Source organism: Lachnoclostridium phocaeense (assembly GCF_959599685.1).
Lineage (GTDB): Bacteria > Bacillota > Clostridia > Lachnospirales > Lachnospiraceae > Claveliimonas > Claveliimonas monacensis.
The window spans coordinates 1-56,948 of sequence record NZ_CAUGIN010000008.1 but is presented as its reverse complement, the minus strand read 5'-3'; the positions used below and the strand labels follow the sequence as shown (position 1 = coordinate 56,948).

The 56,948-nt window shown below is 53.9% G+C and carries 56 protein-coding genes and 3 tRNA genes; 4 read left to right on the top strand and 55 right to left on the bottom strand.

The window, feature by feature from the left end:
• Window positions 1–47: 47 nt before the first annotated feature.
• The gene (locus tag Q5911_RS05330) at window positions 48–1,613 is read right to left on the bottom strand and encodes a PH domain-containing protein (protein ID WP_303181529.1); all 1,566 of its coding nucleotides are present in this window, start codon (window positions 1,611–1,613) and stop codon (window positions 48–50) included.
• The gene (locus Q5911_RS05325; protein ID WP_281724942.1) at window positions 1,555–2,058 is read right to left on the bottom strand and encodes a PH domain-containing protein; all 504 of its coding nucleotides are present in this window, start codon (window positions 2,056–2,058) and stop codon (window positions 1,555–1,557) included. The genes Q5911_RS05330 and Q5911_RS05325 overlap by 59 nt, the downstream gene beginning before the upstream one ends.
• 170 nt (window positions 2,059–2,228) lie before the next feature.
• Between Q5911_RS05325 and Q5911_RS05320 the strand changes: the two genes are divergently transcribed.
• Together Q5911_RS05320 and Q5911_RS05315 are read left to right on the top strand one after the other, a co-directional pair.
• The gene (locus Q5911_RS05320) at window positions 2,229–2,933 is read left to right on the top strand and encodes a response regulator transcription factor (RefSeq protein ID WP_076780491.1); all 705 of its coding nucleotides are present in this window, start codon (window positions 2,229–2,231) and stop codon (window positions 2,931–2,933) included.
• On the top strand, window positions 2,905–4,536 hold the full coding sequence (locus Q5911_RS05315; protein WP_303181526.1) for a sensor histidine kinase: 1,632 nt from the start codon (window positions 2,905–2,907) through the stop codon (window positions 4,534–4,536). The genes Q5911_RS05320 and Q5911_RS05315 overlap by 29 nt, the downstream gene beginning before the upstream one ends.
• Window positions 4,537–4,539: 3 nt before the next feature.
• Here the strand turns inward: Q5911_RS05315 and Q5911_RS05310 are convergent, their stop codons facing one another.
• From Q5911_RS05310 to Q5911_RS05290, 5 genes are all read right to left on the bottom strand, one after another.
• The gene (locus tag Q5911_RS05310; RefSeq protein ID WP_076780487.1) at window positions 4,540–5,601 is read right to left on the bottom strand and encodes a carbohydrate kinase family protein; all 1,062 of its coding nucleotides are present in this window, start codon (window positions 5,599–5,601) and stop codon (window positions 4,540–4,542) included.
• A gap of 5 nt (window positions 5,602–5,606) precedes the next feature.
• Entirely contained in the window at window positions 5,607–6,440 is an 834-nt protein-coding gene (locus Q5911_RS05305; protein WP_303181523.1) for a class II fructose-bisphosphate aldolase, read from the bottom strand.
• Window positions 6,441–6,446: 6 nt separating this feature from the next.
• Window positions 6,447–7,493, bottom strand: a complete 1,047-nt coding sequence (locus Q5911_RS05300) for a TIM barrel protein (protein WP_303181521.1) — start codon at window positions 7,491–7,493, stop codon at window positions 6,447–6,449.
• A gap of 69 nt (window positions 7,494–7,562) precedes the next feature.
• Entirely contained in the window at window positions 7,563–8,564 is a 1,002-nt protein-coding gene (locus tag Q5911_RS05295; RefSeq protein WP_303181519.1) for a sugar phosphate isomerase/epimerase family protein, read from the bottom strand.
• Window positions 8,565–8,592: 28 nt separating this feature from the next.
• A complete protein-coding gene (locus Q5911_RS05290; RefSeq protein WP_303181517.1) occupies window positions 8,593–9,732 on the bottom strand; it encodes a Gfo/Idh/MocA family protein in 1,140 nt (379 codons plus the stop codon).
• A 200-nt stretch (window positions 9,733–9,932) separates the two neighbouring features.
• On the opposite strand from Q5911_RS05290, the gene Q5911_RS05285 reads away from it, so the two are divergent.
• Window positions 9,933–10,847, top strand: a complete 915-nt coding sequence (locus tag Q5911_RS05285) for an AraC family transcriptional regulator (protein WP_303181515.1) — start codon at window positions 9,933–9,935, stop codon at window positions 10,845–10,847.
• Here Q5911_RS05285 and Q5911_RS05280 read toward each other — a convergent pair.
• The 35 genes from Q5911_RS05280 to Q5911_RS05110 all read right to left on the bottom strand — a co-directional run bounded on the left by Q5911_RS05280 (window position 10,844) and on the right by Q5911_RS05110 (window position 44,791).
• The gene (locus tag Q5911_RS05280) at window positions 10,844–12,112 is read right to left on the bottom strand and encodes an ABC transporter permease (protein ID WP_303181513.1); all 1,269 of its coding nucleotides are present in this window, start codon (window positions 12,110–12,112) and stop codon (window positions 10,844–10,846) included. The two genes, Q5911_RS05285 and Q5911_RS05280, sit on opposite strands and share 4 nt — an antisense overlap.
• A gap of 1 nt (window position 12,113) precedes the next feature.
• Window positions 12,114–13,004 (bottom strand): ABC transporter ATP-binding protein, encoded by an 891-nt coding sequence (locus tag Q5911_RS05275; protein ID WP_281724949.1) that lies wholly within the window; start codon window positions 13,002–13,004, stop codon window positions 12,114–12,116.
• Window positions 12,989–13,804 (bottom strand): hypothetical protein, encoded by an 816-nt coding sequence (locus Q5911_RS05270; protein ID WP_303181510.1) that lies wholly within the window; start codon window positions 13,802–13,804, stop codon window positions 12,989–12,991. Before Q5911_RS05270 ends, Q5911_RS05275 begins: the two co-directional genes overlap by 16 nt.
• On the bottom strand, window positions 13,801–14,319 hold the full coding sequence (locus tag Q5911_RS05265; protein ID WP_303181508.1) for an RNA polymerase sigma factor: 519 nt from the start codon (window positions 14,317–14,319) through the stop codon (window positions 13,801–13,803). The genes Q5911_RS05270 and Q5911_RS05265 overlap by 4 nt, the downstream gene beginning before the upstream one ends.
• 147 nt (window positions 14,320–14,466) lie before the next feature.
• Window positions 14,467–15,252: an ABC transporter permease subunit gene (locus Q5911_RS05260; protein ID WP_303181507.1), complete on the bottom strand. Its 786-nt coding sequence runs from the start codon at window positions 15,250–15,252 to the stop codon at window positions 14,467–14,469.
• A 28-nt stretch (window positions 15,253–15,280) separates the two neighbouring features.
• A complete protein-coding gene (locus tag Q5911_RS05255) occupies window positions 15,281–16,168 on the bottom strand; it encodes an ABC transporter ATP-binding protein (RefSeq protein ID WP_281724953.1) in 888 nt (295 codons plus the stop codon).
• Between the two features lie 136 nt (window positions 16,169–16,304).
• The gene (locus Q5911_RS05250; protein WP_303181504.1) at window positions 16,305–17,210 is read right to left on the bottom strand and encodes a PD-(D/E)XK nuclease family transposase; all 906 of its coding nucleotides are present in this window, start codon (window positions 17,208–17,210) and stop codon (window positions 16,305–16,307) included.
• 245 nt (window positions 17,211–17,455) lie between these two features.
• On the bottom strand, window positions 17,456–17,764 hold the full coding sequence (locus Q5911_RS05245; RefSeq protein WP_076780461.1) for a helix-turn-helix domain-containing protein: 309 nt from the start codon (window positions 17,762–17,764) through the stop codon (window positions 17,456–17,458).
• A 14-nt stretch (window positions 17,765–17,778) separates the two neighbouring features.
• Entirely contained in the window at window positions 17,779–18,120 is a 342-nt protein-coding gene (locus Q5911_RS05240; protein WP_303181502.1) for an addiction module toxin RelE, read from the bottom strand.
• Window positions 18,121–18,397: 277 nt separating this feature from the next.
• Complete coding sequence (locus Q5911_RS05235) at window positions 18,398–19,021, bottom strand: V-type ATP synthase subunit D (protein ID WP_076780457.1); 624 nt, start codon at window positions 19,019–19,021, stop codon at window positions 18,398–18,400.
• A 254-nt stretch (window positions 19,022–19,275) separates the two neighbouring features.
• Window positions 19,276–20,706 (bottom strand): V-type ATP synthase subunit B, encoded by a 1,431-nt coding sequence (locus Q5911_RS05230; protein WP_281724956.1) that lies wholly within the window; start codon window positions 20,704–20,706, stop codon window positions 19,276–19,278.
• Between the two features lie 18 nt (window positions 20,707–20,724).
• Entirely contained in the window at window positions 20,725–22,491 is a 1,767-nt protein-coding gene (locus Q5911_RS05225; RefSeq protein WP_076780453.1) for a V-type ATP synthase subunit A, read from the bottom strand.
• The gene (locus tag Q5911_RS05220) at window positions 22,484–23,071 is read right to left on the bottom strand and encodes a V-type ATP synthase subunit E (protein WP_303181498.1); all 588 of its coding nucleotides are present in this window, start codon (window positions 23,069–23,071) and stop codon (window positions 22,484–22,486) included. Before Q5911_RS05220 ends, Q5911_RS05225 begins: the two co-directional genes overlap by 8 nt.
• An 18-nt stretch (window positions 23,072–23,089) precedes the next feature.
• Window positions 23,090–23,398 (bottom strand): V-type ATP synthase subunit F, encoded by a 309-nt coding sequence (locus tag Q5911_RS05215; protein ID WP_076780452.1) that lies wholly within the window; start codon window positions 23,396–23,398, stop codon window positions 23,090–23,092.
• Window position 23,399: 1 nt separating this feature from the next.
• Window positions 23,400–23,837 (bottom strand): ATP synthase subunit C, encoded by a 438-nt coding sequence (locus tag Q5911_RS05210; RefSeq protein WP_281724958.1) that lies wholly within the window; start codon window positions 23,835–23,837, stop codon window positions 23,400–23,402.
• Between the two features lie 2 nt (window positions 23,838–23,839).
• Window positions 23,840–25,792 (bottom strand): V-type ATP synthase subunit I, encoded by a 1,953-nt coding sequence (locus Q5911_RS05205; RefSeq protein ID WP_303181494.1) that lies wholly within the window; start codon window positions 25,790–25,792, stop codon window positions 23,840–23,842.
• The gene (locus tag Q5911_RS05200; RefSeq protein ID WP_087174821.1) at window positions 25,789–26,835 is read right to left on the bottom strand and encodes a V0D/AC39 family V-type ATPase subunit; all 1,047 of its coding nucleotides are present in this window, start codon (window positions 26,833–26,835) and stop codon (window positions 25,789–25,791) included. Before Q5911_RS05200 ends, Q5911_RS05205 begins: the two co-directional genes overlap by 4 nt.
• A gap of 3 nt (window positions 26,836–26,838) precedes the next feature.
• Window positions 26,839–27,150 (bottom strand): hypothetical protein, encoded by a 312-nt coding sequence (locus Q5911_RS05195; RefSeq protein WP_191383862.1) that lies wholly within the window; start codon window positions 27,148–27,150, stop codon window positions 26,839–26,841.
• 135 nt (window positions 27,151–27,285) lie between these two features.
• Window positions 27,286–27,717, bottom strand: coding sequence for a hypothetical protein (locus Q5911_RS05190; RefSeq protein WP_076780443.1), 432 nt, complete (start codon window positions 27,715–27,717; stop codon window positions 27,286–27,288).
• 54 nt (window positions 27,718–27,771) lie between these two features.
• On the bottom strand, window positions 27,772–28,920 hold the full coding sequence (locus tag Q5911_RS05185; protein WP_303181489.1) for an aryl-sulfate sulfotransferase: 1,149 nt from the start codon (window positions 28,918–28,920) through the stop codon (window positions 27,772–27,774).
• A gap of 74 nt (window positions 28,921–28,994) precedes the next feature.
• Entirely contained in the window at window positions 28,995–29,900 is a 906-nt protein-coding gene (locus Q5911_RS05180) for a hypothetical protein (RefSeq protein WP_303181487.1), read from the bottom strand.
• 24 nt (window positions 29,901–29,924) lie between these two features.
• Entirely contained in the window at window positions 29,925–30,719 is a 795-nt protein-coding gene (thiD, locus tag Q5911_RS05175) for a bifunctional hydroxymethylpyrimidine kinase/phosphomethylpyrimidine kinase (protein ID WP_226394419.1), read from the bottom strand.
• Complete coding sequence (locus Q5911_RS05170; RefSeq protein WP_303181485.1) at window positions 30,716–31,384, bottom strand: HAD family hydrolase; 669 nt, start codon at window positions 31,382–31,384, stop codon at window positions 30,716–30,718. Before Q5911_RS05170 ends, thiD begins: the two co-directional genes overlap by 4 nt.
• A 29-nt stretch (window positions 31,385–31,413) precedes the next feature.
• Window positions 31,414–32,043, bottom strand: a complete 630-nt coding sequence (gene thiE / locus Q5911_RS05165) for a thiamine phosphate synthase (RefSeq protein WP_303181483.1) — start codon at window positions 32,041–32,043, stop codon at window positions 31,414–31,416.
• The gene (gene thiM, locus Q5911_RS05160) at window positions 32,030–32,881 is read right to left on the bottom strand and encodes a hydroxyethylthiazole kinase (RefSeq protein ID WP_331591810.1); all 852 of its coding nucleotides are present in this window, start codon (window positions 32,879–32,881) and stop codon (window positions 32,030–32,032) included. Before thiM ends, thiE begins: the two co-directional genes overlap by 14 nt.
• A 55-nt stretch (window positions 32,882–32,936) precedes the next feature.
• Complete coding sequence (locus tag Q5911_RS05155) at window positions 32,937–33,869, bottom strand: SufB/SufD family protein (protein ID WP_076780435.1); 933 nt, start codon at window positions 33,867–33,869, stop codon at window positions 32,937–32,939.
• 44 nt (window positions 33,870–33,913) lie between these two features.
• Window positions 33,914–34,636, bottom strand: coding sequence for an ABC transporter ATP-binding protein (locus tag Q5911_RS05150; RefSeq protein ID WP_076780433.1), 723 nt, complete (start codon window positions 34,634–34,636; stop codon window positions 33,914–33,916).
• Window positions 34,629–35,612 (bottom strand): AraC family transcriptional regulator, encoded by a 984-nt coding sequence (locus Q5911_RS05145; protein ID WP_303181480.1) that lies wholly within the window; start codon window positions 35,610–35,612, stop codon window positions 34,629–34,631. The genes Q5911_RS05150 and Q5911_RS05145 overlap by 8 nt, the downstream gene beginning before the upstream one ends.
• A 160-nt stretch (window positions 35,613–35,772) precedes the next feature.
• Complete coding sequence (gene yfcE / locus Q5911_RS05140) at window positions 35,773–36,318, bottom strand: phosphodiesterase (protein ID WP_226394422.1); 546 nt, start codon at window positions 36,316–36,318, stop codon at window positions 35,773–35,775.
• Entirely contained in the window at window positions 36,315–36,908 is a 594-nt protein-coding gene (locus Q5911_RS05135) for a hypothetical protein (protein WP_226394423.1), read from the bottom strand. The genes yfcE and Q5911_RS05135 overlap by 4 nt, the downstream gene beginning before the upstream one ends.
• 153 nt (window positions 36,909–37,061) lie before the next feature.
• Window positions 37,062–38,708, bottom strand: coding sequence for a glycoside hydrolase family 43 protein (locus tag Q5911_RS05130; RefSeq protein ID WP_303181477.1), 1,647 nt, complete (start codon window positions 38,706–38,708; stop codon window positions 37,062–37,064).
• 15 nt (window positions 38,709–38,723) lie between these two features.
• Complete coding sequence (locus tag Q5911_RS05125) at window positions 38,724–40,085, bottom strand: glycoside hydrolase family 30 protein (protein WP_226394424.1); 1,362 nt, start codon at window positions 40,083–40,085, stop codon at window positions 38,724–38,726.
• A gap of 14 nt (window positions 40,086–40,099) precedes the next feature.
• Window positions 40,100–42,100: a beta-galactosidase gene (locus tag Q5911_RS05120; RefSeq protein ID WP_303181474.1), complete on the bottom strand. Its 2,001-nt coding sequence runs from the start codon at window positions 42,098–42,100 to the stop codon at window positions 40,100–40,102.
• Window positions 42,101–42,201: 101 nt separating this feature from the next.
• Window positions 42,202–43,593 (bottom strand): MFS transporter, encoded by a 1,392-nt coding sequence (locus tag Q5911_RS05115; RefSeq protein ID WP_226394426.1) that lies wholly within the window; start codon window positions 43,591–43,593, stop codon window positions 42,202–42,204.
• Window positions 43,594–43,621: 28 nt separating this feature from the next.
• Window positions 43,622–44,791, bottom strand: coding sequence for a glycoside hydrolase family 5 protein (locus Q5911_RS05110; protein WP_303181473.1), 1,170 nt, complete (start codon window positions 44,789–44,791; stop codon window positions 43,622–43,624).
• A gap of 193 nt (window positions 44,792–44,984) precedes the next feature.
• Between Q5911_RS05110 and Q5911_RS05105 the strand changes: the two genes are divergently transcribed.
• The gene (locus Q5911_RS05105) at window positions 44,985–46,208 is read left to right on the top strand and encodes an AraC family transcriptional regulator (RefSeq protein WP_303181470.1); all 1,224 of its coding nucleotides are present in this window, start codon (window positions 44,985–44,987) and stop codon (window positions 46,206–46,208) included.
• 26 nt (window positions 46,209–46,234) lie between these two features.
• Here Q5911_RS05105 and nspC read toward each other — a convergent pair whose 3' ends face one another.
• The 13 genes from nspC to Q5911_RS05040 form a co-directional block, all read right to left on the bottom strand.
• Window positions 46,235–47,380 (bottom strand): carboxynorspermidine decarboxylase, encoded by a 1,146-nt coding sequence (gene nspC, locus Q5911_RS05100; RefSeq protein ID WP_303181468.1) that lies wholly within the window; start codon window positions 47,378–47,380, stop codon window positions 46,235–46,237.
• A 9-nt stretch (window positions 47,381–47,389) separates the two neighbouring features.
• Window positions 47,390–48,592, bottom strand: a complete 1,203-nt coding sequence (locus Q5911_RS05095; protein ID WP_076780416.1) for a saccharopine dehydrogenase family protein — start codon at window positions 48,590–48,592, stop codon at window positions 47,390–47,392.
• A 30-nt stretch (window positions 48,593–48,622) separates the two neighbouring features.
• Entirely contained in the window at window positions 48,623–49,483 is an 861-nt protein-coding gene (speB, locus tag Q5911_RS05090) for an agmatinase (RefSeq protein WP_303181463.1), read from the bottom strand.
• Window positions 49,473–50,324, bottom strand: a complete 852-nt coding sequence (gene speE / locus Q5911_RS05085; RefSeq protein ID WP_033124701.1) for a polyamine aminopropyltransferase — start codon at window positions 50,322–50,324, stop codon at window positions 49,473–49,475. The genes speB and speE overlap by 11 nt, the downstream gene beginning before the upstream one ends.
• 3 nt (window positions 50,325–50,327) lie before the next feature.
• Entirely contained in the window at window positions 50,328–51,794 is a 1,467-nt protein-coding gene (locus Q5911_RS05080; RefSeq protein ID WP_033124700.1) for an aminotransferase class I/II-fold pyridoxal phosphate-dependent enzyme, read from the bottom strand.
• A gap of 472 nt (window positions 51,795–52,266) precedes the next feature.
• Window positions 52,267–52,890, bottom strand: coding sequence for a DUF47 domain-containing protein (locus Q5911_RS05075; protein WP_303181456.1), 624 nt, complete (start codon window positions 52,888–52,890; stop codon window positions 52,267–52,269).
• Window positions 52,891–52,921: 31 nt separating this feature from the next.
• Window positions 52,922–53,974: an inorganic phosphate transporter gene (locus tag Q5911_RS05070; RefSeq protein ID WP_076780411.1), complete on the bottom strand. Its 1,053-nt coding sequence runs from the start codon at window positions 53,972–53,974 to the stop codon at window positions 52,922–52,924.
• Between the two features lie 25 nt (window positions 53,975–53,999).
• Window positions 54,000–54,662 carry a potassium channel family protein gene (locus Q5911_RS05065; protein WP_303181451.1) on the bottom strand — a complete coding sequence of 221 codons (663 nt, stop codon included), beginning with the start codon at window positions 54,660–54,662 and terminating at the stop codon, window positions 54,000–54,002.
• 16 nt (window positions 54,663–54,678) lie between these two features.
• Window positions 54,679–55,992 carry a TrkH family potassium uptake protein gene (locus tag Q5911_RS05060; RefSeq protein ID WP_033124696.1) on the bottom strand — a complete coding sequence of 438 codons (1,314 nt, stop codon included), beginning with the start codon at window positions 55,990–55,992 and terminating at the stop codon, window positions 54,679–54,681.
• 28 nt (window positions 55,993–56,020) lie between these two features.
• Window positions 56,021–56,434, bottom strand: a complete 414-nt coding sequence (locus Q5911_RS05055) for a hypothetical protein (protein ID WP_303181447.1) — start codon at window positions 56,432–56,434, stop codon at window positions 56,021–56,023.
• 182 nt (window positions 56,435–56,616) lie between these two features.
• Window positions 56,617–56,696, bottom strand: a tRNA-Leu gene (locus tag Q5911_RS05050).
• A gap of 39 nt (window positions 56,697–56,735) precedes the next feature.
• Window positions 56,736–56,808: transfer RNA gene (locus Q5911_RS05045), tRNA-Lys, on the bottom strand.
• Window positions 56,809–56,818: 10 nt separating this feature from the next.
• Window positions 56,819–56,890: transfer RNA gene (locus Q5911_RS05040), tRNA-Gln, on the bottom strand.
• Window positions 56,891–56,948: the final 58 nt, after the last annotated feature.

Below are 56,948 nucleotides of genomic sequence, written 5' to 3'. Positions count from 1 at the left end.
GAAGCATAAATGCCAATTGATTTTGCAAATGCACTTATAGATGATCTCTATCTGCCTGCTCCCATATCACACATTTCCTCCCGCATCCGCTCTGCCTGCTCCGCTTCAAAATAGGGAAGGATCTGTGCCATGTCCCCCGCTCCGGCCAACAGGTGAAAAGTCCCTTTGCAGATGCCGCAGGATCTGGCGATAAAATTCTGCCGGAGAGTCACATACTGTATATGGTCGCATCTGGCGGCCACAATGGTGCGCCCCCAGCAGCCGGAAGCCGCCTTGACAAACCCACCGGACATTGTCATGCCGGAAGTACGATAGCGCAGCGCCAAAACCGCCGGTCCTGCCGCCGCAAGAAGGATCAGACAGGCCGCCGCTGCCCCATGATACAAGTGCATATACTCCGCCGGTATATACCCTGGCAGCCAAAAGGAAGCCAATCCCCCGGCAGCCGCCACACAGGCCTCGTACAGGGCAAGGGGCCAGAGCCATGCTGCCCAGACAGAGCGAGGCTGCCTTTTCACTTCCCGCTCCGCAATAGCGGCAAACTCCGGCAGGATCAATTTTAACTTTTCACACACTTCCTGCTCTGATCCATAGAGAATGAGAAAAGACTTCTTCTCCCCCTTGTCATCCCCCATCCCCACATTGACGATCTCCGCCATGTATTTCCCCCAAATGCGGGCGATCAGCGTCTGACGCAACTTCAGCGCCTGTATCATATCCACAGGGATGGTATACTCCACCTTTTTCAGAATGCCGTAGCGGATATAGATCCGGTCCCTGCGTCTCTTCACAGAGAAATCCAGATACCGGACAAAATCTTTGATGATATCCCAGACAGCAGACAGGACAATGACGATGGCTGCCAGGAAACTCACGGCAGATCTAAGAAGAGAGTCAAAAACATCCCCGTCGCCCAGCGCCTCCGCCGCCATGACCACAGCGCCCATAAGCCCTAAGACTACCGCCACAATGGAGAGCACGCTCATGGAGCAGATGCCGTGACGGATAATATCCTGGGAGCCGGCCCGGAAATCATAAGCCTCCTTTTCCCCCGTCTCTGATTCCTCTGTCCTCTCCTTCTCACCTCGGAGGAGAGACTCTACCTCCGCCTTGAAGGCCTCTGCCTTCGCCTTTTTCAGGACAATGGTGACATCTGTGCTGTTGGCAGTAGATAGACTCCCTGTGTCCATTTTGACCTTGCAGGTCCCCACAAGCATCTCAAACAGGTTCTGCTCCAGATTGATATTGGATATATTTTTGATTCCTATGGTGTTCTCCGATCCGTTGACTGTCCGCTTCTCAATGACAATAGCCTGGTCCTGGACAGAGATCCATGTCCTGGACCAGGTCCACCATGTTTTCACAATGCTGACTGCCAAAAGTCCTAAACAAAGGAGAAGGCCAAAAAGCGTCCGTCTGTCCTCCAGAAGAGAACTGCTCATGTCCAGCATCTCCTCCGCGTTCTGGATAAAAATACCTGCCAGGACAGCCAGCAGAGCATAGGTTCCGGCGCCTACCTTCTCCGCCACCACAGATATATGATTCCTGAATTTTCTACCCTCTTCCATGGTCTGCCTGCCTTTCTTCTTCTCGCTTTTCCACCACGATCTCATTAATCCTTCTCTTCAGGGTATCCGCGATCTTTTCTGCCTTCCCCATATCCAGGAAGGCAATCGTCACATCCCCGCCTGCCGTGGTGACGATCACTTTTCCCACATGGAAAAGGCGGTCCAGAGGACCGGTCTTCATCTCCAGCTTGTGGAGCCTCTCAATGGGGACAATATGCCGTTTCACAAAGAGATATCCCTCCTGGATGTCAATGCACTCCTCATTGATGCCGTACCGGTATCGGCAAAAGCGAAAATAAGGGCTGATCAGGACGTCCACCAGGATCAGAACGGCAGCCGCCAGCGAGATCCATTTCCCTATGACAATATCCTCCGGAAATATCCAGAAATAATCCACTGCCCCAATGACAGCCAGCAGGATGCCTCCTGTCACCGCCCCCGCCGCGTACATACAGTACAGTGCATTTTTTGAAAGTTTTTCGTACACCATTTTCCAGTCCCTCCTCCTGTATCCGCTTTATTTGTTGCCTTATACTATCACAATAATACAATCAAGTCAATCCGTTCTCATTTCTTAAAAAAAATGTTAGAATTATGAAGAAAAAAACTCACATCCATCTGCTATACTGCATTTGAAAACAAAAACGGAGGGGATTTTCAATGGAACAATACAACATACTTGTGGTGGACGATGACCAGGAGATCGTCCGCTCTCTGGGAAAGCTCCTGGAGCTGGAGGGCTACCGGGTACTGACAGCTTACAACGGCATGGAAGCCCTGGACCGGCTGGAGACCGATACAGTCCATCTGATCCTCCTGGATGTGATGATGCCGCAGCTGGGGGGACTGTCCGCTCTTATGAAGATCAGAAAAAAACACAATATTCCTGTCATCATCCTGTCTGCCAAGACAGAGGAAAGCGATAAGGTGTCAGGGCTGACCATGGGCGCGGACGACTACGTGACAAAGCCCTACAACACGGCAGAGCTGATGGCAAGAGTCCGCTCCCAGCTCAGGCGGTACTTCTCTCTTGGCGCCGCCTCCACAGACACTTCCGGCAACATACTGAAAAACGGGAGTCTCATCCTTGACAGGAACACAAAACAGCTCACGGTAGACGGTGAGCCCGTCCATCTGACTGCCACAGAATACCGGATCCTGGAGCTTCTTATGGAACATCCGGGCTATGTCTTCTCCGCAGAGCAGATCTACAACCGGGTATGGCAGGAGGAGGCCTACGCAGGCGAAAAGACGGTGATGGTCCACATCCGCCGGATCCGGGAAAAGATTGAGATCACTCCGAAAAATCCAAAATATTTAAAGGTGGTGTGGGGAATTGGCTACAAAATTGAAAAGTACGATTAAAAAGATCTTTGAAAAAATAAAATCCGTCCCTCTCTGGGCGAAGGCCGCCTTTGTGCTCTGGCTGCTGGGCGGCGCTGTGGCCGCTTTTGCGGCGTACAGGTTCATTTATCAGCACAATTTTTACATCAGGTGGTACAGCGTCTCCTACTCGTCCCCCCTCTGGGCGACATACGCCCTGAGCCTTGGACTCCTGGCGGGAGCGGCGCTGGCCGCCTATCTCTACCTGCATTTTTTCCGCTCCAGAGCGGATGGCTGGAAAAAGCTGAAGGTGCGGGCCCTGGACCAGCTCAACGCTGAGCTTTTGCTGGCCGCGGCCATCCTCACAGGCTTTCTTTGGGTGGGGGAGCTAAGGTCCGTGGTCTTTCAGTCCGAGTCCCTGGCAGGCTTTTTCGTCTTTTACGGTCTGGAGAGCCTGACACTTGGCTGCGCGCTCCTCTTCTTCCCCCTGGCCCTCCTCTTTCTCGGCTGCCTCATCCTGCTGATACGGCGCCGTCTCCTGGGCATATGGGGGGACACCTCCTGGATATCCAGGCTGTACCGGAGGTGGCAGAAGGCCACTCCCTTTGAGAAGCAGCTGCGCACAAAATATCTCCTGTCCTTCACCCTGATGGCAGGGGGCATCCTCCTTGGCATCGTGTGCTTCTATCTTCTCTCCACCTGGTATAGCGCAGACGAGCTGATCATCCTGGGTCTTATCAGCGAGTTCCTCACCTTTCTGGCAGCCGCATGGGCCTTAAACAACCGGCTCTACACAGATCTGGGGCAGCTCCTCGGGCAGATAGGGGCCATGGCAGGCGGGGACCTGTCTGTCCGCACCTCCCTGGATGCCAGGTCGGACCTGTATCCCGCCTCCTGCCAGCTGGGAGAGATAAGCGAAAGCCTGCAGACCATCCTGGATAAGCAGATGCGGGCGGAGCGGATGAAGATCGACCTTATCACCAATGTGTCCCACGACCTGAAGACCCCCCTGACCTCCATGATCGGGTACGTGGACCTCTTAAAGCAGGAGCCCTTGAGCGACGCAGCACAGGATTACGTGGAGGTGCTGTCCTCCCGGATGGAGAGCTTAAAGGACATGATACAGGACATCTTTGACCTGTCCAAGTCCACCAGCGGCACCGCGGAGCTCCACCTGGAGACGCTGGACATGAAAAAGCTGCTGGAGCAGACGCTGGGGGACATGGAGGATGCGATCCGAACAAGCGGCATGGTCATCCGGGAAGTTATGCCGGAAATGCCCCTTAAGTTTACCGGAGATGGAAAGAAAATGTACCGGGTGCTCCAGAACCTCATCGGGAATGCCTTGAAATATTCGCTGAAAGGCACCCGGATCTACATTGTCGCAGAAAGGAAGGCTTCCCAGGTCTGCGTCACCATCAAGAACACAGCCTCCTACGAGATGGATTTCACGGCCAGCGAGATCATGGAGCGCTTTGCAAGGGGAGACAGATCCAGAAATACAGAAGGGCACGGCCTGGGGCTTGCCATAGCAGAAAGTTTCGTAAAAAACATGAAAGGCGGGCTGCAGGTCACCGTGGACGGCGACCAGTTCAAGGTACAGCTCACCTTTCCTGTAGTGGAGGAGACACGGGTGCTTCTGTGATCTTCAGATTTTCTCCCACCCGGCTCCTATCTTTTTCTTCAGTTCGTCAAACGAGCGAAGACCGCTCAGTGCATCATAGGCCTCCACGCAGCTGGCCCCTGTGGCCGCTGCCAGATGGAGGCTTTCTTCTATAGAACTTCCGTCCATCCGCGCCTTTAAAAATGCCGCAATGCTGGTATCTCCGGCTCCGGTGCCCGAGAGAACCTGCTCCGGCTTATAGCTTCTCTCAAAAATCTCTGTCTGCCCGTCCGTGAAATACATGCCCGGAGTGCCGCATTTGATCAGAAGGTGGCAAGCTCCCATATCCAGGATTTTCTCCGCCAGGGGACGGATGTCCTCCTCCACGGTAAGAACACCGGTCACATCTCTTCCCTCTGCTCTCTCCAGCCATTTTTCGTAGCGTGCACGATCCGCCATGAAACAGAGCTCCTCCACGCTTGGCACAAAATAATCCACAAAGGGAAGTACCTTTTTCAGTATCTCCTCCCAGTCAGCCTGTCCGGCCGCCGTATCCGGATCCACAGCCGCCATGTCGAGGGATGTGGTGAGCCCGCACTCTTTCACCCTGCGGAAGATCTCCACAAGCTCTTCCCCTCCGTTTTCATACATATGCCGCATAATGGGCGGGTAGCCGAAATGAAAGAAATCCGCCTGGGAAATCTTGTCAAAATCCATATCTTCTGCCCGAAACGTGTCATTGGCCCCGGGATTGTGCAGAAAGATCCTGTCTGTCCCCGGAGGGGAGATGACAATGGAGTAGGAGGTGCTGCTGTCCTTCGACAGGATCATGCCCTCCGCGGCGCCGTATCTTCCCAGCCTCTCCAGAACGATCCGGCCGAATTCGTCGTCACCGACTTTTCCCATAAGTTCCACGTCCGCGCCCAGCACTTTCAGCGCCAGGCCTGTATTGGCCACAGCGCCTCCGGTGCTGATATTTACATCTTTCATCTGCACCAGCTTGCCGGGTATGAGGACTTTGGAAAGAGGCTGTACTTTATCAGATGAGAACACCGGTGTGATGTCCAGGCAGATATGTCCCGCCACAACGATCTTTCCTTTACCCATCTTACCTACCCCCTGCCTGCGCTTCCGAATATGCGCATTTTCTTCATGGTCTCCTGCTTCACGGCCTCTGTGATCTGGTTCTGGATATCCGTCAGACCGCATCCCTCCTTATAGAAGTCATGGGCTGCTTTCGCCGCCGCACAGTTGATATCTGTAAAAATATTGATCTTGCTGATGCCGTTTGCCACGCAGTTTTTAAAATCCTCGTCGGAGAGCCCGCTGCCGCCGTGAAGGACCAGGGGAACCGGCACTGTCCGGGATATCTCAGCCAGTCGCCCGATGTCCAGCCTGGGCTTTTCCTTGTAGGCACCGTGAGCCGTGCCAATGGCAACCGCAAGGGCGTCCACCCCGGTGCGCTGGGCGAAATCCCTGGCCTGCTCCGGCTCTGTATAGATACTGTCATCGCCTGCGCTCTCGTCATTGGCTCCCACATGTCCCAGTTCTCCTTCCACGGAAGCCCCGAACATGTCCGCGATCTTTACCATCTGAGCCACCCGGGTAATATTGTTCTCGTATGTGTCTGTAGAGCAGTCATACATAATGGAAGAAAAGCCAAGCCGCATGGCCTCCACGATCTTTTTGTCCGTCAGTCCGTGGTCATAGTGGAGCACCACCGGAACGGAAGCCTTCTTTGCCATGGGGACAAGAAAGTAAGCCAGCTCCTCCAGGCTGGCATAGGGAAGGAGGACTTCCGCCGTCCCGATGATCACCGGGCTTTTCAGCTCCTCCGCTGCCGCAAGGACGCCTTTTGCCATCTCCAGATTGACCGTATTAAAAAGGCCTACGCCGTATTTTTTCTCCTGTGCGTCTTTCAGGACTTCTCTAAGTGTTACAAGCATTTTTCTTTACCTCCCTGCCTGGTCAATCCCCATCAGCAGGTTCATGACATACATTTCCAGGGCTTCAAAATCCCTGTTTTCCACGCATTTTTTCTGGAAGTCATAGTCAAATCTCTCTACTTTTTCCTCCAGCGCCTTGAAAATCTTCAGACTGTTCTCCAGATGTTTATAGCTGTCTTCATCCCTTGTGGTGCGCATGGCCTTCACATCCAGCCCCACGTACTCGCCGTGGCTTCCATAGTCATTCTCTTTCAGGACTTTCACCTGGTTGAAAGCAGCCCGCAGGTTCTCCACACCGAAGGTCTTATCCTGGTCATAGCGGATACCGTTCTGGTCATTCAGATGCACAGTCATCAGTTTTCCCATGGCCATGGCAAAACCGATCTCGTGGGCCGGGTCAAGGCCTGCCAGGATGGCGTGGGCGCTCTCCAGGTTGCCGCCTACACGGGAGGGGTCAATAGTGGCAGCTGAAATAGCCATCACATGTCCCATGGTGCCGCAGATGCTCCTGTCAATGGGCTCATTAGGCTTGGGCTCAATACAGATGCGGATCTTCGGATCGTACTCCAGCATTTTGTTGATGGACTCAATGAGCATCTTTGTGGCCCACACCGGGGATTTGCTCTCCGCGCAGAGAGTTCCCTCTCTTGCCAGCCACAGCACTACCAGGTCTGTCCCCAGCTCATTGGCGATATCAATGGAGCGGTAAGCCCGCCACATGGCATAGTCCCTGTCCTCTTTGGAGGTGCTCATGAAACCACCGTCAACGGTACGTCCGTCCATCCAGAGCCTGGGCGCCACAAACTCGGCCTTCAGTCCGTATTTGTCCAGCGTCTTTTTCAGCTCCCTTGCCTTCTCCTTGATCTCCTCCTCTGTGTAGTTGTTGATATCCGGCACCGCGTCGTCATCGTGGAACTGTACGGCGGAAAATCCAAGCTCCGCAAACTTTTTAAACTTCTCCTCTATAGGGATCGTCTTCCTGGTAGCCGGCCCGTATGTGTCCGCTCCCTCGTGTACATTCCACGGTCCCACTGAAAATCTGAATTTTGTCATTGTCGTTGTCTTCCTTTCTGCATTTTCTCACCAGGGCACGCCTGCAGGCGCACCCTGGTTCATTTTCTGTCAGTCTGTCTTGAGGGCATCATCAAATGCCACATCTGACGGTGAAAAATTGATCTGCTTTGTAAACTCGCAGGCTTCTGTTCCGCCGAATACACGCTCCATGCCGCTGTCCTCCCACTCAATGGAAAGGGGGCCGTCGTAGCCGATCTGGTTCAGCACCCGGATAATGTTGTCAAAATCCACATCCCCGTGCCCCGGAGATACGAAATTCCATCCTCTTCTCTGATCCCCGAATGTAATGTGGGATCCAAGGATACCGTTGCGCCCGTTTAAATTCAGCTTTGCATCCTTGATATGTACATGGTAGATCCGGTCCGCAAAATCGTAGAGGAACATGGCCGGATCAAGGCCCTGCCAGATGAGATGGCTGGGGTCAAAGTTGATGCCCAGCGTCTCCCTGTATGCAAAGGTTTCCAGGAGCTTCTTTGTACTCCAGTAATCGTAGGCGATCTCTGTGGGATGTACCTCAAGGGCCAGCTTTACGCCGCATGCATCATATACATCCATGATCGGGGACCACAGCTCCTTGATCCTCTGGTAGCCCGCCTCGATCTGCTCCTCGCTTGTCTGGGGGAAAGAATACCACATTTTCCAGATGGGCGAACCCATGAAAAATGTCACAACTTTCACGCCCATATTCTTCGCCGCCCTGGCCGCATATTTCATCTGCTCTGTGCCCCACGCGCGGATTTCCTCCGGCTTTCCCGCCAGGCTGGAAGGAGCAAAATTATCAAGTCTTGGGTCATAGGCCCACTGGTCTGCGTCGCCCACGCACTGTCCCGGCAGATGCATGCCGATGGCCCAGCATCCAAGATCATATTTTGCCAGGGTATCTTTCAGTTCTTTTACATAGGCTTCATCTTCCGCTGCCTTCTTCACGTCGATCTGTCCCCAGGACGCCAGCTCCAGCCCTTCGTATCCCATCTTCTGTGCAGTCTGGCACATTTCCTCCAGCGGAAGGTCCGCCCACTGTCCTGTAAAAATCGTTACCGGTCTTGCCATAATCTCTCTCTCCTTTCTGCCGCCATACCTACAGTTCTACCCACACGTTTCCGTTCTCATTGCTCTTTAAGCATGCTTCCACATATTTCAGTCCCTGCACGCCCTCGTCAATGGTGGGGTAATCGATCATATCTTCTGTAAAGCTTCCCGCTTTTTTCGCCTCCACGCACTGTGTAAAGCTGTCATACAGATTGCCCATGGCCTCCAGCCAGCCCTCTGTGTGGCCGGAAGGAAGGCGTCCGTATTTTGCCGCATCCGGCGTCACCGCGCCGTATCCTCTCTTGATAGTGCGCGCAATGCCGTCCTCCCGGATGAGGGTGATTTCCTCCGGATTTTCCTGGAACCAGAGGATGGATCCCTTTGATCCGTAAATGCGCACCCGCAGGCTGTTGTCGCAGCCTATAGCAAACTGGGACGTCCAGTTTACGCCTGTGGCGCCGCCTTCGTACTCTACAAGGATCTGGTCGTTGTCATCCAGCTTCCGCCCCGGGACAACAACATCCATTTTTGCAAGGACACGCTTGATCTTAAGCCCTGTCATTGTGGCAACCGCATTTTCCACATGGGTGCCCAGATCTCCCAGACAGTTGACTCTTCCGGACCTCTCGGGATCGCATCTCCATTCGCCCTGCTTGCCGCCCCAGTCGTTTTCATTGTAGAGCCATCCCTGGGGATACTCTGCCATGACTGTGCGGATCTGGCCGATCTCGCCCGCCTTTATAAGATCGCGGATGTATTTGGCTGTCACATGTCCCATATAGGTGTAGGTCACCATGAAAAGAAGTCCTTTTTCTTCTGCCAGTGCCTTCAGTTCTTCCGCCTGAGCGCTGTCTGTCACAAGAGGCTTGTCGCAGGCCACATGGATCCCCGCCTCCAGAAATGCCTTGCAGATTTCATAGTGGGTGGCATTTGGCGTAACCACTACGACAAAATCAATGCCATCCTCTCTTTTTCCCTCTGCCTCTGCCATCTCCCTGTAGCTGGCATAGCACCTCTCCGCCTCAAGTCCCAGCGCCTCTCCCTGGCTCTTTGTCTTTTCCGGATCCCTGGAGAAACATCCTGCGACAAGACGTGCCGAACTGTCCAGACTGATGGCTTTCCTGTGCGCATCCCCAATGAACGCACCCGGGCCGCCGCCCACCATACCATAGGTTAATTTGCTGCTCATGCTGTCAACCTCCTTTTCATCTTTCTGCTCTCCTTGCCGGATGCCATGCATCCTTCACATGCAGAAAATCGTCTGGTTTAACTATAGGATATACGGGGATTTTTTTCTTGGATTAATTCATGTTCAGGCTATGACAAATTAGCTTTTTTCTTGCAGTCATCATTTTCTTTCCGTATACTGGTAATGAGGTGAGTACAACGATGAAAGATGAATTTGAAGTGATTTCCCACGGGGCGGCGGACTATAAGGTTTTTGTTGTAAATCTGCTCTACCGCACGCCCCATATCCATAAAGATTTCGAGATCTGCCTTATCCTGGAAGGTTCTGTGCGCCTCCTCTCCCGGGGCAGGGAATACAGATATGAAAAGGGGGCTTTGTGGGTCATAAACCCTCTTGAAAGCCATGAGCTTGCGGCGGATCAGCCTGCTCTCATCCTGTCCCTGCAGGTTTCCCCCACATTTTTTGCATCCGCTTTTCCTCAGATAGAACACACGGAATTTCTCCAGCCTCCCGCAGCTGCCAGGACAGCTTTGCTGGCGCAGACCTTTCTTGACATAGCACGGGCCTATTTTGACCATGCCGGGGAGCCTTCCCTCCGGTGCGTAGGACTGATCTTTCTCTTTTTCGACAGTCTGCTGCTGCATTTCCCTCATACCTGCATGACAGAAAAAGAGCGGCAGATCTCCGCCAACAAGGCGCAGCGCATCCGGCGGATCAGTGACTACATAGACAGCCATTACTCTGAAAAGCTTCTCCTTACGGACGTGGCAGCGGACCTGGGGCTTACCATGAGCTATCTGTCTCATTTTTTCAAGGCGTCTTTTGGCATGTCCTTCCAGGAATATGTTATGAAACTGCGGTGCGAAAAAGCCCGCCAGCTTCTTCTGCTGACGGACTTCTCTCTTCTGGATATCAGTATGGCCTGCGGCTTTTCCGATATCAAATATTTTAATAAAGGGTTTTCACGGCAGTTTGGCTGCTCCCCCAGGCAGTACCGCCGTCAGTTCCAGCACGAAGAACTGGCACAGCAGCAGAAATCCATGTTGTCCACCCAGGAAGTCTTATCCGCGTCCACAAGCCGGGTGATCCTGGAAAAATATCTCCGGTCTTCCTAGCGTCTCCGGCGGCACCAGCTTACCCCGGCCAGAATGGCGAACAGAACGGCCTCCACAGCCGCGGCAGCCAGCATAATGTAAGGCAGCCACACAGCCATGCTGCCCACATAGGCAAATTTCGTGTCCATGGCCGCGTAGGTAAAACTGTTCATCATACCCACCCCGCCGGAGGGCAGAAGGCAGCGGATCCAGTTCCCTGCATTTCCATCCAGGATCATGTACACCATCATCGGCAGTATGAGAAAGGCAAAGGAGGCTATGCTGGCGGAGGCTACTGTCCTCATCCTGCCCGACAGGAACAGGGTGAAGGAGGCTGTGGCCAGCAGGGAGACAAATCCCGCCCCGGCGATGAGAAGCTCCATCTGCCCTGCTGTCACAGGCAGGAACACGGAGACGGACACAAGAAGCTGCAGGGATGTGTCCAGCCCCTTAAAATCAAAGGAAGCATTGAGCAGCAGAAGGAACAGCGCCATGCACACAATATAGAGCACACCTGCAAGGAGGAGCCCGGCGCCGATCCTGGCTGCTGCCAGGCGCCGTTTTCCGTCCCGGGTGCACTTAAGGATCTGGTCTGCCTGGGTCTGGTAATCACTGGAGAAGACCGGCACCATCAGAAAGGTGCAGATCAGCACCAGAAGGAACACATAGATCCCCACATACTCCAGGGCGTTGGAGCTGAAACCGGGCTCGTAGGTAAAGGGCATCTCCACCTGGCTGTAGAGAGCCTGTGCCTGGGCAAGGGCGCTGTCTGTGCGGGCATTCCTTCCGCCCTCCAGATACAGAAGCTCCTGTAAGTGCTGCCTGCACTGGTCGTAAAAGCCGGCCACCTGGTCTTCTGTCAGATTTTCAGCCCCGGGAGCCAGACCTGTGTCCGGATCTGCCCAGGCCTCGCTGACCCGGCCAAGAATTCCCTCCACATTGGATACCTTTTCATAGTAATCGCTGGCCGTCACCCGCTCGTCGTAGATGCCGTCCGGGAGACCGCCCTCATAGCCTGCGGCAAAGTCCCTGTATCTTGCAAGGGCTGCCGCCAGTGTCTCCTCCGCGATCTTCCCCTGGAACTGTCCCTGATTCTCCTCCTCCAGCTTCAGCGCCTCCCGGCCTTCCACCCGGACTTCCTGCCCGCTTTCATCCCTGTACGTCCAGGACACAAAAGAGGCGGGAAAATAGGCCAGTACCGGGGCCAGGATAAGGGCCGCCAGCATCAGAACCAGAACGGATCTTGTCTTTAAAAGCCTGCGTATCTCTACTGTAAATACTCTCATGTCACTGCACCTCCTTTCCCTGTATGTTCTCCTGTGGAAAGAGCCACAGGTAGAGATCCTCAAGCCGTGGCGTCTGTCCCGCGGACTCCGGCACGGAAGGCCTGTCAGCCAGATACCGGATGGACACCCTTCCTTCCTCCTCGTTGCGGATATTCACTACCTGGACCAGCCTTTCATATTTATGGAGGTCATACTCCGGGATAACAGCGGACCACACCTTTCCCTCCATCTCCCACAGAAGTTCCCCTGTGGTTCCCTCTGCTATGATTTTCCCCTCTTTCATCACAGCGTTTCTGGAAGCAATGTACTCCACGTCGGACACAATGTGGGTGGAGATCAGCACGATCCGGTCTGCGGCAAACTCGGACAGAAGGTTACGGAAACGCACTCTCTCCCCCGGATCCAGACCGCTGGTGGGCTCATCCAGGATCAGCACCTCCGGGTCATTAAGAAGGGCCTGGGCAATGCCCACCCTGCGCTTCATGCCGCCGGAAAGCTTTGTGATCTTCTTGCGCCTCACATCCGCCAGGGAAAAAGTCTCCAGCAGCCTGTCGATCTTCCCTTTTGCATCCTTCCTTGAAAGCCCTTTTAAAGCCGCCACATAGTCCAGGTAATCATACACGGTAAACTCCGGGTAGAACCCGAACTCCTGGGGCAGATACCCGAAAATATCCCTGTATCCTTTCCCCAGCACATCTATGGGAACGCCGTCGTATTTCACCGTTCCTTCTGTAGGCGTCATAAGCCCTGCCGCCATACGCATGAGGGTTGTCTTGCCGGCGCCGTTGGCTCCCAGAAGTCCCCACACCCCCGGTGTGATGGTCAAGCTGGCATGATCCACGGCCCGTTTATCTTTAAATTGTTTTGTCAGATTTTCTATACATAACTCCATCTTTCCATCTCCTTTCTGCCCTGCTTCCATATCTGGAATGCCCAGAGAAGCAGCGCTGCCCCGCACAGAAGCCATCCTCCATCTGCAAACGCCAGGAAATCCCCGGGGCTTCCGGCCGCTCTGCTGACATATCTCCACACAAATGCAAACACAGCGAACCCGGCCGCCATGGCCGCACTGCACCAGGGAGTAAACCTCCCTTTCGTCCTGTCAAAAAGGAAGAGCATACAGTTCCAGGACAGAAGGAAGGGGAGGAACAGCCAGGCTGCCAGCGCTTCCAGGTTGATCTGCCAGAGCGTCCCTGCTGCCACAGCCACGGCCAGTTCCATAATAAGCGCGCTGCTTCCTGCGATCAGAAGCCGGGCTGCCCTAAGCCGGGACGGCTGACAGCCTGCTGCTTCCACCTCCGCCATCTTCCATCTGACAGCTCTGTCAAAGAAGGGAACGCAGCTCCAGGCCGACAGGATCCCTGCCCCGCACAGAAGCACCGGGATCCTCCGGTACAGGAACATAAGGAAATAGGGATCCGTAAGGCTTCCTCTGTCGCCGGTCTGCTCAAAGGCGGAGACAATAAGAAGCAGCAGAAGGATCTGCCAGATCCAGATCTGTTTTCCTGTATATCTGACCTGCCGGAGCACAAAGGCTGGAAAGCGCATTTTGTTTCTCTGGGGCGCTGCCGCCTTGTACGCATTCTGCGCAAGGGCAGCGGTCATGGCCCTGTGCCTTTCGTCCGGCCGAATGGCTTCTTTCTCCTGCTGTGCCAGCCGCCTCAGCTTTTCATTCACCTGGCTCCTCTTCATGGTTCCTCTCTCCTTTCCAGTTCCTGCTTTAACAGTTTCAGCGCTTTTCTAAGTCTGGACTGCACAGTCCGCATGGGAAGTCCTGTCACCCTGGCAATCTCCCGCAGCTTCAGCTCCTGGAAAAATCTTAGGATGACGATCTCCCGCAGCTCCTCCGGAAGGAGTTCCACAAGCCTTCGGAAATCCTCCCTGTCCTCCCCTTCCTTCAGCCCTGTCTCCTCAAAGGGAACCTGCTTAGGTATAGGCTCCCATGTTTTCTTTCTGCAGATATCGATACATACATTTGCAGCCACTTTGTAGAGGAAAGCCCGGAAGTTTCCCCTGTGGGTGTAGCCGTCAAAATAGCGGAACACACGCAGAAACGTCTCCTGCACAGCGTCCTGTGCCAGAGACCGGTCCGGCACATGGAACAGACAGTATCTGAGTATATCGCCGTAGTAGAGCTCTGCCAGCTCCCCCGCCGCAGCCGGGTCGCCTTTGTTCAGTTTTTCAAAAATTTCATCTTCCTGAGTCAAGTCTGTCCCCCCCTGACCTGTGTGCCATCCTGGTCCTTTTAAGCAGCTGCCTATATGTTATAACGCTGCGGGGCTGTAAAAGGATTACGATTTTTAAAATATTTTAAAAAGGCCGCGCACACGCAGCCTTTTCTCTTTCATCTGATTTTATCTGATATCTTTTGTCCTGTATCTGATCCACCCAGCCAGGATACCTGCCCCTCCATAGCAAAGACCCAGCAGGATCAGCGTCCCATCCAGGATGCACTCCGGCAGGATCTTTGCGGCGTCTGCGTAGGCGTAGGGTGTGATATACTTGACCGCCTCCGCCTTTTCCGTGATATTTCCCAGAAGCCCCAGGAAATACAGAAAGGCCGCCACGCCGATGCCGGTGCTGATACTCCCTCTTCTTAAAAAAGCCGAAATTCCCAGGCAGATGCCTCCGATCTCCAGCTGCATAAGAACCTGGGCCAGATGAAACAGGCACAGCCCTTCCCAGTCCGGTCTCTCGCCGATCCAGCGGATGGAGATCCAGGCAAGCAGAATGACCGCCAGGTTCATCAGAAGGATCTGTACTGCCATGGCTGCTGCCTTCTGCCAGAACACAGATGTGCGCGTCACCGGGTGGGTGAGGAGAAAGTCTGCCGTGTGGTCTTTTTCTTCTTTTGCCAGAAGCCCTGTTCCAAGGATGGCGGCATAGAAGATCCCGCCGATCCCCAGCATGCTTCCCGCGTAAATACCGTAAAACCCGGTGATATCACCGTAGTTCAGCCGGTCCATCCCAAAGGCCGCCCCAAAACCGCCCAGATCACTCATAGCGTCCACCATGTCCCCCAGCTCCTTTTTCAGCTCCGGAAACAGAAAGACGCACAGCATAATGGTCCCGCCGATGATAAGCCCCCAGATCAGTGTGGATTGCAGAGACCTTTTCAGTTCATGTCCAAATATGTTCATCCCTTTTCCTCCTTACTGCCGCCCCTCTTTACCTGGCAGCCTTCCCCTCTGCATAAAAATGAAGAAATGTCTCTTCCAGATCCGGTTCCGTGATAGTAAGATCCGTCACAGGAAGCGGGGCCAGCGCCTCCAGAAGCCGCTTTGCCTCTCCTCTGTATAAGAATGTGACACCATCCTCCAGCACACGCAGGTCTGTCAGCGGCAGCCCCGGAACACCCGAAATTCCCCGCACAGTCACCCGCTTTGCCGCCGAGCCGCAGATATGCTCCATGGTATCCTCCATGACAATGCCTCCGTCCCGGATCACTGCCGCCCGGTGGCAGTATTTTTCCACCTCCCCCAGGACATGGGAGGATAGGAAGATGGACGCCCCCTTCTCATTCTTCTCTTTAAGGAGCCGGAAAAATTCCCGCTGCATCAGAGGGTCCAGCCCGCTGGTAGGCTCATCCAGCACGTAGAGATCCGCGCTGTGCTGCAGGGCGCATACAATGCTCACTTTTTTGCGGTTCCCAAGGGACAGCTCATCCACTTTTTTCTTTACATCCAGCTTCAGCCTCTCGCAGAGCCGTCCTCTCTCCTCCCGGCAGTCCTTCCTGTAAAAATCCGCCGAGAATTTCAGAACGTCCGACACTTTCATACCGCTGTAAAAGAAAGCCTCCGACGGCATGTAGCCGATCCTGGAGAGCATCTCCTTTTTCTCACGCTCTGTCTCCGGCCTCTCCCCGAAGATCTCCACCGTCCCGCCATCCGCCTTAAGCAGTCCCAGCATGGTGCGGATGGTTGTGCTCTTCCCCGCCCCGTTGGGGCCGATAAATCCGTAGATCTCCTGCCGGTTTACAGACAGGGTGAGATGTTCCACGCCCTTATGCTTCCCGTAATATTTTGTAAGATCGCGGATGTCTATGACCTTTTCCATGTATCGTTCCTCCTCATACTGCTTTCTTAAGTCTCTGGCCGGTCTTTCAGATAGACGACCCGGAAACGCCCTGCGGCGAAAACATAGCTTTTTCTTCTTTCCTCTATGTCTTCTCCCCGCAGGGCGTTCTGCCTGTTTACTTCCGGGATGTATCCTGCAGCTCCTTGAGCTGCTGTTTTAAACGGGCGATCTCCTGGTCCCGTTCATCCAGTATCGTATCTTTATCCGAAAGCTCCCGCTTCATCCCATCGATCTCTTCCTGCATCTCGTCGATCATATACTGGACTGTATTACGGTCCAGCTCCTTCAGCTCCTTTGAGAACATCTCCATCACCTTCTCCACGTTGCGGCACAGCTCATAGATTTCTTCGTACAGCGTCCTAAATTCCGGGTAAAACTCCAGAAGCACTTCCATCTCACCGGGATCATCTGTACTGAAAAACAAAAGCCATGCTTCCAGCTTGTTTCTGATACCTTTATTCTGCACAATTCCAAGAAATATGTCAAGTGCGATGAAGCAGTATTCCTGGAGAAGGTTGACGGCAAGTCCTGTGTCGGAACTCTGGGAAAAATGGTGGATATAATCATCCGGGAAATTTTTAAATTCGCCAGGGCTTTTCTCATATAAAACAACTGTGTACACCTTCTGTATATCCCGGTAGCTGAAGCCTTTTCCACGCTCTCCTTTTACTCTCTTGTACTGCCGCAGGAGAAGATCCGCGGAATAACAGGCGCTTCTTTGTCCTGGAAAACGGCAGCCCATCTTCTGTACTTCTACATTGGCTATACTGTGATCCTCCATCTCCACCACAATGTCCATCACCACCAGGGAACTCTCGTCCGCGATCCTGGCAGAGTCGTTGGGGATAACCTTCAAAATTTTCACCTGCTGCCCCAGCACAAGTGACAGAAATTCCTCCAGTCTCTGCTCTTCGCTCCATCCCAGATACATGTCAGAGAGCCGCTCATCCTCAAAGATCACTTCCAGCATCTCTCTGCGCGTGCGTATCATGGGGAAATACTTCTGTAAAATACCAGCCATCCATTTCCCTCCATACTTTTCTTCTGTGTTTCATTTTTCAGTTCCATTCATTTACGGGTACAGTTTCCGATGCGGAAATTCCGAAAATGAGAAAGCCCCTGGGACTTTTAGATCGTCTCCCTTGACAGGAGAACTGTTCTGGCGGAAGACATCCGCCGATGCAGTATCAAGATAACATAATTTTAATCAGACTGCAAGTATTTCCCTGGATTATACGCTCCAGTTTTTATCATACACAACACGCATCACTGGACAAAGGGAAATTCCCTTGTCAGCTGCGGGTCTTTCTCCAGCATGGAGAGAAGTCTGCTGGCCGGACCGGAAGGATGATTTCTGCCTCTTTCCCACGCCTCCACTGCCTTGACAGAGACTCCCATATAACCTGCAAACAGCTTTTGTGACATTCCGGTTTTCTGGCGTATCCTTTTAATTTCCGCAGAAGAGTATATTTTTACAGGAGCGATGGTCACAACACGGCGCTGCAATTTTGGTCTCCTGGTATCATCCACTGCCTCAGATAATCCAGCCATAATGCTGTTATATACTTCGCTCATACTTTGGTCTCCTTTCATTGTCCCATAAGTGACTGTTCAAGAACCTGGATCATTTTTCTGATACTGTTCCTCTCAGCTGCTGTAAGATTATCCTTGCCTTTCTTTTCGTATATCGTAATAAGATAGACTATGCCCACACCGGGAAAATCAACATAGCACACTCTGGCACTGCGGCTTTTCCCTCTTCCCACAAACGCAAAGCGCATTTTTCTCAGCTTCCCTGTCCCCCGGATCACGGAACCGGCTTTTGGGTCCGACAGTATCTCATATTCCAGTCTGCGCAGATTGTCATCATTTAATCCCAGATTATCCCAGTGTCTTGAAAATTCTGCCGTCTGTATAAAGGTTCTCGTCATACAGATTTCTCCTTACAATATACCCTATTCAATAGGGGTTGTCAATGTCAGCAATGATACCGACTGTTTTTCAGTTCCATGCATTTACGGGTACAGTTTCCGATGTGGAAATTCCGAAAATGAGAAAGCCCCTGGGACTTTTAGATCGTCTCCCTTGACAGGAGAACTGTTCTGGCGGAAGACATCCGCCGATATAATATATAAGATAACATAAAAACCGGGGGGATAACAACCCTTTTAGTAAAATCGCTGTCATCTCCCGGATTATCCGCGCTTTTTATCCTGCTTTCTGCTTCCTTCTCTTGATCACCTTCAGCCTTGTGAATTCTTCCCTCTCCTTCTCCTCCAGTGCGTTGGTGATATCATGCACAAGGGTGGTGTACATGGGAATGGTGATATTCTGAAGAGCGTTGGCCCTCTTCTGGGTCTTCTTGATATTGCTGGCAAGACGGTAGGCTGCATTCTCCACCATGGAAAGCTTCACCGTCAGATCTTTTACCCTCCGGAAAGCCTCCACTGCCCGGTCTACCGACTCCCTTGTAGTGCTAAAGGCGTAAGTAGGCACCGGCGTCTGAGGCGTGTATTTAACGTGAGGGATCTCTGTCCCCATGATACTTCTCGTCTGGATCACAATGGAGTCCTCGATAGGCACTGTGTAGGCGATCTGGGAGACCAGACTGATCCCGTTCTCGATATTGGCTTTCTGCAGACACTGATAGGCATACGTGAACGTGCTGTCAATCTCCTCCTGGATGCTGCGGGCCTGGTCGATCAGATCCATCAGCTCACGGATGAGAATGTTCCGCTTTTTATCCATCAGCTCATAGCCCTGCCGGGCAAGGGCCAGAGAATTTTTAGCCAGCATTAAGTTGCCTTTTGTCGGAAATGTGCGGGGATCCATGAAATTCCTCCCTTCTTGGTTTATTCTATCCTGCTGTCCGGGCGGAGCGCTGCCGGAATGGCACTGTCACCAGGTACAGCAATGCCCTCCGCAGGGGCGGTACTGTCGCCAGGTACAGCAATGCCAGCCGAGGGAACGCCCTCCAGCCGTTCCCTCGGCTGATGGCGTGCGCCATATGCAAGGCACTGGAAAACGTGCGGACAAATAAATTTGTCCTCCCCTTTTCCCGCACCTTGCGCATTGCTTGACTGCTGTCACATATTTGCGATAGAGCCGGGGCTGGCGCTTGTGGTGACGCCTTCGTCCCGCTTTGTGGGATGATAGTATTTGTCCAGTATTTTTGTATCCACACGGTCCAGCTCCTCTTTCGGAAGGCGGCCTAAAAGTTCCCATCCAAGGTTCAGTGTCTCCTCGATGGTCCGGTTTTCCTCGTGCCCCTGGCCGATGTACTTCTCTTCAAATTCTTTTCCAAAGGCCAGATACTCCTTGTCAATGGGGGACAGCTCATCCTCGCCGATGACGGAAGCCAGGTTGCGGGCATCTCCTACTTTTGCGTAGGCGGAAAAGAGCTGGTTCGCCAGATCCTGGTGGTCCTCCCTTGTAAAGCCTGCTCCGATGCCGTCTTTCATAAGACGGGACAGTGAGGGCAGCACACTGATGGGCGGATAGATGGACTGGCCGTTTAAGTTCCGGTCCAGCACGATCTGCCCCTCGGTGATGTAGCCGGTCAGATCCGGGATAGGATGGGTAATATCATCGTTTGGCATGGTCAGGATAGGGATCTGGGTCACAGATCCGCTCACTCCCTGTACAATCCCCGCCCTCTCGTAGATGGACGCCAGCTCGCTGTACAGATAGCCGGGATACCCTTTTCTGCTGGGGATCTCTCCCTTGGAGGAGGAGACCTCACGCATGGCCTCCGCAAAGGAGGTCATATCCGTCAGTATGACAAGGATGTGCATATTCTGCTCAAAGGCCAGGTACTCGGCCACGGTGAGCGCCACCTTTGGCGTGATGAGACGCTCCACCACCGGGTCGTTGGCAAGATTGAGGAACATGGCCACGTGGTCCGCCACGCCGCTCTCCTCAAAGGTCCTGCGGAAGAAATCCGCCACATCATGTTTTACGCCCATGGCGGCAAACACGATGGCAAATTCTTCGTCAGAGTCCTCCCCCAGAGAGGCCTGCTTCACGATCTGCGCCGCAAGCTGGTCGTGGGGAAGACCGTTGCCGGAAAAAATAGGCAGCTTCTGTCCCCGGATCAGAGTGGTCAGCCCATCGATGGCGGAAATGCCGGTGCGGATATAGTTCCTCGGGTACTCTCTTTTTACCGGGTTGAGGGGCAGGCCGTTTACATCCCGCTTCAGTTTTGAGACAATGGGCCCCAGGTCGTCGATGGGCTGCCCGATGCCATTGAAGGTACGGCCCAGCATGTCTTTTGACAGGGCGATCTCCATGGGATGGCCGGTGAGGCGGGTATGGGTGTTTTTAAGGGACATATTCTCCGATCCCTCAAACACCTGGATCACAGCCTTGTCCTCGTACAATTCAATGATGCGGCCGATGCGCCGCTCATTTCCGTTTATAACAAACTCCACGATCTCATCGAAGAAGGCGTCCTGCAGCCCCTCCAGCGCGATCAGAGGGCCGTTGATACTGCTAAGTCCAAGATATTCTATTGGCATACTTCTCTCCTCCCTCTTCTACGCATTTTTCTCCAGCACACGCTGATAGAAACTGTCGATGTCACGTTTATACTGTGCAAACATTTCCAGCCGGTCATTGGGAACATCGTACTTGATGGCAATGACCCGCTCAAAGATATTTTCTGACTTCAGCACAGACATGGGATGCCCCATGGTCACAAGGGCTCTTGCCTGCTTGTAAAGATACAGGATCGTGTCCATCATGAGGAACTGCTTTTCCATGGACACGCAGGTGTCGTCCTTGTGGAATGCGTTCTGCTGCAGGAAGCCCAGACGGATGACCCGGGCAATCTCCAGGATCAGTTTCTGATCGTCCGGCAGCACATCGCTTCCGATGAGCTTCACGATTTCCATAAGACTGCTCTCCTGGTTGAGAAGAGCCATGATCCTGTTCCTGTAGTCAATAAATTTGGGCGACACATTGTCCTGGTACCAGGGGGCCAGGTCTGTCAGATACTCACTGTAGCTGGACAGCCAGTGGATAGCCGGGAAATGCCGGGCGTAGGCCAGGCTCTTGTCCAGTCCCCAGAAACACCTTACGAAACGCTTTGTATTCTGTGTCACAGGCTCGGAGAAATCGCCTCCCTGGGGAGACACAGCGCCGATAATGCTGACCGATCCGTCTGTGCCGTTTAAGTTGTGCATCATGCCCGCTCTCTCGTAGAAGGCAGAGAGGCGGGACGCCAGATAGGCCGGGAAACCTTCCTCGGCCGGCATCTCCTCCAGACGTCCGGAGAGCTCACGCAGAGCTTCCGCCCACCTGGATGTGGAGTCCGCCATGATAGCCACATCATATCCCATATCCCGGTAGTATTCCGCCAGGGTAAGACCTGTGTAAATGCTGGCCTCACGGGCAGCCACCGGCATATTGGATGTGTTGGCAATGAGGGTGGTCCGGTCCATCAGAGGATTGCCGGTCCTTGGGTCCGTCAGTTCCCCGAACTCTTCCAGAACCTGGGTCATCTCATTTCCACGCTCACCGCAGCCGATGTATATGATAATATCCGCGTTGGACCACTTGGCGATCTGATGCTGGGTCATGGTCTTCCCGGTCCCGAAACCGCCGGGAATGGCAGCCGTGCCTCCCTTGGCGATAGGAAACATGGTATCTATGATCCGCTGGCCGGTGACAAGAGGCTCCGAAGCCGCAAATCTCTGGCTCACAGGCCGGGCCTTCCGGATGGGCCACTTCTGGGCCATGGGGATCTGCGTCTCTTTACCGTTTCCGCTGCGCAGCGCGATCAATGGTTCCTCTATCGTATAGCTGCCGTCACTGACAACCGACACAACAGTCCCCTCCAGATCCGGGGGCACCATGCACTTGTGGACAATGGCCCTTGTCTCCGGCACCTCCGCAAAAATATCCCCGCCGTGGAGATAATCTCCTTCTTTTACTGTTATGTGGGTATCCCACTTTTTCTCCCTGTCCAGGAAATCCACAGCCGCTCCTTTTGTGATAAAGGCGCCGCCGCTCTCCGCGATCTTCTCCAGAGGTCTCTCGATCCCGTCAAATATATTGTTCAGAATACCGGGAGCCAGAGTGACGGACACAGCTCCCCCGGATGCGGTGACCTCCTCACCCGGCCGCAGACCTCCCGTCTCCTCATACACCTGGACGGTGGTCTGGTCCTTGTCAAGGGCGATAACCTCACCCACAAGCCTTTCCCGGCCTACATAAACCATCTCCGACATGGAAAAGCCCGTGTTTCCCTTCAGATAAATGACCGGTCCGTTGATGCCGTATATTTTTCCTGTCTTAACCAATGTCATCACCTCCCGAGAATATAAACTGGTCATACTCATTTTCAAGGGACGACTTAAAGGAGTGGTCAATGAGAATATTTCGTCCACGGAGCACAGCCCGCACTCCTCCCATGAAGTCCTCTGCACTGACGGTCAGGACAGCTCCTGTCTTCTCCTCCAGTTTCTCCTTTTTGTTCCTGTCGGAAGGATTGATGTAAATGGTCATCTCCTCCCCGGAGGCAAACTCCAGGGCACTCTGAATGCACTTCACCAGAAAGGCGTCGTAGTCCGGCGTCTTCATGAAACCCCGGACAAGCTCCGCCACTTCCGCAAAGAGCTTCTCCTTCAGCTCCTGCTGCACCTTTCCCTGCTGCCTTTTCAGATCCAGCTGGGCTTTTGCCATGGCCTGGTTCTTCTGCTGCCTGGCATTGGTAGACTCCGCCCGCACCCGCGTCTGGGACTGGCGGACAGCCTCCTTCTTATGATCTTCAAACACTTTCTCAAGGGCGGTCTTGTAGGCGCTGATGATCTCGTTTCCCTCCGCCCTTGCCTCCTCCATGGAGACTGACTGTATATGAGCGATTTTTTCTTCTAATGTCAAGAGGTATCCCTCCTTTATTTATAGTTTCAGCCCGATAGCTTCCGTAATGTAGGAAGTGATAAAGTCCTTGCTCCGGCCGGTTCCGTGCCTGTCGGGTATCTCTACGAGCAGGGGCATCTTCCGCTCCAAGCGGAACTGGTCGATCATGTCCGGGAACTCCCGCCCCAGCTTCTCCGTAAGGAGTACTATGCCCACCGTCTTGTCCTGCAGCGCGTCCTGGAGGGCCTGGTACAGCTCCTCCCTCTCGTGCACCACCACGCCGTCCACGCCGGCAAGACGCATACCCGTGTAGGTATCCACATTATCACTGATGAGATACATTTTCATACTACAACTGCCCCAGGATCATGAAGGAGATGATCAGCCCGTACAGGCAGACACCTTCCGCAAGACCTACAAAGATCAGCGACTTACCAAGCACGCTGGAGTCCTCACTGATGGCTCCCAGAGCTGCGCTGGCAGCGCTGGCAACGGCGATACCGCCGCCGATACAGGATAAACCGGTAACCAGTGCGGCTGCGATATAGCCAAGTCCTGTGGCGTTGGACGCTGCTGCCTCAGCGGCGGCGTCCGCAGCCTGCACGTCTGCTCCCTGGAACATCATGATGCTGCCGATGATACAGGCGCCAAAGAAGAAAAATATATTGACTGCAAGGGCCGCCTTATAGCGCCCTTTCTTTTTCTCCCCCAGAAGATAGTACCCGAAGGGGATGATGATACTTAAGATCAGTGCTGCAATGAGAATGAGTCTGGGTGCAAGAGTCATAATTAAGCTCCTCCTTTATTTTTATTCTTTTTCGTCTTGGTATATGGGTCAAATGCCCGTCCGCTTCCCTTGTAGAAACGGCTGAACATTTCATAGTATTCCAGACGGAGAACCTGGATCCCGACCACCAGGCCTTCCATCAGACACACAAACAGGTTGCCCAGAACGATGACCGCCCAGTTGGGGGCTCCCGCCTCCGCGCCGGCCAGCATCAGCACCACCTCCATCATGGCGGCGTGGCTGACTGCAAAAGCGCCGATACGTACAAAAGACAGTGTGTTGGAAAAATAGCTCAGCAGTGTCTCGAACAGTTCAAAAAATCCTTCCACGAAAAACATGGCTTTGCTTTCTTCCATTTTCTTTGCCTTCTTCTTGATCCTGTTTGTCAGCGGCTCCTTGAAAAGGATCAGAAGCAGCGGCACACCGAACATCACTGCCATGACAATGCCTGCGGGCATGCCATGTCCCGTCATAAAAAGGACGATCACAGCCACCACCGAGGCGTAGAACACAAGTCCCGCCACGCCGTTGGCGTCAAACCAGGCCCCCGCTGTGTCGTGATCCCGCAGGGCGTTTATGATGTGCAGGATCATGGCCACAATAATGAGAGCCATACCAAAGGCCACCGCCACAATGAACACAGTGTTCAGCTTGCCCACAAAGGGGAGGGTGGTCATATGGTCAATGGGCCGCAGCCACAGTGGTTCTATAATATCTTCAAATCCGAAGACGCTTCCAAACATAAATCCGAAGATGGTGGAGAAGATCCCCGCTGTGGCAATGATCCCGGCCAGAGGGGCCTTCTTGAAATGATAGATCAGCGCTCCCGCAATGACAAGGAGCAGCCCCTGCCCCACATCCCCGAACATGGCTCCGAAGATAAAGGAATAGGTGATCCCCACAAACACGGTGGGATCCATCTCGCCGTGGGCCGGAAGTCCGTACATCCGCACAAACATTTCAAAAGGTTTGAAAAGCTTCGGATTTTCCAGCTTGGTTGGGGGCTCTCCAAAATAGCTGTCATGGTCGTCTTCCACCACGATGAAGATCTTGTCATCGTCCTTTGACTCCTCCATAAATTTCTCCACGTCATCGTCTGCCATCCAGCCGCACAGGATATAGTAATCTTCCTTTTTATCCGCCACCCGGGCCGCCATCTTGCGCACGTCAAAGTTGTGGGCCAGCTCTTCCAGCCTGTCTCTTGCCGCCACAAGGCGGGGAGCTTTCTCCCCCAGCATCGCGGCAGCTTCCTTATCTATATCGTCCATCTCTTTCTGGATGTCATAGATCTGCTGCGCCAGCTCACGGCTGGCCTGCTCCGGAGTTCCTCTGTACTCTGCCGGAATATCGATCCTCTCAAAATGCAGGGAACGGAACACAGCATCCACCTTCTGTGCCTCCCCGGGGGACACGAAGTAAGCGCCGTACACGCTTGTCGCATCCTGCTGCCCTTTGACGAAAATGGCTCCCAGGTCGTTCATCAGATATTTTTCCATCTTCTGGTACTGTTCCGCCGGCAGTTTCCCGAACCGGCAGGTAATGTACCGGAAAGAAAGGATCCTGCCAAGGTCCCCATCCATAGGGCGGAAGGGCTCGATGACCTTCTGCTTTGCCTGCAGTTCATCCTGCTTTCTTTTCAGCACATCTTTCCTGGCCTGGAAGGTAAGGTACTCCTCATTTGTGGCCCGGATCAGCTCAAAGATGTCATCCAGTCCCATGGATGTGTCCGGAGCAATCTTCTCCGGCTCATTCAGATAGCTCACATACTGCTGGGCCTTTAAAAGAGCGTCCCGGTAAGGATTGATTTCCACAAAAGGTCTTAAGTTCTCCACAGTTTTCAGCTCCGTAAGAGCTGACTCAAGCTGGATCTCATACCTGGACAGATACAGATCCATCACCCGGTCAATGTCATCCCGCGGCCCCGATATATTGATAAATTTCATTTTTACGATCATAGCTTGCGACCTCCCACATACTGCAGCGTCTCATCGGGAGAGACTCCGTAGCGGACGCACTCCATAGCTGTCGTCAGCTTCTCCAGTTCCTGCTCCTTCATAAAAAGATAGGTGTTGATGCAGGCAATGGAGTATGGATTGCTCCTCCTGTCCGTTATATAGAGATAATAGAGACAGTCCGCATACATCTTTTCTATCGTCAGCTGGTCCGTGAAGTGATAATGTCTCGCATAGGACGTCTTCGACACAGCGCGCTCAAAATCTTCCATCGTCTCCGCCTCCACCATCTCCTGCACCAGCTCTGTCCGCAGCTTATAATGGATGGGGATGAGCAGTGCATATATATCCGCCGGTTCCAGGCTGAAATATTTCTTGGCCCGGTAGATCCACTGGATATTCAGAAGATTGATCTTGGATCCGCAGTCTCTCGTAAATATCTCCAGTTCCTTGTTCTTCAGCACCTTTTTCCTGCTCTTCCACATGGATGTGAAGTAGTACAGGTTCAGGGCCAGGTCATAGTCAAAGAGAGTCACTGCCTGTCCGTCCCGGAGCTTTTTCAGTGTTCCGTAATACTCCGTATCCCTCAGGTTCTCGATGACCTCATCCGTTGTCCTGGAATGGATCAGCTTTTCAATGGAGATTTGAGAATATTTGTCGAAAAACGGCTTCTTGTAATTCAGATCAAAAGGCTCCTTGTAATGGTTGATGACAATTCGCAGGCAGTAGTTGATCAGAGCAACCTCGTACCGCTTCAGATACAGCCGCAGGAATTTTCTCTGCTCCAGGCTGCAGAAACGGTAGATCTTCGTATAGTCATGATATAGGGACAGCTCCAGAAGCTTTTCAATATTCCCTCTGTGGATCAGCCCCGGATCCAGGTTCTCCAGAACCTCTTTGTAAGTGGAATTCTGGATCAGCCAGGAGACTACCTCCGGCACACTCTTCATGGCTGCGATCTTTTCAAAATCCTCTTTCCAGAGAAGCTTCGCCTCCATGGCCCTGACCTTTGTGGCGATCCCGCTGTAAGCAAGTAAATTCCCCATAAGCTACACCTCTGTCATGCGGGCCAGTATCTCCTTGGCATATCTGGTATGATTTGCCTCATACTCCTGTTTAAGGAGAGCTATGGAGCCCTGGCTTCCCTCCATCTGTCCGCCAAGAAGTCTCTTCTTTTCCTCCTCCAGCTCGTCCCGGATGGCCTGCAGTTTCTTCTCTGTCTCCTCCTCCAGTTCCCTGTCAAAGGCTTTTTTTCTGTCTTCATACTCCCTGTCCAGCTCTGCCTTCTGCTCCTGAGCATGAGCCACAATGGCAGAGGCTGCATCCTCGATTTCCGTTAATCTGCCGATAACTGAGTCCATAGAAAGCCTCCTTTTTGTACGAAATGCCAATTTACTCTAATGATACACCTTTTGAAGAAAAAATCAATCACTTTCAGCAATATTTCAGCATATGAAAATAGCACTGATCTCATGTCTGAAATCAGTGCCTTTTCCCTATAAATATACTTTCAGATCCTTTGAAAATTGTTCTTCCAGCTTCACCAGCTTCTCCGCCAGGGAACGGCTCTCTCTGGATGCCTCCTTGTACCTGTTCTGTGCCTCTGTAATCCCCTGGATCCCCATATTGCAGCCGTCCATAAGAAGCTTTGCGATCTGGCTGCCGCTCTCGTCTATCAGAAGTTTGACATTGGTAGTGATCCAGGACATGGCCGAGACGGCCAGCCCGGCCTGGGGCTCCTCTTCACCTTCCTCCGCCAGAAGCCTGTCCGCTTCCCTTTCCAGATCTCTGTGCTTTTTCCTGTATCCGCTGACCAGCTCCTGCATCTTCCTGTCCTTTATATGCTCCCGTATCTGATCAATACTTTCTGCAGCCATCTTGCAGCCTTTGCTGCATTCTTCCAAAAGTTTCCTTGTCTGCTCACCCATACGTCCTTGGCCCCTTCCTGGTATATTTGCTTTTACTGCTGCAGATAGTATGGGTTAAAATTCGTATTTATATACTCTGTATATGAAACTTTCCTTTTCCATGGTGAAGGATCTGATCAGGTTATTCTCGCTGTCATACTCTCCCCAGACACCCTGCATGCCGCTGTCAGCCACCACATTGTCACCGATCTCCTGCACGCTGCTGACGTAGCCGGAGTAGGGAAGCTCGAAGCTTTCCACCAGCTCATAGCTGCCCGACGTCTCATCCACCAGATATTTATAATAGTAGGATGTCGTGCCGTCCACAGCTTCACTCTGGATACCATCTATAACGCTCCAGTCAAAATCAGGCCGGGTCTCGCTGACGCCGATATTGTTGTTAAACATATAAAGGTAATACTGTCCTTCCGGCAGGCTCTCGTCTTTCACATAGGTGATGGAGTGCTGCCCGCCCTGGCTGGCGAAATCCCCGCTCTTTTCAAGCACCAGATCCGCCCATTCCGTGTCTGCCCAGACAGCGGGATCGCTGATCATATACTCCACAGCAGGCGCACTGTAGAGATCTTTGATCTTAATGATAGAGGAGGTCTCCCTGGAGCTGAGGAGCACCTGTCCGTCTCCCATCCACTGGATCGTGTTGATGTGCATCCAGTCCAGATCTCCGTCGCTGTTCTCCACGCAGGTCTCCTTGTATGCGCCGAACAGGTCCCTCAGATCCAGCACTTCATCCACAGTTCCGTCTGTGACATTCAGCCGGACCATCACATCCTCCACACTGTCCTGCTCCGTGTCCGTGGCAAGGATCAATATATTTCCGTCATCGTCAAAGACATAATCGTGATGCAGCTCATACTGGCCTAAATCATAAACCGCAGTGATCTGTCCCATCCCATCCATCCTGGCAAGCTTTGTCTCGGATATGCTGAAGTACATGTCCTCCTCTGAGAAAAGGAGACGATGGCTGCGGTAGCCGATAATGGGGATCTCGCCCCGGAGAATACCATTATTGTCATAATAGTACATAAAATCCAGCCCATCGCTGTCATTTCCAAGGACTACATAGAGCCCCTCCTCCAGCTCCTCCTCTGTCATCTCTTGTCCCTGTCCGGCGCTTTCCTGTTCCTGTCCTTCCTGCGTTCCGCATCCGGCGAAGCATACCGCCAAAGTCAGGACAATGCCTGTAAATACTGTTTTTCTCCGCACATTAAAATCCTCACTTTCCGATCTCTATTATACAACCGGAAACGTGAGGATTTTTTGTTCAGTCTGTGTAAATTTTATGATTTTTCTATGTCTTCCACCTGCTCTGGCGGCTCTTTCCGTTCTTCTTCTATCGCTTCCTCCTCTATGGCCTTCTCAAGATAATCGCATTCTGCCTTCTTGGGCCTTGGGATCAGCCTGGAGGCAAACTTCCCCTGCCATCTCTTCTTTACGTAGAAATAGCCTATGAAAGAGAAGATCACAGCTCCCACAAAGTTGACGAAGAGATCCTCCATGGTGTCATTGAGGCCGATATCCAGATACCCGCCAAGGCCCAGACTTTCCCCGTTCACCGCCGCATCCGTGATATCCCGGATAATGACCGTGTGGTTGCCTCCTGTGGGGTCCAGCATGACCGTACTGATGGTGTGCAGCACGGTGTCCTTCTGCATATCCAGCAGAAAGAACTTATCCATGGCAAACTCAAAAAACTCCCACACAACGCCGATGGTCATGGAAAAACAGAAAGCCACAATGGACACAAAGACCGGCGAGAGCTGGATGGAAAATCTCTTATTCCGGTTCAGTATGTCCACAAGGGAAAATCCAATGGCTGCCATCAGAAACCCGTTCATAGTGTGAAGGATGGCATCCCACTGGGGAATACGTATGTAATAGGCCTGAATCTCACCTAAGATCTCCGCCGCAAATATAAATAGCAGCAGGATGATCTCCAGTCCGGTGGGCAGCTCGATCTTCAGATTGACCTGTATGAAGCTTGGCACAATGAGAAGCGCCAGCGTCAGCGCACACAGGAACACATTCTCAAAATTTCGGTTAAATATCTGCAGGATCATCATGACAATGACCAATGCTCTCAGGATCACATAGACTATAAAAGAACTCTTATGCTCCCGTATCTCCATGTGAAGAGCCTTTCCCATGACTCTCCAGCGTTTCTTCCACCGTTTTTCCTTTTTCATATCTATCTTCTCTTTCTGCCGCTTTTAAAGCTTTATCTCCGGTATGGCCCAGCCGTGATCCATGGGGCCGCTTCCCTTTCCAAGATCCAGTCCCGCCCGCAGAGCGCCGGAAATATAGGCCTTGGCCCTGCGGATACTCTCCTCCATGGAGTACCCTTTTGCCAGGTTGCTGGCAATGGCTGAGGACAGGGTGCATCCTGTCCCGTGTGTATTGGGATTGTCAATCCTCTCCCCCCGAAACCAGGTTGTTTCTCCTTTATAATACAGAAGATCATTGGCATCGCTGATCTGGTGGCCGCCTTTGATCAGCACCCCGCCCTGGTAGAGTTCTCCAAGACGCCTGGCCGCATCTTCCATCTCCTTCTCCCCGCTGATCTGCTGATCTGTCAGAGCCTCCGCCTCCGGAATGTTGGGCGTGATCACCGATGCAAGGGGAAGAAGCCGTTCCTTGAGAGCCTCCTGGGCCTCTTCCTCAAGGAGCCTGCTGCCGCTTGTGGAAACCATCACCGGGTCCACCACAATGTTGCGGGCCTTCCACTTCACAAGGCTGTCCGCGATCACCTCAATGAGCCGTGCCGAGGACACCATGCCGATCTTCACCGCATCCGGAAAAATATCCTCAAATATACAGTTCAGCTGATTTTCCAGAAATTCCGGCGAGGCCTCCATGATCCCATAAACGCCTGTGGTATTCTGGGCTGTCAGAGCTGTGACAGCGCTCATGGCGTAGACGCCGTTGGCCTGCATTGTCTTCATGTCCGCCTGGATGCCCGCGCCGCCGCTACAGTCACTCCCGGCTATGGTGAGTACACATTTCATTTTTCGATCTCCTTCATCTCTCTATAATCTGTGATATACACATCTGCCGCTGCCCGGATCTGCTCCATCTCCTCCGCGGCGGACGCATCTTCCATGGCAACAGTGTAAAATCCCGCCTCCCTGGCATTCTGTATCCCCTTCAGGATATCCTCAAATACGATGCAGCTGCCCGGCTTCGTTCCCAGCCTATCTGCCGCCAGACAGTACACCTCCGGCGTGTCTTTGCCGTGAGGCGTCTCCGAGGACAGGGCAAAGGCGTGAAAATAATCATAAATACCGTTATGTTTCAAGGCCGCCTCAAAGAGAACCGGCTCCGAGGATGTGGCCGCGGCGATCTTCACTCCCACTCTGTGGAGATATTCCAGATACTCCGCTGCGTGAGGCTTAAGCCCGATCTCCCGCTCGTACATTCCTCTTGCCAGGGCAAACCACTCCTCCATGATGGCCGCCTCGCTCTCCTCCATGGCATACCGCTTCTTTGTGTAGGCAGCTGCCTGGGGGAAATTCATATTGGTCAGTGCCTTCAGATAACTCTCCTCAATGGGAAGCCCGTGCCGGGTCAGGAACCTGCCATCCACGCTCTCCCAGATCCACATGGAGTCCAGGATGGTTCCGTCCAGGTCAAACACCGCGCCCTCCCACATTTTCCCGTTGTATTTTATCATCTTCCGGTTCCTCTCCTGTCCTTCTCTTTTCAGCTGCGGAAACCTTCCGACAACTCCCGGGCTGCCGCCTCTATGTCCTCCGCCGCGATCACAGCGGACACCACGGCCAGGCCGTCGATGCCGATGCCTTTAAAGTTCTGATAGGTCTGCTGGTTGATGCCGCCGATAACCACAATAGGAAGGTCAACACTCTCCCGTATCTTAAGGAGCTCCTCCCGGGAAGTCACATCTGCGTCCTCCTTCGTGCTGGTGGCGTACATGGCTCCCACGCCCAGGTAGTCCGCCCCGTCCGCAGACGCCCGGACAGCCTCCTCCACGCAGCCGGCGGAGACGCCTACGATCTTGTCCGGCCCCAGTATCCTTCTGACTTCCCCGGCCGGCAAATCGTCCTGTCCCACGTGGACACCGTCTGCGTCCACCGCCAGGGCAATATCCACCCGGTCGTTGATGATAAGGGGCACCTGGTACTTGTCAGTGATCTCCTTGATCCTCTTTGCCGTCTCATAAAACTCCAGGGACGTACAGTCCTTCTCCCGCAGCTGCACCACCGTACAGCCGCCTCTGACTGCCTGTTCCACCGCTTCCTCCAGGGTGTCCGTGCTCATAAGCCCCCGGTCCGTGCATAGATACAATGTATAGTCAATCTTATCTTTCTTCAATCTTCGCTCTCTCCCTTATGATTTTTTCATTCAGATTTCCCACAGCGTCAAGAAGCGCCATGTGAAAGCTGCCGCAGCCTATGTGTCCCGCTTTCTCAAAAGCCAGCTCCCCGGCAATACCCATGGCAGCCAGGGCCGCGCTGACTGCTGTGAGCGGATCTTTTCCTGCACCGGCAAAGGCGCCGGAAAGGGCGCTGGTCATGCAGCCGGTCCCGGTGACTCTGGCCATCAGAGGGGTGCCTCCATGGATCCGGATCACCCGGCTTCCGTCTGTCACCACATCCACCGAGCCTGTGACAGCCACTGTGCAGCCCAGTCTCTCCGCCGCAGCCAGAGCCGCCTCTGTCCTGTCCCTTCCCTGGTCCGCCTCGGACACGTCTACTCCCTTTTCGCAAAAGTCCAGCCCTGCCGCAAAAGAGATCTCCGACACATTGCCCCGCAGGATGTCCACCTTGACTTCTCTGATGATCTGCGCCGCCATCTCTCTTCGGAGGCAGGATGCGCCGGCTCCCACCGGGTCCAGGATCACAGGAATCCCCGCTTCATTGGCGCTCTTCCCGGCCCGGACCATGGCCTCCAGCTTTCTCCTGGAAGGCGTACCCATATTAAGGACAAGGGCAGATGCGGACGCAGCGATCTCCCCTGTCTCCTCCGGGTCATCGGCCATGATGGGGGACGCTCCGATGGCAAGGAGGATATTGGCACAGTCATTAGCTGTCACATAGTTGGTGATACAGTGGACAAGGGGCCGTTTCCTCTGCAGCTCTTCCACCAGAAGAGCCGCACGGACGGCCATGCTCTCTGCTTTATTTTCCCGTTTCTTGTCCTTCTCTGTCATAGTCCCGCGCATCCTGTTCTCCTCTCCGCTTTCATCCTGCTTTTCCTTTTTTACACTAATTCAGGAAGGCCTCCACGATCACGCCCTCGGCCTCCTCCTCCGTCATACCAAAGGTCCTGAGCTTGATGAGCTGCTCGTTGTTGATCCTTCCGATGGCCGCCTCATGGATGATGGCTGCGTCCAGATGACGGGCATCGATCTCCGGAATGGAGCGCACCTGCGCTTCGTCCATAATGATGGAATCGCACTGGATGTGGGCGTGGCATTTGGCCTCTCCCACGGCCCTGGGATGGAAGACCTGTGTGGAATTTCCCTTTGCCACAGATCTGGAAATGATCTGCGCAGAACTGTCCTCCCCTCTCATGTACACGGCCATATTGGACTCTGCCTTCTGCCTGTCATGGGTCATCAGCTTCTCCACCACATAGAGCTTTGCGCCTGCCCCCATGGTCACCTCGGTCTCCCGGACTGTGGAGTCCACGCCTCTGATCTGAGCTGTGTCCAGTGTAAATACGGATTCATCCTCCATATAGATCCTGGTCACCGGGTTCAGAACGCGGGCTCCTGTTCCTTCGCCCTCCCCGTAGTGTTTTTCTTCGTAGCGCACATTGGCGCCTTTCCCTACATGGAAGGCATGGATGCCGTCATGCCGGCTCTCATTGCAACCGCTGTTATGGATACCGCATCCTGCCACGATGGTGACATCCGCGCCATCCGCAATGTAAAAATCATTGTAGACAATGTCCGTCATTCCGGAAGTACTCACTACCACAGGAATGTGTACCTGCTCTCCTTTTGTATTTCCGTCAATGTACACATCGATTCCCGGCTTGTCTTCCTTTTTCTTGATCTTGATGTGCTCCGTGCTTCCATGGCACAGGGAAACTCCGTTCTGCCTGAGATTGAAGGCGCCTTCCTGCTTGAAACCGGAGCCGCTGTCTATCTGTCTTAACACCTGTTCTGTGATCTTGTCCAATAATGCTGGCATCTGTCATCTTCTCCTCTCTTTATGCTTCTCGCTCTGCTGCCGGCTTACTGCCGGTCCATGCATGTGCAGGACGGCTCTTCCCTCAGAAGTGAGGGGAGCACTTCCTCCCTGGGACCGATATTCTTGATCCGGCCGTCGTCGATGACCATGATCCTGTCCGCCATGCGGATGATCCGCTCCTGGTGGGAGATCAGGATCAGCATCTGGTCTTTCTTTTCATGGATCCGCTCAAACTGCTGTATGAGCATGGAAAAGCTCCACAGGTCGATCCCCGCCTCCGGCTCGTCAAAAATGCACAGCTTGTGGCTCTTGGCAAGTACTGTGGCGATCTCGATCCTCTTCATCTCGCCCCCGGACAGGGTACCATCGATCTCCCGTTTCAGGTACTCTTTGGCACACAGTCCCACGGCGCTCAGCATCCGGCAGGCCACCTGCTCCGGAAGCTGCTCTCCCGCTGCCAGGCAGAGCAGACGCTCCACAGTCATGCCCTTGAACCGTGGCGGCTGCTGAAAGGCAAAACCGATCCCTGCCTTGGCCCGGTGATCTATGTCATAATCGGATATGTCCTCTCCGTCCAGGATGATCTGTCCTGCATCCGCCTTCTCGATCCCCATAAGCACCTTTGCCAGAGTGGATTTACCGCCCCCGTTAGGCCCTGTGATGACCAGCATTTCTCCGTTCTCCACGGTAAAGCTGATATCTTTTACGATGCTTCTCTCCACCCCGTTTTCGTTCACTTTAAAAGTCAGGTTCTTCACTTCAAGCATGTTCCTGATCTCCTTTCTTTTGCTGCATATTCAAGTACAGTCCTTCCGCTTCCCCTGCCTCGCGCACCAGTTCCCGGTATTTTCCCGGCGAAACGCCGGCGCTCTCCCGGAACCGCTTCACAAAGTAGCTCATATTGTTGAACCCACAGGAAAAACAGATCGCTGTGATACTGTCATCCGTTGTTTCCAGCTGCCGCATGGCCTGTCTGATCCGATAGCTGTTCAGATAACTCTTCGGGCTCTGCCCTGTGATCTTCTGAAAGCACCTGAAACACTCTGTCCTGCTGATATGCACCTGTGCTGCTACATCCTCCACCGTGATATCTTCGCTGTAGTGTTCCTGTATAAACTGCAGAATCTTCCGGGCTCTCTCCTCATAGACGATCTCGCGGGATGTCTTTTCCTCTGCATCCTGCTCTCTGGCACAGTTTCTGATGAAAATCTCCCACGCCTGGGAAAGCTGGTTTCTGAGAGTCATCTCTGTCAGCCATCCGTCCTCCCTGCTCAGGCAGTAGATCCTGCGCAGACAGACCAGCAGCTCCTCCTGCCAACCGCCGGTGCGGCGCAGCGGCTCCCCGCGCATCCTGGCATCTTCCATGACCGGTTCAATGAATTTGCGGAAGATCAAGTTCTCCGTTCCCCCGGAAAGGAACTGGGGAAGAAAGACAATGGATATGCTCTCACTGTCCTCACATTTTCCCAGAACCCGGTACATGTGGAGCACACCAGAGTTGATAAAAATCCCCTCCCCTGCTCCGATCCTGTACCTTTTTTCATTCAGCCCGCACTCCAAAGATCCCTTGAGGGCCACCGTAAACTCCATCTCAGCGTGGCAGTGCCAGTCCTCAAGATAATCCCGAAAATGAGAGAAATCATTATAATATACCTGAAAAGGGAACTCTCTGGTCCCGTGCTCCTGTATCTCACACATCTTCTGATCCACCAGGATCTGGCCCTGGCTGCGCAGATAGCTCACGTACGTCCCCTCCTTCATCAGTTTTGGTACAAATGTTATATGAAATACTCTGATTCTGACAAACACTGGATAATTCCGGCACTATAATTATATAGGATGTGTCCGGCATGTCAAGTGACCCCGGGGAATTGCACAGTACTGTACCAAAAAAGCAGCGCCGCTACAGCGCTGCCTTTCTGTAAGTCTCTCCTGTCTCCACATCTTTCCAGAAAAAAACACCATCCTCAAGCACCATGTAACTGTGAGCACTGTTCTCCTTCGGGATCGACACAGAGCCCGGATTGATATAGTATTTCCCGTCAAACTCCTCCAGTACCGGCACGTGGGTGTGACCGTGCAGGAGCACATCTCCCTGTTTCAGCATCGGCGGATTGGCTGTGTTGTGCTGGTGCCCGTGAGTCGCAAAGATCATCCGATTCCCTGCGTACAAAATGCAGTAATCTGCCAGGATCGGAAATTCCAGTACCATCTGGTCCACTTCCGTGTCACAATTGCCGCGGACACACAGGATCTCCTCCTTCATCTCATTGAGCATGGCCAGCACCTCTTTCGGCGCGTACTCACGGGGCAGGTCGTTCCTTGGGCCGTGATAGAGGATGTCTCCCAAAAGCAGCAGCTTATCCGGCTTCTCCTCCCTGTATCTCTCCAGGAGGCTCCGACAGTAATAGGCGCTCCCGTGTATGTCTGATGCGATCAGTATCTTCATTTCCTGTTCTCTCCTTCTTTCAGCTTGTCATATATTTTGTCTACGTCATAATCCGGGGCATAGTCCGCGGCGGCTTCGCAGATGAGACGTATCTTTTCCTCCGGCTCTTCCAGTGCCTCAGAAATCTCAGACACCCCTTTGTTTTTTCCCAGCTTCTTACACACAACAGAAATAATCTGCTTCTCCGCCCCGGCTGCAAGTCCTTTTTCTTCCGACTCCCGGAGTTCATCTGCAAACAACTCTCTCAGCGCTTCGCACATATTTTTCTCCTCCTTTACGTTCTCCCAGTTGGCCCTGATAATGAGGTCCATGGCAGCCTGATACCACCTGGAATGGCTGTGCTCTTCATAGCGTTTCATCAGTTCCTCAATCTCGTTTCCCCTTTTCAGATTTCCTCTTAAATGCTGCATCCAGTAGTTATTCTCCGGTGACAATCGGGGCGGGATCAGAAGCTGCATGGGAACGGGATCCCCCTCCAGATAGTAGATCCCCTCCTCTATCCTTCTTACCTTGATTTTCCGGACCTCTTCCAGCTCGATACGCAGGGCAGCGGCAAATGCCGGAGAGTAACCGGCGTTCTTCTTTGACACGGCAGACGCCGCATGAGAATATGAGAAAAATAATGCCTGCAAACAGAATAGCATACTTCCCCCGCCGCCGCAAGAATATGTGACATAAAATTTTCTCATTAAAAAGAGCAGGGCGCTGTCCGCGCCCCGCCCGCATGTCTTATATCTTATGTCTTAGTCAACCGGCTTTGTCTCGTCCGCGATATACTCGAAGAAATCAAAGTCCGCACAGTGCTGATGTTTCACTCTGTCCGCGCAGGTCAGGCCCACCATAGTGCCTGTGAACTCCCCGTACTGACAGTACTCATCAGAGAATTTCGCCGTGTCAAAGATCCGGCCGATCTTTGTGTACGTCTCCCCGTCATAGCTCCACTCGAACCAGGATTTTCTTCCCTGGATCCAGAGACGCAGGTAGATGGGACGGTCCTCCACCGGGATCCTTGTGTTCAGAAACTCTGTCTTCACGCCGTTTTCCAGGTGGATGATAGACAGGGCGCTGCCTCCCAGAGTCTCGCTGTAATATTTGCGCAGGTTAATGTAGTTCATATTGTCGTAGTAGAGGATAAGTCCCGCGCTGTGCTGGTGCACTTCCGGCTGGAATTCCATCTTTGTGGTGATCCGTGCGTAGACGCTGGTCAGCTTTCTGGCAAGGATGCTGACCTTGTTAAGAGATGTCCTGGACTCCTGGCCGCGGAGACGCACCCAGCCCGGACGGGCCTTCACATCTGCAAAGCGCCAGGGCATGATCCGGGGCGCATAGTACCAGTTGCCCAGCTCGCCGCTGTCGAAATCGTCAAAGTCGGGCACTTTTGGAAGCGGGCACTGCGGCAGAGAGCTCTCCTGTGTCTCCTCCTGGGCCAGGTTGCTGCCACTGTCCGTCCTAAACCATCCATCATCGGTCCACTTCATCTTCTGGATAGCTGTCTCACGCCCCAGCGTGCAGCACAGTTCCGGCACAAAGGGCCTGGAAGTATGGTACACCATATACACCTCTCCGTCCGGTGTCTCCACGTAGCTGCCATGTCCGGCTTTCTGCAGGACAGAGTCGGGATTGTAGTATTTAGGCTTCAGATGATCCGGGTTGTGCCTCTCATAGGACTCTCCCGGCACGGAGGTGAGAATGGGATTTGTGGGATCCTTCACATAGGGGCCCCACACGTTTTCTGACCGTCCCATGGTGACACAGTGATTGTAGCCCGTACCGCCCTCCGCGCACATAATATAGTAATAACCGTTCCGCTTCGTCAGATGAGGCGCCTCGATGCAGCCTCTGTCCGTGCCGCCGTTCCAGATCCGCTTCGGATAGCCTATGATCTCTTTCTTCTGCGGATCATATTCCACCATACAGATGGCGCCCGGCTTTTCGTATCCTTCCCTTGTCTCCCACTCCAGGGCCACCACATATTTGCGGCCGTCATCATCATGGAAAAGGGATGCGTCAAATCCCGAAGAATGGAGGTACACAGGCTCGCTCCACGGACCTCTGATATCCTTTGCTGTGATGAGGAAATTATCCACATCAAAGTATCTGGCGTTCATGGAGTTCATGACGCCGTACACCACATAGAAAAGATCTTCCTCCTCACAGTAGGTCAGACAGGGTGCCCACAGGCCTTTTGCGGAGGGGAGTTTCTTCAGATCCACCTTCTCGTCGTCGGTGATCACATGAGTGTAAAGCTCCCAGTGTTTCAGATCGCGGGAATGATAGACGGGAAGCCCCGGCATCCACTCGAACGTGGATACTACGAGATAGTAGTCCTCCCCTTTTCTGCATATACACGGATCCGGATTAAATCCGGGAATGATTGGATTTGTTATCATGTCTTTCTTCTCCTTCTACGCTTCTTTTTCCTTTTTTCCGCTGTTTTTTATCACACAGCTTGCGATGGCTCTGGGCTCCAGGGAAATGCGGCAGAGTTCTCCCTCCATGCGGATCACTGCCGGCAGCTTTTCGTCCGACTTATTCATAAAAATGCAGACGATATCACCGGAAGGATTTCTCCAGGCTGTCACATCCAGCTTCTCTGTGTATCTGGTGTGGGCGATGCGGACGGCCCCGGCCTCGATAAAGTGGGCGAAATGCCAGTAGTAACGGCAGATCCTCCGCTCCTCCAGCCGTTTCTCATCCTCGTGGTAAAGGTAGGGTGAGTCGCAGAAATTATTCTGGTGGTTGGGGCCGCCTTCCCCGTCCAGCAGGATATTCCAGTCATAGAAAGCCTGCATGCCGTGATTCAGATTTCCGATCATATCGTGGGAGAGGCGAATGGCGTTCTCTGTCTCCATGTCCTTGTCGTACTTGCCAAACTCCAGGCAGCTCTCAGACAGGATCAGCTTCTTGTCCGGGTACATCTGGCGCACCAGATCCAGGGCCTCAAAGTGGTCCCCGCTGTACCAGTGGAATGCAAGGCCTGTGATCATGTCATCTGTCTCCTTATCGATCAGTCCGCTGGCACGCTCAAAGAGCCTCTCTTTGTTGTGGTCCCAGCCGAAAATCTCCACATGTTCCAGCCCTCTTTTTTTCATCTCCGGGCAGAGGTGGTCTCTTAAAAATTCTTTTTCCTCCTCCACTGTGTAGACGCAGGAGTCCCATGTCTGCACAGCGGCGGGCTCATTCTGGAGGGACATGCGCTCCACTTCATATCCTCTCTTTTCAAACTCTTCTATATACCGGCAGAGATACTTTGCCCATCTGCTGTAGTATTCCTTTTTCAGCGATCCCCCGCCAATGCGGCTTCCGTTTGTCTTCATAAATTCCGGCGGGGACCAGGCGGAAAGCATCACCTTCAGCTTCTTTCCCGCTCTCTGCTGCGCCGCCTCAAGAAGAGGGATCATATATTTTTCCGTGTGGGCAAAGGAAAATGTATCCAGGTTCTCGTCCTCTTCATCCTCCACAGCCGAATAGAGCCGGGTGGAAAAATCACAACTGTCCATATGAAGGCGCACCCGGTTGTAGTGCATGCCCTCCTCCCCGAAATACATATCCAGCAGTTCTTCCTTCTGGTCTTTGTCCATCATGGAAAAAACATAGCCGGCGGCATCTGTAACGGCTCCGCCAAAGCCTTCCATGGTCTGGTATGTGAGGCCGGGATACAGGTTCACCACTTCATTTTCCGTCCCGTCCTCCGGGACAAAATCATATACTTCCATCTTTTTGTCCGGATAGATCTTCTCCGGGCTTTCTGTCATATATAAACGCACGTTTGTCTCCTCCGCTATTTTTCTCTCAGGATCAGTACATCCCAGTCTTTCAGATGTATGCGGTCATCCCGCCGGTAGCTCTTTCCTGTCAGAACATCCTCTGCCAGATCCCAGGGGCATGTAATGTCCCGCTCCTCCTGGCTGTAGTGCAGTACGTAATGCAGGTCTGCTCCTTCTTTTGTCCTGCCGCTTCTTATGGTCACAGGCCACGTGTACGCCGGAAGGGGGATTTTTGCATCTTTTGCCGCCTTCTGGTACACCTCTTTGAGAAGCTCTTTTTCTGTAAAGCATCCCACATACCAGGCTGCTCCGTTTCCGTAAGCATTTCTTGTGATCCCTGCGTACTCTCCCCAGTAGGGATGCTCATAGCCGGCTTCCCGGCCTGCGCTTTCCGGCTTCATAAGCTCCATAAAGTACTGGATCTTCTCTCCTTTGATCATGGCCCTGCCGGGTTCCGTGAACTGGTTGTAGGTCATGCCGAAGCAGTCTGTCAGACCGTGGGGCTGGGCATCCGGGTACACGCTGGCCTGCTCATCTGACACGAAGGAACGAAAAGAGCTGACAAGAACGCCGCCCCGTTTTACAAAGGCGTCCAGACGCCGGATGAGGTCCTCTCCGGCGCAGTAGAGAGCCGGGGTAACGATCATATCGTACCGGTCTTCCTTCAGCGCGTGCACATCCACTACGTCGCACTCCAGGTTCATCTCGTAAAGGCTGTCGTACATCCACCGCACCACATCGTTGTAGCTTAAGTCCCTGTCAATGGGGAACCATTTGAGGGCTGTGAGGGAGCGGTTGTCCACCAGCAGGGCGATCCTGTTTTTCTTTGTGAAGCCTGCCAGTTCTTCCGCGTGCTCCTTCCACTCCCGGCCGATGACGCAGGCCTCCCGGTAGGTGGGATTGGACTGAAGGTCGTGGCTTAAAAGTCCCCGCCAGTATGTCTCATAGCCGTTGTGGATGGAGTGCCAGTTCCAGTACATCTCCCCTGCCGCCCCGCTGGCCAGATGGCTGTAGGCGTGGAGGCGGAGCTGTCCCGGGTAGGGCGTCCAGTATTTAAAGGCCTGTGCCTGGCACTCCAGCACCAGGTAATTTTTATCCTGTAGGCTGCGGATGGAGTCCCCGCCAAAAGCGATCTCTGCTCCAGTCAGATCGTCCTGGGTGGGGTGGTAGATGTCCGTCCCCGCAATGTCCAGGCACCGGGATGCCTCCTGGTGGTTCAGATCCGGCTGCACCCCGTAGGAGTAGCCGTCCTGGGCAATGTCCGCCCCGAACTTCTTCCACGCAAAATCCAGATTGTGGGTGATGAACTGGTCCTCTCTTTTATACTCCCGCACAAGGTCCGCCTGCCAGGCGAGGAAGCGGGCCGCCACGGTCCTCTTGAAGGCCTCGTACTCTCCCACCAAACCGCCGTTGACGCAGCCTCTCATATCCGGCAGATCGTCCCAGCTGTGGATGGAATTGCTCCAGTAGGACAGATAGAAGGCTCTGTTAAATGTATCTGTATCTTTGTATTTCTCTTGCAGATGTTCCCGGAAAAGACGCTGCATCTCCTCCCCGTCATTTCCGTAGTGCTTTGTCTCATTGTCGATCTGAAATCCGATCACAGAAGGATGAAAAGCTGTGTGCTCCAGAAGCCTCCGGATCACTCTCTCCCCGTAATGCAGGTATGTGGGATTGAGTATATCGAAGATCTGCCGGTGCCCGTAGGCGGCTTTTCCCTCTTTTGTGGTGACCATGATATCCGGGTCTTTTTTTACAAGCCAGGAGGGGACCGCGTAGGTGGGGGTGCCGATGATCACCTTCATGCCTGTCTCCTCTGCCTTCTTTAAGACCTTATCAATATAAGAGAAATCGAAGACGCCGTCTTCCCTCTCCAGAGTGCTCCAGGTAGACTCCGCAATGCGCACCACGTTCATCCCGGCCTTTTCCATCATGTCAAAATCTTCATCTATTCTGTCCCAGGGCATATACTCCGGGTAATACGCTGTCCCAAAAAGCAGTTCTTTCCTCTCCATAATTCCTCCATATTGCAGACAAAGGATGCCGCGTGAACGCCATCCTTTGCCAAATTGCCAGATTTATTTTCTGCCGCCTGTCAGAGGCCGCTTTATATTTTTTAGTTGTCTCCTCTGTGCTTTCCTGCTTCCAGATCTGCCACAACCTGCCCGTAATACTTGTCCAGGTTGAACATAGCCATGCAGATGACACAGATCACGGATGTGATAACCGGTACCCATGCAAATGCCACAGTGATGGATGAAAGTGCAGATGCACTCTGTACTTCCAGGGCGGCGTCAAATCCGCCTGCATCCAGGATCCATCCAAGAGCAGCCGTACCGATACCAGATCCCACCTTCATACAGAAGGAAGAAGCAGCATTTCCCATGCCGGCTGTGCCGTATCCATTATACCACTCGCCGTAGGTAATTGCATCCTGCAGGCATCCGAACATAGTCGCTCCGCCGCATCCGAAGCCGATACCTTTGATGACAGATGATGCACAGATGATGCTGTAGTCTGTGGAGATACCGGAGATGACAAATCCAACTGTTGCGATGGCCATACCTGCCATGAACAGGTTTCTCTTGCTCACCTTCTTCATAAGGAACGGTGTAATGAACAGAGTAATGATCTGCGCGATGGAGAGCAGGTTGGATACCATTGCGTAGTATCCGTCGTTGCCCATGTTGTACATAGTAAAGTAAACGGCTGATCCGAAGAATGTGGACATCATAAAGTACATGGCAAACACGCTGATGACCATTAAGATCCAGTATTTATTTTTCACAAGTCCCTTCAGACCTTTGATAAAGGAGACTGTCTCACCTTTTCCGTCTGCTCCGCCTTCTACGACTCTCTCTTTACAGGTAAAGAACATAAACATATTGAGGATGACAAAGACGATCATCAGAACCACAAAAGTCAGTGTCCAGCCTCTCTGTGTGTAGGCATCCCCGCCGCCGAAGAAACCTGTCATCTTCAGAACCACTGTGTTGATGGTCATGGTTCCGGCTGTGGCCAGAAGGTTACGGAAGTTTCCGAGAAGACCTCTCTCGTACTGGTCTCTTGTCATCAGTCCCTGCATGGTAGCATAGGGAACATTGATTCCTGTATAGAAAATGGTGGAAACAAGGTTGTATGTAAGGAACATGTATGCGATCTGTACAGGGCCCGCAAAGCTGGAGGGCACGCTGAACATCAGCACGGTACATACAGCAAGAGGGATGCACAGTCTTGCGATCCAGGGACGGGCCTTGCCCCATTTACTGTGGGTATGGTCAACGATATATCCCATAGCAAGGTCTGAAAGACCATCCAGGATCTTGGAGACAGCGATGATGGAGGCTGCCGCCGCTGCGCTGGCTCCCACTACATTTGTATAATATACAAGGAGAAATGCACTGATGGCAGAATATACCAGGTTTCCTGCATAGTCTCCGATACCGTAGGCAAACCTTTCAAGGAATGAAAGCTTTGCGTTGGGGTTCATATCTGTTGTCTTGTTCATTGTTCTCTCTTCCTTTCACTTTACTCTCTTATGCTTCCTCAACCGGGAACCATCCGAAGTCCACGCAGCGTCCCAGATCCCAGCTGTCCCAGCCAACCCAGCCAGGTGTGTTCACTGTGTCTGTGAGAAGCTTCCAGCTCCAGTAGAAGTAACCGTTTCCGGCCTTCCATGCCTCAAGCTGCGCTTTTGCCACTGCGTTGTAGATCTCTTTCTTTCTCTCGTCGCTTACCACTTCCTGATCCAGACCTTCCACGCCGTTTAAGACAGTCTGTCCCCCCTTGGTATCCTGTCCCACTGCAAGAGAGTTGAAGAGGCACCACTCACCGCAGATCACCGGGAAATACTCCTTCATCTCCCCGATGTCCTTCTGCAGGTTCTTCACATAGCCGACGTAGCTTTCCACAGTCTGCTCACAGCCGTACAGCTCCGCCATCATGAGGTACTGGTGGGTATCCAGGACCACGCCCCTGTATTTATCCTCACGCATGAAATTCTTCCATGCTTTCAGGCGAAACGCGTCGTGGAACACCACATATTTATCTTCCGGCATATGTTTCCGGATCCTATCGTAGGCATCCAGGTAGAACTGACGGATGAACTCGATGGTGTTGGGCTTTGACCTTGCGCCCCTCTCCGCATCCACTGCCGGGTAGCGCTCCTGCACGTGCATGCCTTCCCACATGTCCTCGAGCACCGGCTCGTTGATGATCTCAATGCCCCACAGCCCTTTTCTCTGGCCGTAGCGCTCTGCCAGTCTCTCCAGCACGCTGAGCTCAAACTCCACCTCGTCCGGCTGCTGTGACCAGATGCACACGCCGCTCTCACCGCCATTGTCAAAGCCGTTCTGGCTGCCCGGCGCCGTATGGAGGTCGATGAGGATCTGAAGTCCGTACCGCTCTGCCCAGTTGAAGGCATTGTCCAGCTCTCCGATGCAGCCGATGAAGGGCTCTCTGTCCCCGAAGATAAAATAGGGAACCGGGATGCGGACCGTGTCCAGTCCCAGGCTCTTGATCCTTGTAAAGTCTCTCTCTGTAATGTACTCAGATCTGTGCATCTTAATGCGGGCCTCGTACACCTCCTTCGGCAGCTGGAGCGGGAGATTGTGCTCGTCCTCAGCTGTTGTTCCCTCGAATAATCCGGGGCTCATCCATTTCTCCAGGACAAGCCAGTTTCCAAGATTCACGCCTTTTACCTGCATGTCTTTCACTTTCCTTTCTTTCATGTTTTCTGAGCAAGCCTTTATCTGTCTCTTTCTGTTGGTTATTTTAGTCTCACGCGGAGTCATTTTATATTATCATTCTCAGTTTTTTATCACTTTTCACGGAAAAACTTTTGTGATATGATCATACTGTCACGAAGTGCGTAAGTACCGCTCAGAAAGGAGATGGCAGATGAATACAGAATATCTGATGCAGTATATATCTTACGGCCTCCACACCATGGTGAAAATATGGAACCGCTCCCCGGGGGCCGGCCCTTCCCCGAAAGTCTTTTGCGCAAGAAAAGATCTCCAGGACATCTATCTGACGGAAGACGCGCTTTTCCGTTTCCTGGACAGCCACGAGCAGGGCGGCTCCTACCGCTCCCTGCCTGTGCTTTTCTCTGTAAACAGGGAAATATACTACGCTTTTTCCCCCTCCTGGGACCTGGATTTTCTCATAGGCCCGGTCCGCTTCTCCTCCCCGGTCCGAATGAACCGGGACCTGGAGGCTCTGCCCCTGTCTGAGGAGGATGTGGCCGCCGCGCCGGAGTGTGAGTTCTCTGATTTCGCCTCCCATGTCCTCCTTGTCTACAATCTTCTGCACACCAGCTTCCTCTCCCTGAACGACCTGGTGACCGCCAACTGCATGGACAGTTCCATGGACGACGCCATCATGGAGGACTTTTCCTCCCTGGTCTTTGACCGGAGGGAGCAGGAGCAGCCCCACAATCCTTACGACCAGGAGCTGCGGGAATTTTCCAGCATCGAGCACGGGGATATAGAAATGCTGCGAAGGAGCCTGCAGGAGGACTACACAGGCAAGATCGGGACACTGGCCAAAGACGAGGTCCGCCACATGCGCAACCGGGGCATTGTGGTGGTCACCCTGGCAAGCCGGGCGGCCATCAGAGGCGGCCTGCTGCCGGAGGTGTCCTTCTCCATGAGCGACGTCTTCATCCAGCGCCTGGAGGAGGAGTCGGACACGGCTGTCCTGCTGAACATGATGCACCAGTTCGAGTTCAAATATACGGAGATGGTGGCGGACTTAAATTCCCAGAAGGCAGGCCGGCCAAGGAAAGACCAGAACCCCAGGGTGGACCAGTGCAAGGACTATATATTCAAGCATCTCCATGAAAAAATCCGCATCCAGGACATTGCCGACGAGCTGTACCTGAACGCGAATTATCTGTCCGAGATCTTCCGCCAGTATGAGGGCCTCACCATCACGGAGTTCATCCTCCAGGAAAAGGTAGGGCTGACAAAAAACCTGCTCTCCTACTCCCCCTACTCCTACAGTGAGATCGCCGCCTACCTGGGCTTTTCTTCCCAGAGCCACCTGGGAAAGATCTTCAAGAAGCACACCGGCATGACGCTGAAGCAGTACAGGGATCAGTACGGCGTGCGGGAATTCTGAGTTCCCCTCCCATGGAAAAGGCAGGCTTAAGAAAGCCTGCCTTTAAAATCCTCATAGCCGAACCGGCGCACCAGCTCCCTGCTCCCGTCCTCCCTCTCAAGGACAATGTCCGGAAGGGCCATGCCGTTGAATGTATTGTTTTTTACCATGGAGTAGATGGCCATGTCCTGGAACTCCAGCACGTCCCCGGTCTCCAAGGGGCGGTCAAAGGAGTAGTCTCCGATCACATCCCCTGCCAGACAGGTAGGGCCTGCCAGACGGTATGTGAAGGCTTTCTCCCCGGGAAGGCCTGCCCCGGAAAGGGGCGGGCGGTAGGGCATCTCCAGCACGTCCGGCATATGGCAGGCGGCAGAGGCGTCCAGGATGGCTGTCTGCACGCCGTTTTCCGTGATCTCCAGCACACTGGTCTGAAGCGTCCCGGCCTGCAGCGCCACCGCCTCCCCGGGCTCCAGATAGACTGTCCCTCCGCAGAGCTTCTGCACCCGGCGGATGCACTGCTTCAGCGTCTCCATGTGGTACCCCGGGCGGGTGATATGATGTCCGCCGCCCAGGTTCACCCACTTCATCTTCGCCATGTACACACCGAACTTTTCCACCACTGCATCCAGGGTCACTGCCAGGGCGTCCGCGTCCTGCTCGCACAGAGTGTGGAAATGCAGCCCCTCTATCCCCTCCAGCAGGTCCGGCGTCTCCGCAAGGGCCCTCTCAAGCTGGGAGAGGGTAGTCCCCAGCCGGGAGCCGGGGGCACAGGGATCGTAGATGGCGTGGCCCTCCTGGGTGGAGCACTCCGGATTGACACGAAGTCCCGGGCTCCTCCCCGCCGCCAGGATCTGCCTCTTGTATCTCCGTATCTGCTGGGGGGAGTTGAGGACTATGTGTCCGCAAAGGGAGAGGATTTCGCCCATCTCCTCCTCCCGGTAGGCGGGGGAGAAGATGTGGTTCTCCTTCCCCATGCACTCCGCCCCCAGCCTGGCCTCGTAGAGGCCGCTGGCTGTGGTCCCTGCCAGATAGTTTCCTATGAGGGGGTAGACCCGGAACATGGAGAAGGCCTTCTGAGCCAGCAGGATCCGGCATCCCGTCTCCCGGGCCAGGCCGGCAAGCTGCTCCAGATTTTCCTTAAGCGCCCGCTCCTGCACGATGTAGCAGGGCGTATGTATCTTGCTTTCTCTCATCTTTCTCTCCTAGTCCACCAGCTCCGGGTCCTCGCTGACCTTCCAGGGAAGTCCCCACTTGTTCAGCGCTTCCATGAACGGATCCGGGTCAAACTCTTCCATATTATACACGCCCGGCTTCTTCCATGTGCCGTTTAAGATCATCATGGCGCCGATCATGGCCGGCACGCCTGTAGTGTAGGCCACTGCCTGGGAGCCCACCTCTTTGTAGCACTCCTGGTGATCGCAGGTATTGTAGATGTAGATCTTCTTCTCTTTTCCATCCTTCTTTCCCACAAAGATGCAGCCGATGTTTGTCTTGCCCTTTGTCCGCGGTCCCAGGGAGGAGGGATCCGGCAGCACGGCTTTTAAGAACTGCAGGGGCACAATCTCTTTCCCCTCAAACATAATGGGTTCAATGGAGGTCATCCCCACATTCTCCAGGCACCGCAGGTGAGTGAGATAGCTCTCCCCGAATGTCATAAAGAAGCGGATCCTCTTGATGCCAGGGATATTGAGAGCCAGCGACTCGATCTCCTCGTGGTGGAGAAGATACATATCCTTCGGGCCGATCTCCGGGAAGTTGTAGACCCGCTTGATCTCCATGGGCTCTGTCTCCACCCAGTGTCCGTCCTCCCAGTAGGAGCCTTTGGCGGACACCTCCCGGATGTTGATCTCCGGGTTGAAGTTGGTGGCAAAGGGATAGCCGTGGTCTCCCGCATTGCAGTCCAGGATGTCGATATAGTTGATCTCGTCAAAATAGTGCTTCAGCGCGTAGGCGGAGAACACACTGGTCACTCCCGGATCAAAACCGCTTCCAAGAAGGGCTGTAAGGCCTGCCTTCTCGTAGGCGTCCCGGTAGGCCCACTGCCATTTGTACTCAAATTTTGCCGTGTCCTCGGGCTCGTAGTTGGCCGTGTCCACATAGTGTACGCCGCAGGCCAGGCAGGCGTCCATGATATGAAGATCCTGGTAGGGAAGAGCCAGGTTCAGCACCACCTCCGGCTCCACTTTTTTGATGAGCGCCTTCAGCTCCTCCACATTGTCCGCATCCACCTGGGCAGTGGTGATCTTTGTCTTTGTAGTGCCCTCCAGCTTCTCCTTCAGCGCGTCACACTTGGACACGGTGCGGCTGGCGATGCAGATCTCTGAAAACACCTCGCTGTTCTGGCAGCATTTCTGGATAGCCACGCTGGCCACTCCTCCGCATCCGATGATCAGTACTTTTCCCATTTCTAATATCCTCCTTTTCTTCTCTCTTTTCTATTTTGTTCCAAGGGCGATGAGCATCTCCCTTATGATCTTGCATGCCGCGGCCGTGGAAGCCCCTGTGGGGTCAAAAGGCGGGCTCAGCTCTGTCACGTCGCACCCGATGACCTCTGCCTTCCGGCACACTTCCGTCACGGCTCTCTGCAGCTCCATATAACTTACGCCTCCCGGCTCCGGCGTCCCTGTCCCGGGAAAGACGGACGGGTCCATCACATCCAGGTCCACCGTGAAGTACACCGGGACGCCCTTCAGTTTCTCCAGCGTCTCCCCCAGCCCCTCCAGGGTGAAAGGATGAAGATCCGTGTGTCCCTCCCGGGCCCAGGCAAACTCCGCCCTCTCCCCGGAGCGGATGCCGAACTGGTGGATGCGGCCATCCCCCAGCAGCTCCCAGCACCGCCGAAGGACGCAGGCGTGGGACAGCTCCACCCCCAGGTAATCCTCCCGCAGGTCCGTGTGGGCGTCAAAGTGCAGGATGTGAAGATCCGGATATTTCCGGGCCGCCGCCCGGACACTTCCCAGGGTCACCAGGTGCTCTCCCCCGATGAGGAAGGGCAGCTTCCCGTCCCGGAAGATCTCCCCGGCCGTCTCCTCGATCTGATCCAGCACCTTCTCCGAACTTCCGATGGCCAGCTCCAGATCCCCCATGTCAAAGACCCGGCACTCCTCCAGGCTTCTGTCCTGGTAAGGGCTGTAAGTCTCCAGCCCGTAGGAGTCCGTCCGGATGGTGCCACCGGCAAAGCGGGTCCCCGGCCGGAAGGAGGTGGTGGAGTCAAAAGGCGCCCCGTAAAGGACAATGTCCGCCTCCTCGTAGGTACAGTCACATCCCATGTAATCTACAATATTTTTATTCAACATCTTCCAGCAGCTCCTCCACATAGACCGGCAGGGCGAACACCCCTGCGTGCAGTCTCGGTTCATAGTATCTTGTGCGGATGCCTTTCAGCTTCCAGGCCACGGCGTTTAAATCCTCCAGGGGGTGGTACTTCTTTGACGCAAAGCCAAAGAGCCAGTGCCCCGACGGGTAGGAGGGCAGATGGGCCTGGTACACCCGGCAGATGGGAAAGGTCTCCACGATCCGCTTGTGCATCCGCTGGCACTGAAAAGCCTCCTCCGTGTAAAAGGGACTCTCATTCTGGTTGACCATGATGCCGTCCTCCCGGAGGGCATTGTAGCAGTTCCCGTAAAACTCTTTTGTGAACAGTCCCTCCCCGGGTCCGAAGGGGTTGGGAGAGTCGATGATGATGAGGTCGTACCGGTCTGTCTGGGAGCGGATAAACCGCAGGCCGTCCTCGTGAAAGATCTCCACCCTCTCATCGTTGAGACTGCAGGCGATCTCCGGGATATATTTCCGGCAGACCTCCACAAGAAGGGGATCCATCTCCACCACATCGATGTGGCGGATCTCCTCGTACTTGATCAGCTCCCGGACCACACCGCCGTCGCCTCCGCCGATGACAAGCACGTCCTCCACATGGGGGTGCACCGCCATGGGCACGTGGGTGATCATCTCGTGGTAAATGAATTCATCCTTCTCTGTCAGCATCAGGTCCCCGTCCGCCACAAGGATCCGGCCGAACTCCCGGGAGTCCAGCACATCGATCCGCTGGAACTCGCTCTGGGCGCTGAAAAGCTGTTCCTTGATGCGGATGGACAGCTTCACGTCCTCTGTGTGTTCATCTGAAAACCACATTTCCATGGTCTACACGCCTCCCTTCTTCTCTGTGACAACATTGAGCTTCTCGATCTTCTCATCCTCCGGCCCGGTCATGGAGCAGCCTTTCTCCTTGGCGTAGAGGATGTACTCGATGATCTCGTCCGTGATCTCCTCCCCCGGCGCCAGGATGGGGATCCCCGGCGGATAGCACATGACGAACTCACTGCAGATCCGCCCCTCCGCCTCCTGGATGGGGAGCTGTTCCTTGGGCGCGTAGAAGGACTCCTGGGGCGTCATCACCACCCGGGGCGGTATGTACTCCTGGGAGAGCATACCTGTCTTGTCCTTCTGGTAACGCCGCTTGATGTCCGCCAGGGCGCTGACCAGGCGCTCCACCTCCTGCTTCCTGTCGCCGATGGACAGGTAAGCCAGCATGTTTCCCAGATCCCCGAACTCGATCTGGATGTCGTACTCATCCCGCAGGATGTCGTACACCTCGATGCCGGCCAGGCCAATGTCCAGGGTGTGGACAGACAGCTTTGTGGGGTCGAAGGCATAGACGCTGTCCCGGTTCACCAGCTCATCGCCAAAAGCGTAGTAGCCGCCGATCCGGTTGATCTCCTCCCGCGCGTACTCTGCCAGCTCCGCTACCTTCGCGAAGGCCTCCCTCCCCCGCAGGGCCAGATTTCTCCTGGAGATGTCCAGGCTGGAAAGCAGCAGGTAGGAGGCGCTGGTCGTCTGGGTCAGATTGATGATCTGCCGCACGTAGCCGGGGTGCATGTCCTTCCCCACCAGGAGGAGGGAGCTCTGGGTCAGGCTCCCGCCGGACTTGTGCATGCTCACCGACGCCATATCCGCCCCTGCGGCCATGGCTGTCACAGGGAAGTTTTCCCCGAAGTAAAAGTGGGTGCCGTGGGCCTCGTCCACCAGCACCTTCATGCCGTGGCTGTGGGCCGCCTCCACAATGGTCCGAAGATCGGAGCAGATGCCGTAGTATGTGGGGTTGTTCACAAACACGGCCACCGCGTCCGGGTTGTCGCGGATGGCCTGCTCCACCTGCTCCACTTTCATGCCAAGGGAGATCCCCAGATGCCGGTCCACATCCGGGTTCACATACACCGGCCTTGCGCCGCACAGGACAAGGGCATTGATAATGCTCCTGTGGACATTCCTCGGCATGATGATCTTATCCCCCTTTTTACAGCAGGCCAGGGCCATGCTCTGGACCGCCGATGTGGTGCCGCCCACCATGAGAAAGGCGTGGGCCGACCCGAAGGCCTCCGCCGCCAGCTCCTCCGCCGCCTTGATCACAGAGACCGGATGGCACAGATTGTCCAGCGGCTTCATGGAGTTTACATCGATATTGACGCACCTGTCCCCCAGAAGCTCTGAGAGCTCCGGGTTCCCTCTTCCCCTCTTGTGCCCCGGCACGTCAAAGGGCACGATCCGCATCCTCCGGAACTGCTCCAGCGCCTCGTAGATGGGGGCATCCTCCTGTACATATTTTTTCATGCTTCACTCACTCCTTCCTGCAGCGCCTGCGGTCCCGCCGGAGGACTCTTATCCTGCCCGGGCGTCCCAGGGACTTTCCGGCAGAACAAAAAAACGCAGGCAGAAGGGCACCTTCCACTTGCGTTTCATCACTCTATCACAAATATACATACAGACACACCCGCAGAAAAATCCTTTCGCGTTTCCTGGTGTCATGTTATGGACAGATATGGGACCTTTTAGAGTCTATATAGCAAATATTTTTACTTTTACTACTCTTATTGACCGTTTCACAAGTTTTGTATGCCTTTTTGCACACTGGTTATAAAGTAACCAACTTATAAAATTTGAGCTTCTAACTCAATCAATAAGGCAGCCTGTCTCTCTGCTGCCGAAAAAATATTTGCATGGAAGCCATATCTGTTTTCCATACGTGTTTACTTATATCATATTTTTTGTAAACATGCAAGAAATATTTTCGAAAAAAACCGGTCTAGGAATTTTTCATCACAACCTCTTCCACCACGTCCGCCACGTGCTCGCAGGCGTCCGCGCACTTCTCCAGGTAGGTGTAGATCTCTCTCCAGGCCAGGATCTCCAGCACATCTCCTACCTCCGTATGGAGCGCCCTCATGCTGGCAAAATAGATCCTGTCCGCCTGCTCCTCCAGGGAGTTGATGCGGATGATACTCTCATTCAGCTTTTTGGAGCGGCGGAAATCCGGGAACTCCTTCACAAGGGCGCACACCTCCTCCGTGCAGGCGATGACGATGTCCAGCATCCTGAGGGCGTCCGGACGGATGGTCTGCACATTGTTCATGTAGATGCGGATGAAGACCTCCTCCGCCTTGTCAGTCAGCTCATCGATATTGTAGCTTAAGGATATGATGTCCTCCCTCTCAATGGGGGTGATGAAGGCCTTGGCCAGCCGGTCTGTGAGCTGATGCTTCTTTTCATCCGCCTCGTGCTCGATCCGGTGGATCTCCTCCATATTCTCCTCCATTTTCGCCGGGTCATAGGCCGTCAGCTTCTCCTTCAGAAAATGGGTTGCTTTTCTTGCAAGCTCCGCACACGCGGCAAAATTATCATAATAAAACGCGTCCTGTTTTTTTGACATTGTTCTTTTCTCCTTTTCTCCTGTATTTTACTTAAAAGACAGCCATGAATATCTTGGCCATCACAAAGCTGATAATGCCGCACCCCGGGAATGTGAAGATCCAGGTGAGCATCATGTCCTTCACCACATTAAAATTAATGGCGGACAGCCGCTTCACCGCACCCACGCCCATGATGGCGCTGGTCTTTGTGTGGGTGGTGGATACAGGGATGCCGAACACGCTGGAGAGGAGCAGACAGAAGGCCCCTGCCAGGTCGGCAGAAAAGCCCTGGTAGCGCTCCAGCTTCACCATGTCCATGCCCACGGACTTGATGATCTTCTCTCCTCCCACGCTCGTCCCAAGCCCCATGACGATACTGCACAGGAGCATGAGCCACACCGGGATCTCCATGCCGCTGACCGAATTCTGGCCGTTGCAGAAGGCGATGCCAAGGAACAGCACGCCGATAAATTTCTGGCCGTCCTGAGCCCCGTGCATGAAGCTCATGGCGGCGGCGCCCACGATCTGGGCTCCCCCGAAGAACCGGTCCGCCCTGCGCCTCTCCATGTTCTGACAAAGGACCGTGATGGCCCGGCAGATGACCCAGCCGGTGATAAATCCGAGAGCCAGGCTCAGCACAAGGCCGTAGATGACCTTGACCCACTCCGCCCCGTTGATGCCGCCCACGCCGCCCTGGATGGCGATGGCGGCGCCGGATATGCCCGCAATGAGACTGTGGCTCTCACTGGTCGGAATGCCGAAGACCGAAGCGGCCACACTGTACACCACGATGGAAATGAGGGCCGCGCACAGGGCCACCAGAGCCTCCTGGGTATTGCTGCCGAAGTCCACCATGTTGCTTATGGTGGATGCCACGGAGCTGTTGATCTGGGTCATGACAAACACACCCAGAAAATTGAAGGCCGCACTCATCATGATAGCCGTGCGGGCCGGCAGACATCTCGTCGTCACGCAGGTGGCGATGGCGTTGGGCGCGTCCGTCCATCCGTTGACGAAGATCACTCCCAGCGTCAGGAGCAGCGTAATGACAAGGACCGGGCTGCCGGACATGGCATCCAGGAAATAACTTAACGAAACATCCATAAACCTTTTCCCTCCCGCCTGCTGTTTACAGGCTTTCCTCAAATGTATTGATATTGTCAGCCTTTCCGATGACTACGATGATGTCGCCGTCCTTAAGCTGGTAATCAGGCTGCACCTCTATGGTAGTCTCGCTGCCGCTCTCTATGGCAATGATGTTCAGGCCGTATTTCCGCCGGAGCTGGATCTGCTCCACGGTTTTTCCCACCATCCTCTCCGGGATGCGGATCTGTGTGATCTGCACGCTGTGGTCCAGGGGGATATAGTCCAGGAAATTCCCGGACAGAAGCCGGCGTCCCAGACGCAGTGCCATATCCCGCTCCGGGTAGACCACCTCGGCGCCCAGCTTTTTCAGCACAGCGCCCTGCTCCGGCGACAGCGCCTTGGCGATGACCCTGGGAACTCCTATCTCTATCACGCTCATGGTAGTCAGGACGCTGACATCCACCTTCTCGCCAATGCAGACGATGACCACGTCGCAGTTGTGGATACCCGCCTCCCTCAGCGCCTCCATGCTCAGGTCATTTGTCACAAAGGCATAGTCTGTATAATTTCGCATTTCCCGTATGGAGCTCTCCTCCCGGTCCATGACGATGACGTCATTGTCGGACTCTGCCAGCGTCACGGCAAGTGCCATGCCGAAGCGTCCCAGACCAATGACTCCGTATGTTAATTTCGATTTTTTCCTCATGATTTTTTCTCCTCTATCAGCCGATGGCAATATTCTCCTCTGAGTAGCGTATCTTCGGTTCCGGATGGCTGATCCAGATAGTGAGGAGCGTAAACGCTCCCAGTCTTCCGATAAACATGACAAAGATAATGACGATCTTGGCCGCCACACTTAAGCCAGGCGTGATGCCCGTGGAAAGTCCTACCGTTCCAAAAGCGGACACCACCTCAAAGAACACCTGTATAAACGTGCGGTCCGGCTCCAGCACACACAGAAGGAAGGTGGCCACGCACACCACCATCATGGACAGCACGGTGATCATGCTGGCTTTTGAAATATTCTGCCGGGAAATACTTCTCCGGAACGCGCAGACATTTTTCTTCACACATGCGCTCCTGGCCGCCTGGAACAGCACAAAAAAGGTGCTGGTCTTGATACCGCCTCCGGTGGATCCCGGCGAAGCGCCGATGAACATGAGCACGCACAGGACGAAAAGCCCGGCGTTCGTGAAATCTCCGATGGCATAGGTGGAAAATCCCGCCGTCCTGGCCGACACGCTCTGGAAAAACGCTCCCAGCCAGGAAATATCCTCCGTGGCCTTTAAAAGCAGCGTGCCCGCGATGATCAGCACAATGCTGGTGGAGATGACCACCTTGGAGTGGAAGGACAGCTTTTTAAAGCACCTTTTCTTTGCAATGTCCAGAATGACCAGAAAGCCCAGGCCGCCGAATATGATCAGCCCGGCCGTGGTCAGGTTCAGAAGGACGCTGTCCTGGTAAATGGTCAGGTTCCGAAGTCCTCCCAGGATGTCAAATCCCGAGTTGTTGAAAGCCGCGATGGAGTGGAAAATGCTGATCCCCACCGCGTGGAGCGGCTCATGGTCCCGGCTGAACACAGGGTAGCTTAAGATAGCCCCGGCCGCCTCAAAGAGAAGCGTCATCAGGAGGACAGACCGTATGAGGCGCACCATCCCCTTGTAACTGTCCACGTTCAGGGCTTCCTTCACGAGAAGCCTTGTCTTGATACTCACCCGCTTTCCTGCCGCCAGCATCAGTCCCACGCCCACCGAGGTCACTCCCAGGCCGCCGACCTGTATCAGCAGAGCCACCAGTCCCTGCCCGAAGGCCGTAAAATGGTCCGCCGTGTCGATGGCGATCAGCCCCGTCACACAGACAGCGCTTGTGGATGTAAATAGCGCGTCGATGAAGGACACATGCGCTCCGTCCTTCACAGATACAGGCAGACACAAAAGCACGGCCCCCAGAAGGATCACTGAGGCAAAGCCTATCGCTATCAGCCGCCCGGCAGGCTGTCTCTTAAAAAATCCGATAAGTGTTATTCTGCTTTTCATTTTTTACTCCTGTTTTCTGCAAGTGATGTCACATTGTCAGCAAAACAGCTTCTCTCTTTTTTCCATCTTTCTGATACAGGATAAATAGATCGCACAGAAACCGTGCAGGAAGATATGGGTCCGGTTTCAGGAGCACCGCCTTTTTCCTCATGCGGGCGCACAGGAACAAAGCTGCCAGAGCAGGACAGCACAGCCATGTCAGCCACTGCCCTCTGCCAGCGCCATGCTTTGTCCGCCCTGCCGCCGTACTTACCAGGGTTCCCCCCGTCTTATGGCTCGCGCTCTCGTCCAGACACACGTCATACAGGCTCATCCCGCAGGAGTTGTCTATATGACAGATACCGGCGTGTGTGCCGGTGGGCGGTACATCTGAAGCCTCTCCTCTTAGAAAAAGGCTGGAAGGCGCGGCCACACAGATGATGGCCATTGCTATAATCAACATGACTGTTCTGAATTTGCGGTGCATCTTTTACAGCCCTCTCTTACAAGAAATTTTACATTCATTTTACAGTAGCAAACAATATTTCTTATATCATTAATTGTCCCGGCTGTCAAGCACCAGAAAAGAGAAGCGGCCGGGCGCTGCTTTTCGCAGCATCCGACCGCTTCCCAAACAAAAATACATGCGGATGACAGGAATCGAACCTGCACACCGAAGTACCAGATCCTAAGTCTGGCGCGTCTGCCAGTTCCGCCACATCCGCAGGATGAAAAAACACGCAGCCTTTTTAGCTGCGTGTCAGTGAGCGTGCGGGGATTCGAACCCCGGACAACTTGATTAAAAGTCAAGTGCTCTACCACCTGAGCTACACGCCCATACATAAAACTGGGCTAGTTGGATTCGAACCAACGAATGCAGGAGTCAAAGTCCTGTGCCTTACCGCTTGGCGATAGCCCATTAAAAAGGGTGGGTAGTGGGACTCGAACCCACGATATCCAGAACCACAATCTGGCGC

What these genes read in the sequence shown, in the direction of transcription:
- Q5911_RS05330 (WP_303181529.1), bottom strand. Translation starts at nt 1,613, where the DNA reads ATGAGATCGTGGTGGAAAAGCGAGAAGAAGAAAGGCAGGCAGACCATG.
- Q5911_RS05325 (WP_281724942.1), bottom strand. Translation starts at nt 2,058, where the DNA reads ATGGTGTACGAAAAACTTTCAAAAAATGCACTGTACTGTATGTACGCG.
- Q5911_RS05320 (WP_076780491.1), top strand. Translation starts at nt 2,229, where the DNA reads ATGGAACAATACAACATACTTGTGGTGGACGATGACCAGGAGATCGTC.
- Q5911_RS05310 (WP_076780487.1), bottom strand. Translation starts at nt 5,601, where the DNA reads ATGGGTAAAGGAAAGATCGTTGTGGCGGGACATATCTGCCTGGACATC.
- Q5911_RS05305 (WP_303181523.1), bottom strand. Translation starts at nt 6,440, where the DNA reads ATGCTTGTAACACTTAGAGAAGTCCTGAAAGACGCACAGGAGAAAAAA.
- Q5911_RS05300 (WP_303181521.1), bottom strand. Translation starts at nt 7,493, where the DNA reads ATGACAAAATTCAGATTTTCAGTGGGACCGTGGAATGTACACGAGGGA.
- Q5911_RS05295 (WP_303181519.1), bottom strand. Translation starts at nt 8,564, where the DNA reads ATGGCAAGACCGGTAACGATTTTTACAGGACAGTGGGCGGACCTTCCG.
- Q5911_RS05290 (WP_303181517.1), bottom strand. Translation starts at nt 9,732, where the DNA reads ATGAGCAGCAAATTAACCTATGGTATGGTGGGCGGCGGCCCGGGTGCG.
- Q5911_RS05285 (WP_303181515.1), top strand. Translation starts at nt 9,933, where the DNA reads ATGAAAGATGAATTTGAAGTGATTTCCCACGGGGCGGCGGACTATAAG.
- Q5911_RS05280 (WP_303181513.1), bottom strand. Translation starts at nt 12,112, where the DNA reads ATGAGAGTATTTACAGTAGAGATACGCAGGCTTTTAAAGACAAGATCC.
- Q5911_RS05275 (WP_281724949.1), bottom strand. Translation starts at nt 13,004, where the DNA reads ATGGAGTTATGTATAGAAAATCTGACAAAACAATTTAAAGATAAACGG.
- Q5911_RS05270 (WP_303181510.1), bottom strand. Translation starts at nt 13,804, where the DNA reads ATGAAGAGGAGCCAGGTGAATGAAAAGCTGAGGCGGCTGGCACAGCAG.
- Q5911_RS05260 (WP_303181507.1), bottom strand. Translation starts at nt 15,252, where the DNA reads ATGAACATATTTGGACATGAACTGAAAAGGTCTCTGCAATCCACACTG.
- Q5911_RS05255 (WP_281724953.1), bottom strand. Translation starts at nt 16,168, where the DNA reads ATGGAAAAGGTCATAGACATCCGCGATCTTACAAAATATTACGGGAAG.
- Q5911_RS05250 (WP_303181504.1), bottom strand. Translation starts at nt 17,210, where the DNA reads ATGGCTGGTATTTTACAGAAGTATTTCCCCATGATACGCACGCGCAGA.
- Q5911_RS05245 (WP_076780461.1), bottom strand. Translation starts at nt 17,764, where the DNA reads ATGAGCGAAGTATATAACAGCATTATGGCTGGATTATCTGAGGCAGTG.
- Q5911_RS05240 (WP_303181502.1), bottom strand. Translation starts at nt 18,120, where the DNA reads ATGACGAGAACCTTTATACAGACGGCAGAATTTTCAAGACACTGGGAT.
- Q5911_RS05235 (WP_076780457.1), bottom strand. Translation starts at nt 19,021, where the DNA reads ATGGATCCCCGCACATTTCCGACAAAAGGCAACTTAATGCTGGCTAAA.
- Q5911_RS05230 (WP_281724956.1), bottom strand. Translation starts at nt 20,706, where the DNA reads ATGCCAATAGAATATCTTGGACTTAGCAGTATCAACGGCCCTCTGATC.
- Q5911_RS05215 (WP_076780452.1), bottom strand. Translation starts at nt 23,398, where the DNA reads ATGAAAATGTATCTCATCAGTGATAATGTGGATACCTACACGGGTATG.
- Q5911_RS05210 (WP_281724958.1), bottom strand. Translation starts at nt 23,837, where the DNA reads ATGACTCTTGCACCCAGACTCATTCTCATTGCAGCACTGATCTTAAGT.
- Q5911_RS05205 (WP_303181494.1), bottom strand. Translation starts at nt 25,792, where the DNA reads ATGATCGTAAAAATGAAATTTATCAATATATCGGGGCCGCGGGATGAC.
- Q5911_RS05200 (WP_087174821.1), bottom strand. Translation starts at nt 26,835, where the DNA reads ATGGGGAATTTACTTGCTTACAGCGGGATCGCCACAAAGGTCAGGGCC.
- Q5911_RS05195 (WP_191383862.1), bottom strand. Translation starts at nt 27,150, where the DNA reads ATGGACTCAGTTATCGGCAGATTAACGGAAATCGAGGATGCAGCCTCT.
- Q5911_RS05190 (WP_076780443.1), bottom strand. Translation starts at nt 27,717, where the DNA reads ATGGGTGAGCAGACAAGGAAACTTTTGGAAGAATGCAGCAAAGGCTGC.
- Q5911_RS05180 (WP_303181487.1), bottom strand. Translation starts at nt 29,900, where the DNA reads ATGAAAAAGGAAAAACGGTGGAAGAAACGCTGGAGAGTCATGGGAAAG.
- thiD (WP_226394419.1), bottom strand. Translation starts at nt 30,719, where the DNA reads ATGAAATGTGTACTCACCATAGCCGGGAGTGACTGTAGCGGCGGCGCG.
- Q5911_RS05170 (WP_303181485.1), bottom strand. Translation starts at nt 31,384, where the DNA reads ATGATAAAATACAACGGGAAAATGTGGGAGGGCGCGGTGTTTGACCTG.
- thiM (WP_331591810.1), bottom strand. Translation starts at nt 32,881, where the DNA reads ATGACAGAGAAGGACAAGAAACGGGAAAATAAAGCAGAGAGCATGGCC.
- Q5911_RS05155 (WP_076780435.1), bottom strand. Translation starts at nt 33,869, where the DNA reads ATGCCAGCATTATTGGACAAGATCACAGAACAGGTGTTAAGACAGATA.
- Q5911_RS05150 (WP_076780433.1), bottom strand. Translation starts at nt 34,636, where the DNA reads ATGCTTGAAGTGAAGAACCTGACTTTTAAAGTGAACGAAAACGGGGTG.
- yfcE (WP_226394422.1), bottom strand. Translation starts at nt 36,318, where the DNA reads ATGAAGATACTGATCGCATCAGACATACACGGGAGCGCCTATTACTGT.
- Q5911_RS05130 (WP_303181477.1), bottom strand. Translation starts at nt 38,708, where the DNA reads ATGATAACAAATCCAATCATTCCCGGATTTAATCCGGATCCGTGTATA.
- Q5911_RS05120 (WP_303181474.1), bottom strand. Translation starts at nt 42,100, where the DNA reads ATGGAGAGGAAAGAACTGCTTTTTGGGACAGCGTATTACCCGGAGTAT.
- Q5911_RS05115 (WP_226394426.1), bottom strand. Translation starts at nt 43,593, where the DNA reads ATGAACAAGACAACAGATATGAACCCCAACGCAAAGCTTTCATTCCTT.
- Q5911_RS05110 (WP_303181473.1), bottom strand. Translation starts at nt 44,791, where the DNA reads ATGCAGGTAAAAGGCGTGAATCTTGGAAACTGGCTTGTCCTGGAGAAA.
- Q5911_RS05105 (WP_303181470.1), top strand. Translation starts at nt 44,985, where the DNA reads ATGAATACAGAATATCTGATGCAGTATATATCTTACGGCCTCCACACC.
- nspC (WP_303181468.1), bottom strand. Translation starts at nt 47,380, where the DNA reads ATGAGAGAAAGCAAGATACATACGCCCTGCTACATCGTGCAGGAGCGG.
- Q5911_RS05095 (WP_076780416.1), bottom strand. Translation starts at nt 48,592, where the DNA reads ATGGGAAAAGTACTGATCATCGGATGCGGAGGAGTGGCCAGCGTGGCT.
- speB (WP_303181463.1), bottom strand. Translation starts at nt 49,483, where the DNA reads ATGTTGAATAAAAATATTGTAGATTACATGGGATGTGACTGTACCTAC.
- speE (WP_033124701.1), bottom strand. Translation starts at nt 50,324, where the DNA reads ATGGAAATGTGGTTTTCAGATGAACACACAGAGGACGTGAAGCTGTCC.
- Q5911_RS05080 (WP_033124700.1), bottom strand. Translation starts at nt 51,794, where the DNA reads ATGAAAAAATATGTACAGGAGGATGCCCCCATCTACGAGGCGCTGGAG.
- Q5911_RS05075 (WP_303181456.1), bottom strand. Translation starts at nt 52,890, where the DNA reads ATGTCAAAAAAACAGGACGCGTTTTATTATGATAATTTTGCCGCGTGT.
- Q5911_RS05070 (WP_076780411.1), bottom strand. Translation starts at nt 53,974, where the DNA reads ATGGATGTTTCGTTAAGTTATTTCCTGGATGCCATGTCCGGCAGCCCG.
- Q5911_RS05065 (WP_303181451.1), bottom strand. Translation starts at nt 54,662, where the DNA reads ATGAGGAAAAAATCGAAATTAACATACGGAGTCATTGGTCTGGGACGC.
- Q5911_RS05060 (WP_033124696.1), bottom strand. Translation starts at nt 55,992, where the DNA reads ATGAAAAGCAGAATAACACTTATCGGATTTTTTAAGAGACAGCCTGCC.
- Q5911_RS05055 (WP_303181447.1), bottom strand. Translation starts at nt 56,434, where the DNA reads ATGTTGATTATAGCAATGGCCATCATCTGTGTGGCCGCGCCTTCCAGC.